Annotated in this window: 43 protein-coding genes, 1 tRNA gene and 2 pseudogenes (2 of these 46 running past the window's edge); 30 read left to right on the forward strand and 16 right to left on the reverse strand. The window is 38.8% G+C overall.

The window, feature by feature from the left end; genetic code table 11:
- Positions 1-615, reverse strand: the 5' portion of a protein-coding gene (locus A5482_RS12970) for an Npun_R2821/Npun_R2822 family protein (RefSeq protein ID WP_069791736.1). Its footprint begins 72 nt before the window's first position; 615 of the gene's 687 nt are visible here — the first part of the coding sequence; its start codon is at positions 613-615; the stop codon falls past the left edge of the window.
- 225 nt (positions 616-840) lie between these two features.
- On the opposite strand from A5482_RS12970, the gene A5482_RS12975 reads away from it, so the two are divergent.
- The 11 genes from A5482_RS12975 (at position 841) to A5482_RS13025 (ending at position 14,604) form a co-directional block, all read left to right on the forward strand.
- Positions 841-1,641 (forward strand): IS5 family transposase, encoded by an 801-nt coding sequence (locus A5482_RS12975; RefSeq protein ID WP_069791819.1) that lies wholly within the window; start codon positions 841-843, stop codon positions 1,639-1,641.
- A 77-nt stretch (positions 1,642-1,718) separates the two neighbouring features.
- On the forward strand, positions 1,719-2,231 hold the full coding sequence (locus A5482_RS12980) for a hypothetical protein (RefSeq protein ID WP_069791735.1): 513 nt from the start codon (positions 1,719-1,721) through the stop codon (positions 2,229-2,231).
- Positions 2,232-2,244: 13 nt separating this feature from the next.
- On the forward strand, positions 2,245-3,132 hold the full coding sequence (locus A5482_RS12985; RefSeq protein WP_069791734.1) for a hypothetical protein: 888 nt from the start codon (positions 2,245-2,247) through the stop codon (positions 3,130-3,132).
- 356 nt (positions 3,133-3,488) lie between these two features.
- Complete coding sequence (gene recA, locus A5482_RS12990) at positions 3,489-4,547, forward strand: recombinase RecA (RefSeq protein WP_069791733.1); 1,059 nt, start codon at positions 3,489-3,491, stop codon at positions 4,545-4,547.
- 211 nt (positions 4,548-4,758) lie between these two features.
- Positions 4,759-5,112 (forward strand): hypothetical protein, encoded by a 354-nt coding sequence (locus tag A5482_RS12995; RefSeq protein WP_069791732.1) that lies wholly within the window; start codon positions 4,759-4,761, stop codon positions 5,110-5,112.
- A 15-nt stretch (positions 5,113-5,127) separates the two neighbouring features.
- Positions 5,128-5,577 carry an ATP-dependent zinc protease family protein gene (locus A5482_RS13000; RefSeq protein WP_069791731.1) on the forward strand — a complete coding sequence of 150 codons (450 nt, stop codon included), beginning with the start codon at positions 5,128-5,130 and terminating at the stop codon, positions 5,575-5,577.
- A gap of 16 nt (positions 5,578-5,593) precedes the next feature.
- On the forward strand, positions 5,594-6,400 hold the full coding sequence (locus A5482_RS13005; protein ID WP_069791730.1) for a Cof-type HAD-IIB family hydrolase: 807 nt from the start codon (positions 5,594-5,596) through the stop codon (positions 6,398-6,400).
- Positions 6,401-6,613: 213 nt separating this feature from the next.
- The gene (psaA, locus tag A5482_RS13010) at positions 6,614-8,866 is read left to right on the forward strand and encodes a photosystem I core protein PsaA (RefSeq protein WP_069791729.1); all 2,253 of its coding nucleotides are present in this window, start codon (positions 6,614-6,616) and stop codon (positions 8,864-8,866) included.
- 260 nt (positions 8,867-9,126) lie between these two features.
- Positions 9,127-11,328, forward strand: a complete 2,202-nt coding sequence (gene psaB, locus A5482_RS13015; protein ID WP_069791818.1) for a photosystem I core protein PsaB — start codon at positions 9,127-9,129, stop codon at positions 11,326-11,328.
- Between the two features lie 161 nt (positions 11,329-11,489).
- Entirely contained in the window at positions 11,490-12,758 is a 1,269-nt protein-coding gene (locus A5482_RS13020; protein ID WP_069791728.1) for a DNA cytosine methyltransferase, read from the forward strand.
- 100 nt (positions 12,759-12,858) lie between these two features.
- Positions 12,859-14,604 (forward strand): hypothetical protein, encoded by a 1,746-nt coding sequence (locus A5482_RS13025; RefSeq protein ID WP_069791727.1) that lies wholly within the window; start codon positions 12,859-12,861, stop codon positions 14,602-14,604.
- Positions 14,605-14,737: 133 nt separating this feature from the next.
- On the opposite strand, the gene A5482_RS13030 is transcribed toward A5482_RS13025, so the two are convergent.
- Entirely contained in the window at positions 14,738-14,917 is a 180-nt protein-coding gene (locus A5482_RS13030) for a (2Fe-2S)-binding protein (protein WP_069791726.1), read from the reverse strand.
- 137 nt (positions 14,918-15,054) lie between these two features.
- Entirely contained in the window at positions 15,055-16,092 is a 1,038-nt protein-coding gene (gene lpxD, locus A5482_RS13035) for a UDP-3-O-(3-hydroxymyristoyl)glucosamine N-acyltransferase (RefSeq protein ID WP_069791725.1), read from the reverse strand.
- Between the two features lie 10 nt (positions 16,093-16,102).
- Here lpxD and A5482_RS13040 point away from each other — a divergent pair, with 10 nt between their 5' ends.
- The 5 genes and pseudogenes from A5482_RS13040 (at position 16,103) to A5482_RS13060 (ending at position 22,054) form a co-directional block, all read left to right on the forward strand.
- Positions 16,103-16,678: a TerD family protein gene (locus tag A5482_RS13040; RefSeq protein WP_069791724.1), complete on the forward strand. Its 576-nt coding sequence runs from the start codon at positions 16,103-16,105 to the stop codon at positions 16,676-16,678.
- A 232-nt stretch (positions 16,679-16,910) separates the two neighbouring features.
- Positions 16,911-18,134, forward strand: a complete 1,224-nt coding sequence (gene chlP, locus A5482_RS13045) for a geranylgeranyl reductase (protein WP_069791817.1) — start codon at positions 16,911-16,913, stop codon at positions 18,132-18,134.
- Positions 18,135-18,238: 104 nt separating this feature from the next.
- A pseudogene (locus A5482_RS13050) lies at positions 18,239-18,577 on the forward strand (transposase); the annotation flags it as partial.
- 389 nt (positions 18,578-18,966) lie between these two features.
- Positions 18,967-20,196 carry a glycosyltransferase family 4 protein gene (locus tag A5482_RS13055; RefSeq protein WP_069791722.1) on the forward strand — a complete coding sequence of 410 codons (1,230 nt, stop codon included), beginning with the start codon at positions 18,967-18,969 and terminating at the stop codon, positions 20,194-20,196.
- Positions 20,197-20,419: 223 nt separating this feature from the next.
- Positions 20,420-22,054: a Ppx/GppA phosphatase family protein gene (locus A5482_RS13060; RefSeq protein ID WP_083260489.1), complete on the forward strand. Its 1,635-nt coding sequence runs from the start codon at positions 20,420-20,422 to the stop codon at positions 22,052-22,054.
- A gap of 383 nt (positions 22,055-22,437) precedes the next feature.
- Here A5482_RS13060 and A5482_RS13065 read toward each other — a convergent pair whose 3' ends face one another.
- Positions 22,438-24,021 carry an IS1634 family transposase gene (locus A5482_RS13065; protein ID WP_069791669.1) on the reverse strand — a complete coding sequence of 528 codons (1,584 nt, stop codon included), beginning with the start codon at positions 24,019-24,021 and terminating at the stop codon, positions 22,438-22,440.
- 136 nt (positions 24,022-24,157) lie between these two features.
- Entirely contained in the window at positions 24,158-26,992 is a 2,835-nt protein-coding gene (locus tag A5482_RS13070; RefSeq protein ID WP_069791668.1) for a response regulator, read from the reverse strand.
- A 111-nt stretch (positions 26,993-27,103) separates the two neighbouring features.
- Here A5482_RS13070 and A5482_RS13075 point away from each other — a divergent pair, with 111 nt between their 5' ends.
- Positions 27,104-27,514 carry a DUF4332 domain-containing protein gene (locus A5482_RS13075; protein WP_069791667.1) on the forward strand — a complete coding sequence of 137 codons (411 nt, stop codon included), beginning with the start codon at positions 27,104-27,106 and terminating at the stop codon, positions 27,512-27,514.
- Here A5482_RS13075 and A5482_RS13080 read toward each other — a convergent pair.
- A complete protein-coding gene (locus tag A5482_RS13080; protein ID WP_069791666.1) occupies positions 27,511-27,912 on the reverse strand; it encodes a hypothetical protein in 402 nt (133 codons plus the stop codon). The two genes, A5482_RS13075 and A5482_RS13080, sit on opposite strands and share 4 nt — an antisense overlap.
- 20 nt (positions 27,913-27,932) lie before the next feature.
- Positions 27,933-29,279, reverse strand: a complete 1,347-nt coding sequence (accC, locus tag A5482_RS13085; protein WP_069791665.1) for an acetyl-CoA carboxylase biotin carboxylase subunit — start codon at positions 29,277-29,279, stop codon at positions 27,933-27,935.
- 229 nt (positions 29,280-29,508) lie between these two features.
- Here accC and cobT point away from each other — a divergent pair, with 229 nt between their 5' ends.
- A complete protein-coding gene (gene cobT, locus A5482_RS13090) occupies positions 29,509-30,615 on the forward strand; it encodes a nicotinate mononucleotide-dependent phosphoribosyltransferase CobT (RefSeq protein ID WP_069791664.1) in 1,107 nt (368 codons plus the stop codon).
- Here the strand turns inward: cobT and A5482_RS13095 are convergent.
- Positions 30,559-31,005 (reverse strand): hypothetical protein, encoded by a 447-nt coding sequence (locus tag A5482_RS13095; RefSeq protein WP_069791663.1) that lies wholly within the window; start codon positions 31,003-31,005, stop codon positions 30,559-30,561. The genes cobT and A5482_RS13095 overlap by 57 nt on opposite strands.
- Before the next feature lie 351 nt (positions 31,006-31,356).
- Between A5482_RS13095 and A5482_RS13100 the strand changes: the two genes are divergently transcribed.
- Complete coding sequence (locus A5482_RS13100; protein WP_069791662.1) at positions 31,357-32,493, forward strand: extracellular solute-binding protein; 1,137 nt, start codon at positions 31,357-31,359, stop codon at positions 32,491-32,493.
- A 64-nt stretch (positions 32,494-32,557) separates the two neighbouring features.
- Here A5482_RS13100 and A5482_RS13105 read toward each other — a convergent pair whose 3' ends face one another.
- From A5482_RS13105 to A5482_RS13115, 3 genes are all read right to left on the reverse strand, one after another.
- Complete coding sequence (locus A5482_RS13105) at positions 32,558-34,741, reverse strand: transketolase (RefSeq protein WP_069791661.1); 2,184 nt, start codon at positions 34,739-34,741, stop codon at positions 32,558-32,560.
- A gap of 287 nt (positions 34,742-35,028) precedes the next feature.
- Complete coding sequence (locus tag A5482_RS13110) at positions 35,029-35,370, reverse strand: hypothetical protein (protein ID WP_069791660.1); 342 nt, start codon at positions 35,368-35,370, stop codon at positions 35,029-35,031.
- Between the two features lie 99 nt (positions 35,371-35,469).
- A complete protein-coding gene (locus tag A5482_RS13115) occupies positions 35,470-41,307 on the reverse strand; it encodes a translocation/assembly module TamB domain-containing protein (RefSeq protein ID WP_069791659.1) in 5,838 nt (1,945 codons plus the stop codon).
- 156 nt (positions 41,308-41,463) lie between these two features.
- Here A5482_RS13115 and A5482_RS13120 point away from each other — a divergent pair, with 156 nt between their 5' ends.
- On the forward strand, positions 41,464-42,438 hold the full coding sequence (locus tag A5482_RS13120) for a polysaccharide pyruvyl transferase family protein (RefSeq protein ID WP_069791658.1): 975 nt from the start codon (positions 41,464-41,466) through the stop codon (positions 42,436-42,438).
- 90 nt (positions 42,439-42,528) lie between these two features.
- Positions 42,529-42,601: transfer RNA gene (locus A5482_RS13125), tRNA-Phe, on the forward strand.
- 453 nt (positions 42,602-43,054) lie between these two features.
- Here the strand turns inward: A5482_RS13125 and A5482_RS13130 are convergent.
- A pseudogene (locus A5482_RS13130) lies at positions 43,055-43,279 on the reverse strand (IS701 family transposase); the annotation flags it as partial.
- Between the two features lie 193 nt (positions 43,280-43,472).
- On the opposite strand from A5482_RS13130, the gene petP reads away from it, so the two are divergent.
- From petP to A5482_RS13145, 3 genes are all read left to right on the forward strand, one after another.
- Complete coding sequence (gene petP, locus A5482_RS13135; protein ID WP_069791657.1) at positions 43,473-43,673, forward strand: cytochrome b6f subunit PetP; 201 nt, start codon at positions 43,473-43,475, stop codon at positions 43,671-43,673.
- A gap of 74 nt (positions 43,674-43,747) precedes the next feature.
- The gene (locus tag A5482_RS13140; protein ID WP_069791656.1) at positions 43,748-44,842 is read left to right on the forward strand and encodes a Get3/ArsA fold putative tail anchor-mediating ATPase NosAFP; all 1,095 of its coding nucleotides are present in this window, start codon (positions 43,748-43,750) and stop codon (positions 44,840-44,842) included.
- A gap of 168 nt (positions 44,843-45,010) precedes the next feature.
- Positions 45,011-45,673, forward strand: a complete 663-nt coding sequence (locus A5482_RS13145; RefSeq protein WP_069791655.1) for a Na(+)/H(+) antiporter subunit B — start codon at positions 45,011-45,013, stop codon at positions 45,671-45,673.
- Here the strand turns inward: A5482_RS13145 and A5482_RS13150 are convergent.
- Entirely contained in the window at positions 45,648-46,235 is a 588-nt protein-coding gene (locus tag A5482_RS13150; protein WP_069791654.1) for a DUF4126 domain-containing protein, read from the reverse strand. The genes A5482_RS13145 and A5482_RS13150 overlap by 26 nt on opposite strands.
- A gap of 325 nt (positions 46,236-46,560) precedes the next feature.
- On the opposite strand from A5482_RS13150, the gene pdxA reads away from it, so the two are divergent.
- Complete coding sequence (gene pdxA / locus A5482_RS13155; protein WP_071891744.1) at positions 46,561-47,589, forward strand: 4-hydroxythreonine-4-phosphate dehydrogenase PdxA; 1,029 nt, start codon at positions 46,561-46,563, stop codon at positions 47,587-47,589.
- A gap of 335 nt (positions 47,590-47,924) precedes the next feature.
- On the opposite strand, the gene A5482_RS13160 is transcribed toward pdxA, so the two are convergent.
- Complete coding sequence (locus tag A5482_RS13160; protein WP_161486847.1) at positions 47,925-48,068, reverse strand: hypothetical protein; 144 nt, start codon at positions 48,066-48,068, stop codon at positions 47,925-47,927.
- A gap of 272 nt (positions 48,069-48,340) precedes the next feature.
- Complete coding sequence (locus tag A5482_RS13165) at positions 48,341-49,033, reverse strand: DUF3120 domain-containing protein (protein WP_083260485.1); 693 nt, start codon at positions 49,031-49,033, stop codon at positions 48,341-48,343.
- A gap of 317 nt (positions 49,034-49,350) precedes the next feature.
- Here A5482_RS13165 and A5482_RS13170 point away from each other — a divergent pair, with 317 nt between their 5' ends.
- The 4 genes from A5482_RS13170 (at position 49,351) to pheS (ending at position 54,505) form a co-directional block, all read left to right on the forward strand.
- Complete coding sequence (locus A5482_RS13170; protein ID WP_069791651.1) at positions 49,351-50,937, forward strand: cation:proton antiporter; 1,587 nt, start codon at positions 49,351-49,353, stop codon at positions 50,935-50,937.
- A gap of 46 nt (positions 50,938-50,983) precedes the next feature.
- Positions 50,984-51,421: a tRNA (adenosine(37)-N6)-threonylcarbamoyltransferase complex ATPase subunit type 1 TsaE gene (tsaE, locus tag A5482_RS13175; protein WP_069791650.1), complete on the forward strand. Its 438-nt coding sequence runs from the start codon at positions 50,984-50,986 to the stop codon at positions 51,419-51,421.
- A gap of 194 nt (positions 51,422-51,615) precedes the next feature.
- Complete coding sequence (locus A5482_RS13180; RefSeq protein ID WP_069791649.1) at positions 51,616-53,364, forward strand: succinate dehydrogenase/fumarate reductase flavoprotein subunit; 1,749 nt, start codon at positions 51,616-51,618, stop codon at positions 53,362-53,364.
- Positions 53,365-53,509: 145 nt separating this feature from the next.
- Positions 53,510-54,505, forward strand: coding sequence for a phenylalanine--tRNA ligase subunit alpha (gene pheS / locus A5482_RS13185; RefSeq protein ID WP_069791648.1), 996 nt, complete (start codon positions 53,510-53,512; stop codon positions 54,503-54,505).
- A 110-nt stretch (positions 54,506-54,615) separates the two neighbouring features.
- On the opposite strand, the gene A5482_RS13190 is transcribed toward pheS, so the two are convergent.
- Positions 54,616-55,212: a peroxiredoxin gene (locus A5482_RS13190; protein ID WP_069791647.1), complete on the reverse strand. Its 597-nt coding sequence runs from the start codon at positions 55,210-55,212 to the stop codon at positions 54,616-54,618.
- Positions 55,213-55,565: 353 nt separating this feature from the next.
- On the opposite strand from A5482_RS13190, the gene topA reads away from it, so the two are divergent.
- Positions 55,566-57,671 carry the 5' portion of a type I DNA topoisomerase gene (gene topA, locus A5482_RS13195; protein WP_069791646.1) on the forward strand. It continues 540 nt past the right edge of the window, so 2,106 of the gene's 2,646 nt are visible here — the first part of the coding sequence; its start codon is at positions 55,566-55,568; the stop codon falls past the right edge of the window.

A 57,671-nucleotide genomic window follows, 5' to 3' on the forward strand; every position in this document is an offset into this window, starting at 1 on the left:
TTCTGCATCTCTATTTTTTATTTGATCAATTATTTTTTCTCGAAAATCTTTATTGAACAAACTTTTTTTGGAAGCATAAAAACCTGAACAAAAAATTTCTGAGTTAATTCGTTGTTCAGAAAAGATGTTAAATAATTGAAGTGAATTTACATTATACACATGAGAAGGGTCTTTATATTGAAAATCATAAACTATAAAGTCATATTCTAATAACTTATCTAAAATATAATTAAGGGAATTTAAAATTAATATATCAGCATCACAATAAATAAAATCAGAAAACATACTATTGTTGTCAAATCCACAAAATCTTGCATGAGTCCCTAACCTATGAAGATCAAAAATCCCTTTTTTTTCCCAAGTTTTTATAGCTACGGAGTTATTTTCCCAGACCTTTGTTGCAAAACTTTTCCATTCATTTAAAATATTCTGATCATTGAATAACTCAACATTCTCTCTTTTTTCAATTTCTGCTTTTACTTTTAAAGTGCGATCGTCATAAGGAATAACACAAACAGGAACATTGGTTCCATAATTAACTTCAATACTATTTAACAATGCAATTAATTGATCAAAAACAACGTCATTAGCTAATGTATAAATACCTTTATTCATAATAGTGAACGTTCAAATTTGTTGTTTTATTACTTGTTAGGTATAATTTTAGCAAGAAAAGCAGTAAATTTAATAACTTATATTTGACTTAATTTTTAACAATTAACAACATAATTTTAAATCATCAACTTATGCAATATTTTATATATAAACTTAATAGCAAAGTAAGAAGCTGTTTGAAAAGTCTTGATGTAGAATATTTTTGTTAATAACTGAATGAAAAACATGACAAGACTATCATACGATACTGACCTCACTGATGACCAGTGGAAAATTTTAGAACCTTTAATTCCTCTGGCTAAAACTGGTGGGAGAAATCGTAGTTTGGACATCAGAGAAGTTTTAAATGGAATCTTTTATCTTGTTACTAACGGAATAAAATGGAGAGCGATGCCCCATGATTTTCCGAAGTGGCAGAGTGTTTACACTTATTTTCGTGGGTGGGAATCTGATGGCACATGGCGAAAGATTAATCAGACACGACCAGAGCAATTATGCATTAAAGCAGGAAGAAACCCCTTGCCAACGGCGGGTAGCGTTGATAGTCAATCAGTGAAAACAGTTATGGGTGGTGAGGAAATTGGTTTCGATGGAGGAAAAAAAGTTAAGGGTCGCAAAAGAACAATCTTGGTAGATACCATGGGTTTGTTACTAGATTTATGTGTTCATGGGGGTAAAAGGTCGGATCATCAAGGAATGGAATTATTGGCTACTTTTGCCTCACAATTTTGGATTTGCTTAAAAATAATTTGGGTCGATAGTACTTTTGCTGGAAAAGATTTTATCGCTAAAGTAGAGAGAGAATTTGGTTGGAATTTAGAACATGTCAAACGTACAGATTCAGACCCCGGTTTTAGCGTAGTTCCCAAAAGATGGGTTGTAGAGAGAACTTATTCTTGGTTTAGTCACTACCGAAGATTGAGTAAAGACTATGAATTTTTGCCCACTACTAGTGAAATGATGATTTTTGCTTGTATGATTCATCTTATGGTCAGACGATTAGAATCTCAACCTTTGAATATTTAATTTTCTTTATAAGTAACTTTTCAAACAGGTTCTAAGTGATAAATTATAAAAGTCAATTTTAGCTAAATTTAGATCAAATGAAAAAGTTATCTCGTTTAATAATTGGTTTTTCCCTCGCCTGTTTACTGGTGATTCTCCCCGCGTGTGGAGATAGTACCCCATCAAGGTTTGAAGGGGCGCAACAGGAAAGTATTGACGCAGGAAGACGTGATACTGCCGTCTCTACCGATGCCGAGGACGGTTCTAGTTTTAACCGCTTTTTCCCCCCTAGTGAGGGAAATTATGAGCGAGTTTTTACCCAAGAAAAAGATGGTTTTGTGGAAGCTATTCTAAAAGACTCTGGGCAAAATGTGGCAACTTTAGGAGTTTTTGATACCATTAGTAATCCCTCTGCTAAGGATGATTTTGTGGATAGTCAAGAGCAAATAGGGGGTTATCCTGTGGCTCAAAAAGGCTCTCGGGCAACGGCAGTATTAGTAGAAGATAGATTTCAAGTGACAGTCAGGTCAATGGATGATGGCTTTAGCGTGGCAGATAGAGAGACTTGGTTGGGCAAATTTGATCTCGATGGTTTAGCTAGTTTAAATTAGGAGTATAAAAGTTATGAGTAAAGCTATTTTTGATTTGGTGGATAATTTACCAAAGCGTAATCTGACCACCATGGTATTGAATTCCCTAGATTTTGTAGCACCGGGGCAGTGGCAAAACCCGACTAATTTTGAGCAGATGATTCGGGATATTAGTCAGGAAACCGATGAGAAATGGATTCAAAAAATAGGCGATCGCGCCGTGTGGTTATACAATGATAAAAATCAAGGTTATCAAAGGGCTTTATGGTTATATCAAACCGTTGATAATGCTGATTCCGTCTTGGGTACTGCTGCTTTAGCCAATAAAGTAGGGGAAAAGATTGGTTTTCTTAGTTTCCTCAACAAGTTAACCCCCAACAATGAAAAAGCACAGGCTTTGGATTTATCCATTAAATTAGTGGTGGAAATTGTCGCTTTTTGTCAGATTAATGGCTTACCAGGGGATAGTATTGGGGATTTTGTCAAGGCTTTGAAGGAGTACGAAGGAGAAGCACTGATGCGTATGGCTGCCCTTGTGTGTATCGATGCTCTAATCCCCTTTGGTCCTGATTTTATTTTGGCTGTACAATCAACCCTCAATAATTTGAGTCCCAAGGAGTTGTCTCAAAATGGCTCTTTTTCTAAGGTTAGTAAATTTATCCCTGGGGGCAATCCTGCGGGGCAGTTGGAATTTGTCCATAAGAGTTTTGGGGCCGTCACTGGGTGGATGACGGGGTTTGTGGGCGATCGCAATTTAACCCAAGGTAAGGTGATGAAAAACCTACAAAGTTTTGTTGAATTTTCCGATGATCAACTTGATTATGTAGCCGCTTTCCTTGATATGTCCACCAACTATTTTGAACACACTGGCACCCAATCTATTGCCACTAGGTTGATTCGTCGTGCCATGCTTGAGGTATAAAATTATCTGTACGGTGGGCATTGCCCACCATTATCGTTTAACTATTCCTATCAAAACCATCTCCCATAACTACTAAATTCCCATTAAATTCTATTTCCTCATTTGCTTCCCCATAGAAATTTTTTAATGAATAATCTCTTTTTTAAAGGCACTCACAAAGTGGACAGGCTTTGCCTAAGAGCCTTTAGTCCGACTAAAAGAATAAGTCATAGTAATTTTCACAAACCAATAATCTTTTTTTGCCCAAAATAAAGTATAATTTTGATACTGATGTACTAATAGCATTAGGAAAAATTAGGATAGAAAATAACATCTATACTAAATTAAAGACGAGTAGATAAAATAACAGGAAAATCATGGCTACAAGTACCAGCACACAAGGTTCAGACAAAGAAAAGGCACTTAACCTAGTCCTCACTCAAATTGAGCGCAACTTCGGCAAAGGGGCAATTATGCGCCTTGGTGATGCCACCAAAATGAAAGTAGAAACCATTTCTAGCGGTGCATTAACCCTCGACTTGGCATTAGGTGGTGGTTTACCCAAAGGGAGAGTTATCGAAATTTATGGTCCTGAAAGTTCTGGTAAAACAACTCTAGCACTCCATGCGATCGCAGAAGTACAAAAAGCAGGGGGCGTAGCGGCTTTTGTCGATGCCGAACACGCCCTAGATCCTAATTATTCCAGTGCTTTGGGCGTAGATATAGATAACCTACTTGTAGCCCAGCCTGATAATGGAGAATCAGCCCTCGAAATAGTAGATCAACTGGTGCGTAGTGCCGCCGTCGATTTAGTAGTTATTGACTCGGTAGCCGCTCTCGTACCTCGTGCCGAAATCGAAGGAGAAATGGGAGATTTACAAGTGGGTTTACAGGCTCGTTTGATGAGTAAAGCCCTGAGAAAAATTGCAGGAAATATTGGTAAATCCGGCGCTACAGTAATTTTCCTTAACCAACTACGTCAAAAAATCGGTATTAGTTATGGTAGCCCTGAAGTTACCACGGGAGGTACCGCATTAAAATTCTATGCTTCTGTACGTTTAGACATCCGCAGAATTCAAACCCTTAAAAAAGGTAGTGATGGAGAATACGGTATCAGGGCGAAGGTAAAAGTGGCGAAAAATAAAGTTGCCCCTCCATTTCGTATTGCTGAATTTGACATCATTTTTGGTTCGGGAATTTCGCAAACGGGTTGCCTTCTCGACTTGGCTGAAAAAACTGATGTGGTTAGTCGTAAAGGGGCATGGTACAGCTATGAGGGTGATAACATTGCCCAAGGTAGAGATAATGCTGTTCGTTATTTGGAAGAAAATCCTGAGTTAGCTTTAATTGTGGAACAAAAAGTTAAGGAAAACCTTGATATTAATAATGTTAACTTTGCTGGGTCAAATAGTAGTGATTACGATAGCGAGGAGTAAAAAGATATAGTTACTTGACTTTCCTGTAAAACCAGACAATGAGTTTTGTAAAGTGGGCATTGCCCACTATTCTCCATGGTATTTTGTTTGAGGAACAAGTTGTTTTTGTTTTTTCATCAGGGCAAATTTTCTGTCCTGACTTGTACACAAATCCTAAAGGATTGCTATAGTTTAATTGATTGATATTTAATAAGAAGAGGATAATTCTGTCATGTTTAGTAAGGGAAACAAAGAAAAGAAAAGCGAAATAAATCCTAATATGGAAAATTTAACCCCGACTAATTATGGTAATACCGATGTTGAGATAGAAGAATCCTCGGCTCTCATTCCTGATGATGTGATGGATAAAGAGCAAATTCAAACGGTGAAGTTGGTGGAAAAAATTAGTGCTATTTTGTCTCCTTATTTTATTGTGATTGTAGGTTTATATCTTTCTGATGCTAGTTTTTTAATAGGTTTTGTGTTGGTAGTTATCGGTATTTTGTCTCTATTAAAAATTTCTTTACAGGATGTTATGGGCTTAGTTAGTAAGGCAAAAGGAGTTATTGCTGGAAAGGATGATTAATATTTGCTGGGTGATATGAATATTAGTAAAAATCAATCTTTACCATTAATTGGTTGGCGAGAATATCTAGCCTTGCCACAATTAGGGGTAAAAGAGATTAAGGCAAAAATTGATACTGGGGCAAAAACATCGGCCCTCCATGCCTTTAATGTTAATGTTGTGGAAAGGGAAAATCAAGAAATTGTGGAGTTTGAAATTCATCCTATTCAAAAAGATAATCAAACTTCTGTGGTTGCCACGGCGCCTCTCCTAGAATATCGCACCGTTAAAAATTCGGGGGGCATTGCGGAAACTCGACCAGTAATCGAGACTAAGATTATTTTAGGTGATATTTCATGGGCGATCGCCCTTACCCTAACCAATAGAGACTCCATGGGCTTTAGAATGTTACTGGGTAGAGATGCCGTCAAAAATCGCTTTTTAGTGGATACAGGAAACTCTTTTCTCCATCATTTAAAAGTATAAATCATTACAAAAAACCATGGAAAATATCAAAGTATTATTTTTAGACATTGACGGTACCATTGCAGGGGAATCCAACAAAGTCAACCCTGAAGTAATTGAAGCCATCAAAAAAGTTCAAAGTAGGGGCGTAAAAGTAGGCTTAGCTACGGGCAGAATGTATTGCTCGGCTCATCGCTTCCATGATGAAATAGGGGCAGACTTACCTATAATTTCCTACAATGGGGCTTGGATACAAAATCCTGTCACGGGAGAAATCATTTCCCATCGTCCCCTCGACCACGAAGTGGCCCTAGAATTATTAGATTACCTTCGCTCCCATGAGGTAGAAGTTCACGTTTACTTTAACGATCAACTATACGTAGATAAAGTTACGGAGAAAACTGATTCTTATATTGAGAGATCAGGCATTATTGTTAATGTGGTGGATGATTTAAGGAATTTGTTGAGTCAATCCCCCACCAAACTACTAGCTCTAAGCCCTAATCCATCCCTCATTCGCTCCTTGTTAGATGATCTCAAGCAACGTTACCACAACCATAATCTTTACCTTACCCAGTCCAATCCTACTTACCTAGAAGCCACCTCCGCCCATGTCCATAAAGGGGATGCTATTAAGTATGTAACAGAAAAAATACTAGGTTTATCCTCTCAGCAGGTAATGGCCATTGGTGACAATTTTAACGATTACACCATGATTAAGTACGCCCAAATTGGTGTTGCCATGGGAGATGCCCCTACACAATTAAAAGAGATCGCCACTTATACCACCGATAACGTAGAGAATAATGGAGTTGCCCAGATTATTTCTCAACTCAAATTTTAGGGAAAAACAACCATTTCAACCCCTAAAATTCCATACATAAAGAAAAGTAACAAAACCTTGACTTTTGTCACCAAAGATTAAGCTATGGCGTAATTGTAGCAATTGTTAAGCAAATTTTAAATATTGTTAAGCAAATCCCACAACTGTAGCAAATACCCATTATCATCATGGTTAATGTAGTAGTTTAAGTATTTGTCGAGAGAAGAATCACTCATGACAGTAACCCCTCAAAAAGAGGCGAAGGCTAAAGTAGCCGTTGACAAAAATCCGGTACCTACTTCTTTCGAGAAATGGGGCAAACCTGGACACTTTGATCGCACTTTAGCTAGAGGACCCAAAACCACCACTTGGATTTGGAATCTTCACGCCGACGCACACGATTTCGACAGCCAAACCAGCGATCTCGAAGATATTTCTCGTAAAATCTTCAGCGCCCATTTTGGCCATTTAGCAGTAGTATTTGTTTGGTTAAGTGGGATGTATTTCCACGGAGCTCGTTTCTCTAATTATGAAGCGTGGCTATCCGATCCCATGAACATTAAACCCAGCGCCCAACAAGTGTGGTCTATTGTAGGACAAGACATCCTCAATGGCGACATGGGCGGTGGTTTCCAAGGTATTCAAATCACATCCGGCTTCTTCCAACTTTGGAGAGCCTCCGGTTTCACCAATAGCTATCAGCTCTATGTAACCGCCATTGGTGGTTTAGTCATGGCTGGTTTAATGCTCTTTGCTGGTTGGTTTCACTACCACAAAGCGGCTCCTAAACTAGAATGGTTCCAAAACGTGGAATCCATGATGAACCATCACCTCGCTGGTTTACTAGGGTTAGGCTCTTTGGGCTGGGCAGGACACCAAATCCATGTATCTTTACCTATTAATAAGTTATTAGATGCTGGTGTTGCTCCTGCGGACATTCCTTTACCCCACGAGTTCATCCTCGATGCAGGTAAAATGGCTGAGTTATATCCCAGTTTCGCCCAAGGTTTAAAACCATTCTTTACCTTAAATTGGGGCGTTTACGCCGACTTTTTAACCTTTAAAGGTGGATTAAACCCTGTAACTGGTGGTCTTTGGTTATCCGATACCGCTCACCATCACCTCGCCATCGCAGTTCTCTTCATTATTGCTGGTCATATGTACCGCACTAATTGGGGTATTGGTCACAGCATGAAAGAAATTTTAGAAGGTCACAAAGGACCCTTCACTGGTGAAGGTCACAAAGGACTTTACGAAATTTTAACCACTTCATGGCACGCCCAATTAGCGATTAACTTAGCATTACTTGGTTCCTTAACCATCATCGTGGCACAACACATGTATGCCATGCCTCCTTACCCCTACTTAGCTACCGATTACGGTACTCAGTTATCCATCTTTACTCACCATATGTGGATCGGTGGTTTCTTGATTGTAGGTGCTGGGGCTCACGCTTCCATCTTCATGGTTCGTGATTATGATCCTGCTAAAAACGTTAATAACCTTTTAGATAGAGTATTACGTCATAGAGACGCTATCATCTCTCACCTTAACTGGGTATGTATCTTCCTTGGCTTCCATAGCTTCGGTCTATACATTCACAACGACACCATGAGAGCTTTAGGTCGTCCTCAAGATATGTTCTCTGACAGTGCAATTCAGTTACAACCTGTATTTGCTCAGTGGATTCAGAACCTTCACACTGTAGCCCCCGGTGGTACAGCACCTTTCGCTTCTGCTCCCGTAAGTTATGCTTTTGGTGGCGATGTAGTAGCGGTAGGTGGCAAAGTGGCTATGATGCCCATTGCTTTAGGTACAGCTGATTTCATGGTTCACCATATCCATGCTTTCACCATTCACGTTACCGTATTAATCCTTCTCAAAGGTGTACTTTATGCCCGTAGCTCCAGACTTATCCCTGATAAAGCTGAGCTTGGCTTCCGTTTCCCCTGTGATGGACCTGGTCGTGGTGGTACTTGTCAGGTTTCTGGTTGGGACCATGTATTCTTAGGTCTATTCTGGATGTACAATTCCTTGTCTATTGTAATCTTCCACTTTAGCTGGAAAATGCAATCGGATGTCTGGGGAACTGTAGCTCCCGATGGTACGGTATCTCATATCACTGGTGGTAACTTTGCCCAAAGTGCTATTACCATCAACGGTTGGTTAAGAGACTTCTTATGGGCACAAGCCGCTAACGTAATTAACTCTTACGGTTCTGCTCTATCTGCTTACGGAATCATGTTCCTCGCAGGTCACTTTATCTTCGCTTTCAGCTTAATGTTCCTCTTTAGTGGACGTGGCTATTGGCAAGAATTAATCGAATCCATTGTATGGGCTCACAGCAAACTCAATCTAGCCCCTGCAATTCAACCCCGTGCTTTGAGCATTGTTCAAGGTCGTGCGGTTGGGGTAGCTCATTATCTCTTAGGAGGTATTGTAACTACTTGGGCATTCTTCCTCTGTCGTATTTTGGCAGTTGGTTAGGAATGTAAACTTTCTCTACAATTGTGGGGAAAGGGACGGTTAAATAGGTTATAAAATAACAAATGAAGCCGTTTTAAAACCTAAATTATTAAGTTGATGATGTTTTAACCATTCTCAACGAAATTAAGAAAAACAACTTTAAATACTTGCCCGGACTTATCCTCATAGGCTCTGGGCAAGAGCAAAAAAACAAAATTGAGCAACGACAAAATACAAACGTTGACCCTCATTGTGTAACAGGAGACTTCCTAGAAAAAGCTATGGCAACTAAATTTCCCAAATTTAGCCAAGATTTAGCCCAAGATCCAACTACAAGGCGGATATGGTACGGAATAGCTACCGCTCATGACTTTGAAACCCATGACGGTATGACCGAAGAGAACCTTTATCAAAAGATTTTTGCTTCTCACTTCGGTCATTTGGCGATTATCTTTCTTTGGACTTCCGGTACCGTATTCCATGTAGCATGGCAAGGCAATTTTGAGCAATGGATCAAAGATCCTTTAAACGTACGTCCCATCGCCCATGCGATTTGGGATCCTCATTTCGGTCAAGGTGCGATCGATGCTTTCTCTCAAGCTGGTTCATCTAGCCCCGTAAACGTGGCTTACTCTGGTGTTTATCACTGGTTTTATACCATTGGTATGACCACCAACCAAGACTTATACAGTGGTGCAGTAGGTCTTTTAATCCTCTCTGCTGTGTTCTTGTTTGCTGGTTGGTTGCACTTACAACCTAAGTTCCGTCCTAGCCTCTCTTGGTTCAAAAATGCTGAATCTCGCCTCAACCACCACTTAGCTGGTTTATTTGGTGTGAGTTCTCTAGCATGGACTGGTCACTTGGTTCACGTAGCAATCCCTGAATCCCGTGGTATTCATGTAGGTTGGGACAACTTCTTGAGTGTAAAACCTCACCCTGCGGGGTTAGCTCCTTTCTTTACTGGAAACTGGGGTGTTTATGCTCAAAACCCTGACACTGCTGGTCATGCCTTCGGAACTGCTAATGGAGCTGGAACTGCAATCCTTACTTTCTTAGGTGGTTTCCATCCCCAAACTGAGTCTTTATGGCTGACTGATATTGCACACCATCACTTGGCGATCGCAGTTATCTTCATTATTGCTGGTCATATGTACCGCACTAACTGGGGAATCGGTCACAGCATTAAAGACATCTTAGCGGCTCATAATCCTCCTTCTGGAAAATTAGGAGCAGGACATAGAGGTTTATACGACACCATCAACAACTCTTTACACTTCCAGTTAGGTTTAGCCCTAGCTTCTTTGGGAGTTGTAACATCCTTGGTGGCTCAACATATGTACTCTCTACCTTCCTATGCTTTCATCGCTAAGGACTACACCACCCAAGCGGCCCTTTACACCCACCACCAGTACATTGCTGGATTCTTAATGGTTGGTGCATTTGCCCACGGTGCGATCTTCTTCATTCGTGATTACGATCCCGAAGCTAACAAAGATAACGTTTTAGCTCGTATGCTAGAACATAAAGAGGCGATTATTTCTCACCTCAGCTGGGTATCCCTCTTTTTAGGTTTCCACACCCTCGGACTTTATGTTCATAACGATGTAGTGGTTGCCTTCGGTACTCCCGAAAAACAAATCCTCATCGAGCCTGTATTCGCTCAATTTGTACAAGCTGCTTCTGGTAAAGCTCTCTATGGTTTTGATGCCTTACTTGCTAACCCTGAAAGTATTGCTTCTACTTCTAGCGCAGTATGGTTACCTGGTTGGTTAGATGCCATCAACAGTGGTACTAACTCCTTATTCCTCAGCATCGGTCCTGGTGACTTCTTAGTCCACCATGCGATCGCCCTTGGTTTACATACCACTACCTTAATTTTGGTAAAAGGTGCTTTAGATGCTCGTGGTTCTAAACTAATGCCCGACAAAAAAGACTTCGGTTATTCCTTCCCTTGTGATGGTCCTGGCCGTGGCGGTACTTGTGACATCTCCGCGTGGGATGCCTTCTACCTCGCTATGTTCTGGATGTTAAACACCCTCGGTTGGTTAACCTTCTACTGGCATTGGAAACACCTCGGTGTATGGACTGGTAACGTTGCCCAGTTCAACGAAAACTCTACCTACCTCATGGGTTGGTTCAGAGATTATCTATGGGCGAACTCCGCTCAGTTAATCAATGGTTATAACCCTTACGGTGTTAATAACCTCTCTGTATGGGCTTGGATGTTCCTATTCGGACACCTCGTTTGGGCAACTGGTTTCATGTTCCTAATCTCTTGGCGTGGATACTGGCAAGAATTAATCGAGACTATCGTATGGGCGCACGAGCGCACTCCTCTAGCTAACTTAGTTCGCTGGAAAGACAAGCCCGTTGCATTGTCCATCGTACAAGCTCGTTTGGTTGGTTTAGCCCACTTCACCATTGGCTACATTCTCACCTACGCAGCCTTCTTGATTGCTTCTACGGCTGGTAAGTTCGGTTAATAAAACTCGAATCTATCGCTATAAGTGATTGAAAATTAGCCCTCTACTTCGGTAGGGGGTTTTTTATTATTTAGCAGATTAAACTAATGGAGAGAATAATTGACAAGGAACAATTAACAATGGACAATTAATTTTCTGCTTAACAATTACCCATTGACTAGATGATCCCTCATTATCAATTATCAATTATCAATTCTCCATTAAAAAAAAGACCCATTGCCGTTGATTTATTTGCAGGATGTGGGGGGATGTCTTTGGGGCTAGAGGCTTCTGGATTTGAAGTTGTCGCAGCGGTGGAAATTGATCCTATTCATGCCCTTATTCATCATCTTAATTTTCCCTATACTAAAACCATCTGCCACGATATTAGTAAATTAAACACTGCTGTTTTAAAAGATATTCTCCTCGAAAAAGATCTTGATTTGGTAGTAGGGGGTCCCCCTTGTCAAGGATTTTCTTTGATGGGAAAACGTCAATGGAATGATCCTAGAAATTCTCTGGTTTTTGAATATGTAAGGGTAATTAAAGATTTACAACCTAAATATTTTATTTTTGAAAATGTGCCTGGAATGTTGGCAGGAAAACATCAGCAATTTTTGCAGGAGTTGATGGAGGAGTTTAATAATATTGGTTATGATATGGCCCCACCGAAGGTTATGGATGCCAGTGTTTTTGGGGCACCACAAAGGCGAAAACGATTAATTTTGTTAGGGAGTCGAAAAGATGTTACTCCCCTTGATTATCCTGTGGAAACGGGGGAATTTAATAATGTGAAAGGGGCGATCGCAGATTTAAACTCTATTCCTGCTTTTATAGGTATTAATCAAGGTATTGAAGCTGAAAAGTTAGACTATTCAGGATTTAGAAAAAATTTTAGTTTACAACCTCAAGGGATATATAAATTTTGTCATCAAAGACAAAGGGATAATCTTGTCTATAATCATTTGGGATCAAACCATACAGAAAAATCTAAAAAACGCTTTGAATCAGTATCTCAAGGAGATATAGACAAAATAAGTCGTTTCCTTAAACTTTCTCCCACAGGTTTATGTAATACCCTCAGAGCAGGTACAGGAAGAGATAAAGGCTCTCATACTGCTCCGCGCCCTATTCATTATGAAAAACCTCGCTGTATCACTGTCAGGGAAGCTGCAAGATTACATACTTTTCCTGATTGGTTTTTATTTCACGAGACAATTTGGCATGGTTTTAGGGAAATTGGTAACGCTGTTATTCCTATGTTTGCCAAAGCCTTGGGGGATGAAGTTATTAAAAATTTAGAAGTAGATACCAAAGAATTAGACTACCCAAAAAAACTAAAAACACCAGCCATAGATTTGATGAAATATAATATGAGTCAAGCCTGTGAATATTGGTCAGTATCTAACGAGATAATTCCCAAAAGAAAAAGGTTGATAGTCAATGATTGACAATTAACCATGGAGAATTGACAATAGGTAAAGATTACAATTTATTCTAATAGTAAACACTTCACAAGTTAACTATTAATCATTACTTATTCAGACTATTATGTTAGAAAAATTTAAGATTATTCCCAGAGGAATTAATCTAGTGTTAATTGCGATCGCAACGACCCTTCTTATCGTCTATCAGGGAGTTGCCATGGATCATACAGGATATGAAGTATGGGGATCAGATCAATCTAACTCTGTTGCAGGAATTGAAACTGTCGGCACCGATGGGGGACTGATTTGGATTTGGGATAGTAAAGATATCGAAAGACAAATTGAGTCTGGAATAGAAGCCCAGCCCCTCGGCTGTGATGGTAATAACCGAGCAGGGGATGGCCCTTGTGATGTAAATGCCGTTTTTCCTCCTACCCTAGCCGAATACAACGAAAACGGAGTCACAGGACAAACTATTGCTGATTTACCTGGTTTTGGTCGTTTACACGGTATGATTACCGATCCTCAAAATAAATACCTTAACCTTAACCTTTTTGCTCCCACTGGTGGTTATGTGGGCATCATGGATGGTGAAACTAAAGAGGCGATCGCCCTTTTCCGTGTCACAGGTACCAACGGTAGCCCCGCAGGGCGTTCCGTCCATATGTCATTTTGGAATGATGACGGCAGCGCTCTTCTAGTGGCCAACCTCAACGGTAAACTATTAGAACGTATTGACATTACCAGAGATGCCCAAGGTAAAATTACCAATGCCATCTACAACAAATCTGCTTCCCTTGGGGTAGGTAAAGGAATGGAAGTTACTGCTCCTGCCACGGTTTTTCTCGGTAAAAATGCCCACAACCATGATCTTATGGGCGAAATTGCTGGTAGTTACCAACAAGCTGCCATGGCAGATTTAACCCCCAATGGTGTATGTAAAGAAAACGGTTGCAGAGAAGACCAAAACCCCATTTTAGGAGGTAGAACCAATAATTTAATTATCTGCCCCATTGTGTCTAGTACCAACCATGCTTATATTACCCTTGCAGGAGGGGGCTTATTAGTAGCTAACACCGAACAAACTCCCATGACAATCGTTGGAGAATATGACAATCAAGTTCTCAATGGTGCTGGTTGTGGAGGGGTGGAAGTAAACGGAAAAATGTGGCTCAATGGAGGAATATCTGCCTCCGATGCTGGAGCAACTCAATCAACTTTTATTGTTTATAACATTGATGATACAGCCTTCGGAGATACAGCGAATGCCCCAAATACTCCATATCCCACATTAGTCTATAAAGGTGCTGATAACACCGCCACCAATGGCAATACCAGAGGAGAAGCCACCGATGGTAGCGGACAATTACCTGGAATTACCACCCGTCGTGATAGTCACGGTATGGCGAGAACTGTTAATGGACGATATATACACACTGTTGATAGGATTCAAAATACCATCGAAGTATTTAATTCCCAAACTTTTGACCATCTATCCTATGACTTAACTTCTGAGGATGGAAAAGGCAATGGTATGGGTGCTTGTGCGATCGCCTCTATTAACGATGATGCTGATTTACCAAAAAACGATCCAGCCCCTGACTTAATGGAAGAAAGCCCCGACGGCAAATATCTATACGTAGCTTTCCGTGGTCTTATTCCCGTATCTGTAGCCCATTCTTCCCAAGGGAGTTGCCCTGGGGTAGGAGTAGTAGAATTACAATACAATGGGTCTTTTGGTCGTTTAGTCTCAGTTTTACGTAGCTCTAATACGGAGGATTCTGCCTCAGTTGCTTCCATAGCAGGAGGTCATAACTATCAAGGATTAGAACACAGTGACTTACATGGTGTTACTATTCGTCGAAAATAATTATTAATTAAATTTCTTTTTCACTTAACAAGGGACTTCGGTTCCTTGTTTTTTATTGAAACTTTTTTGGTGTAAAAATTAAACTATTTCCATAAAAATTATTAGATGATACCTTTGCTTGTCTCAAATTGATTTAACGAACAGAAGGGTTAGCCAGAGCCATTTTCAAGACTTTACAGGCGCGAGATTGACAACTACCACAACGAAGGGATACGGAAGTTTGCTCAGATAATTGATCAATAGAAGATACGCCTTGTTTCACTGCTTTGTGAATATCTTTCTCTGTAACGGCATTACAAATACAAACGTACATGGTTACTTCCTGCTAATATTTAGCAATAACTTTTTGCTTATCCTCATTATTGCAAATAAATTTCATTATGTCCACTAATTTTTTTAAAAAAAGAGGGTAGGTTTCCCCACCCAAAAATTATTTATTTGAAACGAGCCCTAATTCTGATTGTTTCTTTTTAATTCTTTATAGAATTTATACATATCGGGAAGATATTTATACATCCCTGCTACTTTTAAATAGAGTTTGTGGGGCATCGAGGGGGTGCCTGAGACGGTTTCTCCTGATTTTACGTTGCTGGAAATTCCTGTCTGGGCAGAGGCGATCGCTCCATCACCAATGACCGCCTGATTAGCAATACCCACCTGCCCTCCTAAGATGACTCTATTACCCACTGTAACTCCACCAGCTAAACCCACTTGCCCTGCAAAGGCACAGTTTTCACCTATTTGACAATTATGACCAATATGCACCAAATTATCGAGTTTAGTATTTTTGCCTATGGTTGTCGTTCCCACCGCAGGACGATCTACTGTACTATTACAACCAATTTCCACACCGTCTTCTAAGATTACGTATCCTGATTGTGGCATTTTGTACCATCCTTGGGGTACGGGAACAAAACCAAATCCCTCCGCTCCAATGACTGCTCCGCTCTGAATGACGCAGTCTGCTCCAATTTGTGTTCTTTCATTAATACTACAATTACTATGAAGCTCGGTGCGATCGCCCACAACACAGTGAGGATAAACCACAACATTAGGATGAATTACCACATCATCTCCTACGGTTACTCCTTCGCCAATAACCGCATTAGCTCCGATAGCGACATTTTTCCCCATGATTACCCCATCATCAATTACCGCTTTCGGGTGAATTTTGGCTTCTGGCCTGTGGGGTTGATAAAAAAGCTCAATGGTTTGGGCAAAAGTAAGACGAGGATAGGAAGACGATAACCAAGCGATCCCCCTGTTCGTTGCGTTTTCTTGTAAAGTTTGATCACATGGTAAAATAAGGGCTGATGCCGGGGTGGTAGCTACCATCTTTGCGAATTTTCCCCCTTCAATATAGCTTATGCTATGGGCGATCGCCCCTTGAATAGGAGTAATAGTAACAATTTCAGGATTAAGTTCAGGATTTTGGTTTAAACTGTGACTTTCGGGGGATAATTGACTAATAATATCACTAAATTTCATGGGTTAAACTATGAGTATTTCACTGGAAAAAGGACAAAGAATTTCATTAACCAAAGTAGCACCGAGCTTAGTAGCTGGTTTTATTGGACTAGGTTGGGATGTAAATACCACCGATACGGGGGGAGATTTTGACCTAGACGCCTCAGTTTTCCTTCTTGGGAGTAATGAAAAAATTGTTTCCGATAAACATTTTATTTTTTACAATAACCTAGTTAGTCCCGATTCTGATCAGTCTGTCAAACTTTTAGGAGACAACCGTACTGGGGATGGAGATGGAGATGATGAAGGATTGATTGTGGACTTGAGAAAAGTACCTCCAGAGGTGGAAAAAATTGTCGTCACCGTCACCATATACGAAGCCGATAAAAGAAAACAAAACTTTGGTCAGGTGAATAATGCCTATATTCGTCTAGTAGATGTCCAAACAAAGGAAGAAATATTACGCTACGATTTGAGCGAAGATTTCTCTGTGGAAACCGCAGTTATCATGGCTCAATTGTATAAACAAGAAGGCGAATGGCGTATTAATGCCGTGGGGTCTGGTTTTCAGGGCGGTTTACAAGCCTTATTAAATCTATACACTTAATCGATAGATATTTTAATATCTAATGGTCTTATTGATTCTTCTTAATTTGAGGTAAAAAAAATTATTTGTACACAACTACAAAATGAGAAGTATTAAGAAATATTGCTTTCTTTGTTAAGGACTGTTGCAATATGGAAAAATTTATCAAAAGAGAGGACATTGTCCTTTACCTTTTTATAATAGATACAAAAAGCAATTTATTAAAAATATAAATTTTAGGAGCAAGAATACCGTGACAATTCGGGTAGCAGTAGTAGGCGGCGGACCTTCTGGATCCTCAGCAGCTGAAATTTTGGCAAAAGCGGGTATTGAAACCTATTTGTTTGAAAGAAAACTAGATAACGCTAAACCTTGTGGCGGTGCTATTCCTCTATGTATGGTGGATGAGTTTGATTTACCTCCCGAAATCATTGACCGTCGGGTTCGTAAAATGAAGATGATTTCTCCTTCCAATATTGAGGTGAATATCGGTCAAACTCTCAAGGATAATGAGTACATTGGGATGTGTCGCCGTGAAGTATTAGATGGGTTTATGCGCGATCGCGCAGCCGAACTAGGAGCAAACCTTATCAATGGCACTGTATATCAATTAGATATTCCCGATAATGATACTAGCCCTTATACCCTCCACTATGCAGATCATTCTAATGGTAGCGCCCAAGGAGAAATGAAAACCCTTAAGGTTGACCTCGTAATCGGTGCCGATGGTGCCAATTCTCGTATCGCCAAAGCCATTGATGCTGGAGACTACAACTATGCGATCGCCTTCCAGGAAAGAATCAAACTCCCCGAAGACAAGATGGCATACTACGAAGAATTAGCCGAAATGTATGTGGGTAACGATGTATCCCCCGACTTTTACGCTTGGGTATTTCCCAAATACGATCACGTTGCCGTGGGTACTGGTACCATGAAAGTCAACAAAGCAATGATCAAAGACTTACAAGCTGGTATTCGCCAAAGAGCCGCCAAACGCCTAGAAGGGGGAGAAATCATCAAAGTAGAAGCTCACCCCATTCCTGAGCATCCTCGCCCCCGTCGTGTAGTAGGTAGAGTTGCCCTTGTGGGTGATGCTGCAGGTACCGTTACCAAGTCCTCTGGAGAAGGTATCTACTTCGCCGCCAAAAGCGCCAGAATGTGTGCAGAGGTGATTGTAGAAACCAGCAATAATGGTCAAAAAGTACCCACCGAAGCCGATTTAAAAACCTACCTCAAACGTTGGGACAAACAATACGGTACTACCTATTTAGTATTAGACATTTTACAAAGAGTTTTCTATCGCAGTGATGCTACCCGTGAAGCCTTTGTGGAAATGTGTGCTGACATCGATGTACAAAAAATTACCTTCGACAGCTATCTCTATAAAACTGTAGTGCCTGCCAATCCTTTAACTCAACTCAAGATTACTGCTAAAACCATAGGTAGTCTGTTGCGTGGAAATGCGCTCGCACCATAGAAAAGTACATTAATCAAAACTGTATAATTTGAAGGGTAAGTGGTTATAGTAATCATTTACCCTTCATTTATGAGTAGAAAAATGAGGGTGATGTTTACAAAACAAAAATAGAATTAGCAAGAGAAATTATCGAGTATTTAGTAGAGTTAGGTTTTTCTATTAATTTACTATTAGCTGATAGTTTATATGGGGAAGCATCGACTTTAATTAATGCACTGAGACAAAATAATCTTGATTTTATTGTCTCTATTAGAAAAGACCATGGTGTTTGGATGCCAAGTTCACAGACGATAAGAGCGAATAAATGGTACAAATTTAAACGAATTTTTAGTGATGGTAAAAAAGAAGATAGATACATTAGAGAAATTATTTATGGTCTCAGAAGAAAAATAACTTATTGGCAAATTACTACTAACACAGAAAAAATGGTGGGAAATTATTAATAGTGTTTACTGGATGATTAGCTTAAAAACTAAACCTATTACAGACTTAATTAATCAAAAAAAAATAGTAGAGACTCAAGATAAGAAAATCTTCATCACAGAAGATTGGCGTGATTTTAGTAGTTGGAAAAATACATTGATTAACTATCGAATTATGGTTAAACCGATGCTCATCTTTTGCACAATGTTACCTTGGTTAAGAATAATGGAGAGCGATTTATTATGGATAGGGTTTAATCATTTACTGAACCACAGCAATAATTGTATGATTCATTTTCTCAGTGGATAAATTCATTTTTTCCGATTAGTTATTTTGGAAAGTGACAAAAGAGGGATAAAACAATAATTTAGTCTAAAAACTTCACAAAAAATATACTTCTATTTAAATAATGCGTATTCTTATTTATTCTTATAATTACCACCCAGAACCCATCGGCATTGCTCCTCTAATGACAGAATTAGCAGAAGGATTGGTAAAAAAAGGTCATGAAGTAAGGGTTTTAACCGCTATGCCCTGGTATCCTGAAAGTAAAATTTATCCTGAATATAGAGGAAAAATCTATACGGAAGAAGAAAGAAATGGTGTAAAAATTTATCGGTCCTACGTATGGGCAAGTCAGAAAAGAAATTTTATAAATAGGGCTATGTTTGAGCTTAGTTTTGCTTTTTTTAGCTTCTGGCAAGGGTTAAAACCGTGGAAACCTGATGTTATTTTATCTACTATTCCAGGGCTTCCTGTGATAGCTCCTGCTTATTTATTAAGTAAAATATATGGCTCTCCTTTGGTGGTAAATTTACAAGATATATTACCCGATGCGGCGGTTCATGTGGGTTTATTGACGAATCAAAAATTAATTAAAATATTTTCTATATTAGAAAATTTTGCTTATAAAAAAGCCAATAAAATTTCGGTAATTGCCGATGGTTTTATTAAAAATTTAGCAAATAAAAATGTAGATATGGATAAAATTGTCAAAATACCCAATTGGGTTGATGTAGATTTTATTAAACCTGTGGGAAGGGAGGATAGTTATTTTATTCAGGAAAATAACTTACAGGGAAAATTTGTGGTGATTTATTCAGGTAATATTGCCCTGACTCAACCCATTGAAATTTTAATAGAAGCGGCTAATAAATTAAAACATTTAGATAATTTGATGGTGGTGATTGTAGGCAAGGAGGAAGCGCTGGCAAGGTTGGAAAAATATCGTCAAGAGTTGGGATGTGAGAATGTTTTACTAAAGCCTTTTCAGCCTAGGGGAAAGTTACCGCAAATGTTAGGGGCAGTGGAAGTGGGCATGGTGACGCAAAAAAGTAATGTGATTGATTTTAATTTACCTTCCAAAATTCCTGTATTATTGGCTAGTGGTTGTGTGATTATTGGTTCTGTGCCTGAGTCTGGCACTGCTGCCCAAGCTATTCGAGAGAGTGGGGGTGGGGTGGTAATTCCCCCAGAGGATGCTGTGGCTTTGGCTAGGCAAATTGAGGAGTTTTATCATAATCCTGAACTTGTGGGGCAGATGGGTATGGCGGGGCGTAAATATGCGGAAACTCATTATTCTTTTGAAGGCGCGATCGCACTTTATGAGCAACTTTTTGATGAGGTGATGGGGCGATGAGGGGTAGGGGTGATAAAACTTTGATTATCCATTGAGTAGGTTGGCGAAATTAATTATAGCTCTTATTTTATTAAGACTCTTATGAACAAGGGGTTTAAACCCCTTGCCTAAATCAATTTAATTATGCCTAATTACTTATCAATTATTAATTATTCATTGATTTATGGTAGAGTTAACCTAAAGGACAAAACCACCACTACCGTTATCTTTGAGCAATTTTACGATGGTAAATATTAATAATCAATCTGTTGCTTATCAGAGCTTAAATAGTTCTCGTCAATTAAAGGATTGCACCCTCGGAGCGATCGACATTGGTACTAACTCCATCCATATGGTAGTGGTGGAAATTAATGCCCAAATCCCTTCATTTACCATTATTGCCAAGGAAAAAGATACCGTAAGACTGGGCGATCGCAACCCAGAAGATGGCAACCTAACCCCAGAACCCATGGAGCGGTCACTGTCTGCCCTAAAACGGTGCAAGGACTTAGCTGATAGTCTAAAAGTAGATCAAATCATTGCAGTGGCCACCAGCGCCACTAGAGAAGCCCCTAACGGCATGGATTTTTTAAATCGCATTGAGTCAGAATTAGGTATTAAAGTTGATCTAATTTCGGGGCAAGAAGAAGCAAGAAGAATATATTTAGGAGTGCTTTCAGGCATGGATTTTGGGGGCGGAGTCCATAGCCTCATTGACATTGGCGGTGGCTCCACGGAAATGGTGTTGGCCGACAATCAAGAAACCCGTCATCTTAGTAGTACCAAAGTAGGGGCAGTAAGACTTAATCAAGATTTTATCACCACCGATCCCGTTAGCGAGAAAGAATTTATCCGTCTCAAAGCCTATATTCAGGGTATGTTAGAGCGTCCTGTGGATGAGTTTAAAAATGCCTTAAAACAAGGAGAAAAACCCCTTTTGGTGGGTACATCAGGCACCATTGAAACCATTGCCATCATCGATGCCATGGAGACTCAGGGCAGTGAGCCAAATCCCCTTAATGGTTATGAAATATCCAAGAAAAGAATTGAGCAAATTTTAGAAAAACTGCTCAAAATGGACTATGACGAAAAGGCTTCTTTGTCGGGAATGTCTGAGCGCAGGGCAGAGATTATTGTGCCTGGTATCATGATTTTACTCGAAGCCATGACCATGTTGGACATTGATTCTATCACTATTTGTGAAAGGGCTTTGCGAGAAGGAATCATTGTTGATTGGATGTTACAAAATGGTTACATCGAAAATCGCCTTGTTTTTCAAACTAATGTGCGCTCCCGTAGCGTGATGAAAATTGCCCATAAATATCAGGTAGATTTACCCCATGGAGAAAGGATTGCGGAATTTGCCCTGAAAATTTTTGATCAAACTCAGGGAGAATTACATTCTTGGGGAGAAAAGGAAAGGGAATATCTTTGGGCGGCGGCTATCCTTCATAATTGCGGTTTGTACATTTCCCATGGGGCACACCATAAACACTCTTATTATTTAATTCGTCATGCCGAACTTTTGGGGTTTACGGAAATTGAGGTGGAATTAATTGCCCAAATTGCCCGTTATCACCGCAAGAGTAAGCCTAAACGCAAACATGAGTCTTACTACTCCCTTGCCCATGATAATCGTAAAATAATCAAGCAAATGAGCGCGATATTGCGCCTTGCGATCGCCCTTGATCGCCGACAGCTAGGGGCTATCAAGAATTTAGAGTGTAAATATGACTCGGAATATGACAAACTACATTTACATTTGACTCCCACTGTCAAAAATGATGACTGTGCTTTAGAGTTATGGAATTTGGAGTATAAAAAGCCGATTTTTGAAAATGAATTTGAAGTTAAGGTATTAGCAAACCTTACTAATTAATCTGAGTTTGGGATAACATTTTCTAGTTAAGTTAGGCAATAGGGAATAGGCAATGGGCAATAGTTAGGAATTAAAAATTAAGAATTAGTTTCTCCCTAACACCCTAACTCCTTATTTACCCCTCATCCCCCCAACACCTACCCTTATCCGATATTCTTAAACCCGACTTTCCGCACTTCATTTTGTCACAAATAAAACGACATAAAGAAGATGAGCTATTTGTAATGGTTTGAGTAAAAATTATCTTTAATGTCTTTTTCTCTGCTATTTTACTCTTGGACTATTTCTATATTTTCCCACCACAAACCTATGCCATCAATTTTTTTATTTTATGTTGTAATGGCTCTTATTTTTGTTGATGTTTTCCTAACTATCAAGGTTTTTTATTGATAATATTCACGACATTTTGCTGGTAAATATTCTAATATTTCTTCTCTATCTTTATTCATATTTACGATTCTTTCTTCTTCATTTATTTTTGCCAGATAGATTCCTTGAAAGCATTGGAATATCCATCTCATTGTTACTTTTTCTGTTCTTTTTCCTACTTGGTTTCTCAATCCTACTTTTCTTCTTTTTAATTCTTTTCTCATTTCTCTTTGAGCTAGGTTATATATCAATAAGCTCAAGGACATTAACCATAATATCCCTTCCAACCTCTCCACCTTTTTTACATAAAAACTCTCGGTAAAAAATAAGGGATTCTTTAAAAATCTAAATCCTCTTTCTACTTTTTGTTGTTGTTTATATTCCCATAGTATTTCCCATGGTTTTAATCTTTCTTCCTCCATTACATTGGTTGCTAAGATAAATCTTCCTGCTTGATTTTTCTTTTTTTCTATTTCTTCTTCCTTCTCTCTTACCACTACACTTACTTCATATTTTCCTTTCTCTTGCTTTCTAATGTCTTCTATCTCTAACTCATAATATTTAAACCTTTTATTCTTTTTCTTTATTTCTCGTTCACATTCTTTGTTATCGCACCACAATTTTCTAGATATTTTCTTTTTCTCTTTTTCTACTTCCTCTTTTTCTAGGGGAATTGCTTTTTTTATTTTTTTTAGATCGCTTTCTTTTCTTTTTTTATTTTCTACTACTAACCATCTCTGGTTTATTCCCCCATAGTTTTCCTTGATTACTTTCCATTCATAACCTCTTTCTTTCAATTCTTGTTCTTGCTCATTTTCTATCTCTGTCCATAATATTTCTTCGTTTTCTACTAATTCTCTCCCTTTTTTTACTGTTAATGGCACTCTTGTTATCCATTTCATTTCCCCTAGTAATTGGATATTCTCTTGACTATATAAGGCACTATCACATACTGTTATACTCTCTGTTTCTATACTTTTCTTATACTCTTTTACTATCTTGACAAATTCTTTTTTATCACTTTGATTTCCCTGTCCTGATTTCATCCATAATGGTATTTCTCCGTCCCCTGATACTATTAAATTTAATACACATTGTTTTAAATCTGGACGATTATCTTTTGAATACCCATGACATATTTTGATGGTTTTTCTATTTTCTTCTTCCTCATTTTCATATTTACCATCCACATGAAATGATGTGGAGTCTAAGTGGTGATAATTACTTTTTATTTGATATTTTTTTATTACTTCTATGACTATTTCTATGAACAAATTACTTAGTCCATATTCGTATAGTTCATCTAAACTTCTCCCTAATTTGTCATCATTTAAGTATTCTTTTTTTACTTCTTTTCCTAGTAATTTTTCTATTGCTTTGTCGTTAAAAAACTCTGAAAATAGGTACAATGGCTGAGACACAAAACCCAAGGCATTGAGAATCATTGCCTTGACTACTAATCCTTTACTAATTTTTTCTGTAGCATAGGATGGTAGTTTTTGGTTTACAATCTCTACAATGCCTACCTCGTCTACTATTCCAGCTATTATACCTAAATGATCAATATTTTCTATTTCAATGTTTATTGATTCATACATTTTCCTAGACTTATCATTACTCTATTAAAACTAATTTACTCTATTCCACTTCATCTTTTTTATCACTTTTTTTGTAGTATTCTTGCTTTTTCTTGAACTATGCGGAAGGTCGGTTTTACCGAAACGGAGGTTAAAGCTAATGGTCCATAGTCCATGCTTCATTGCCAACATATTTTTTAATAACTTTACCTAATTTTTTGATGTTGATGGGTTTAGTAAGATAATCACTCATACCCACATCAAAACATTTGCCTCGGCTATCATCATCATCATTGGCAGTCATGGCTACAATTACGGGTAATTTTTTTTCACTGGTGGCAACTTGGTAAATTTTCTGAGTGGCTTCTAATCCATCCATGATGGGCATTTCCATGTCCATAAAAATTAGGTCATATTCTTTTTTTTCTAGGGCGCTGATAACTTCTGCCCCATTGTTGGCAACATCGACGCTATAACCAATTTTTTTGATGAGGTTGATTAACAGTTTTTGGTTAACTTTATTATCTTCGGCAACTAAAATTTTGGGGGAGTCATCGGATTGAATGTAGGTTTCTTTTTCGATAACGGTATCTCTGCTGATGATTTGTAGGTTTTCAAAGGTATATTCAAGGTTGAGATAGTATTTAAGTTTGTCAAATAAAACTGCATGGGAAAATGGTTTACTAATGACATCATCACACCCAGAGGCGAGAATTACTTCTTTTTCTTCCATAAAGGCATGGGCGGTGAGGGCAATGATGATAATATTTTGATTGTTTTCGTGGCTCCATTTTTTGATAATGGTGGTGGCTTCATCTCCATTCATATTGGGCATTCCGATGTCCATTAATATCAGATGAGGATACCATTTTTGGGTACGGGCGATCGCCTCTATGCCATCCTGTGCCTGTTTTACTTGAAAACCAACGGGAATCAATAATTTAGTTAATAATTTGCGATTACTTTCATTATCATCTACCACCAAGATACGATAAAGAGATTGACTGGGGGCTAAACGTAATTGTTGATGGCTGTCTTCTATGGGTTGAATGGTTTTGAGATGGGGTTGAGCAGGTCTAAAGGAAATAGTAAAATCAAAGATACTACCCTTATTCATGACACTGGTAACTTGAATATTTCCCCCCATCAAATGAACAAATTCTTGGGAAATTATTAACCCTAAACCTGTTCCCTCTTGAGATTTTCGCCCCGACTGAGACTGAAAAAAGCTCGAAAATAGTTTGCTCATTTCATCAGGGGCAATGCCCATTCCCGTATCTTCTACCCGAAAATGAAGGGTATGGGGATTTAATAATTCTGCGTGGAGACTGACACTACCTTTTTTGGTAAATTTAATGGAATTGCTGAGGAGGTTTAACAATACTTGCCTGAGTTTTCCTTCATCGGTAATGATAAATTGTGGTAAATCTTCCTTTAAGTCAAAGTTTAGTTGCACATTTTTTTCTGTGGCTTTGATTTGTAACATTGACTGGAGAGAGGTTAATACTTCCTGAAAATTGAAAGCATTTTCATTGAGGGTAATTTTTCCTGCTTCAATTTTTGACAAATCTAAAACGTCGTTAATGAGTGATAATAAGTGTTCTCCACTTTTAACGATAATCATTAAATTTTCTTTATTTTCTCTGGTCAAATGGGGATCATCTTCCATAAGCTGAGAAAAGCCTAGTATAGCATTGAGGGGAGTTCTCAATTCATGGCTCATATTAGACAAAAATTCACTTTTTGCTCGATTAGCTTTTTCGGCCAATTCTTTGGCTTTTTCTAGTTCTTCTGTACGCTCTGTTACTTTTTGCTCTAATTCTTGGTTAATTTCTTTGAGGCTTTTTTCTTGCTCAATTAATGTGTGGGCTAGTTCGTTTAAACTAGAGGATAAAATGGCGATCGCATCTTTGCCCTGATAAACTTTAATGGGGTTTTCCCTATCTCCTGCGGTGATGCTTTTTGCTTGTTGGCTTAGTTTTAATAATGGTTTGGTTGTTTTATCGGCAATTTTCCAACCGATTACTGAGGAAATACTGGCTAATACTAAACCCCAAAATAAAATCTGTCTTTGTAAATCATAAGCGGGTTTAAAGGCGATCGCACTTTCTTTTTTAATTATCACTCGCCACCCCAATCCTGGATAATCTAAATAACCTTCATCAACCCCATAACTAACCAAATACTCACTATTATCAATATCAGCTTTTTTGGTGACATAGTTATTTTCATTGGATGAAGACTGGACAAAAATGCTCTCATCAATAGTTGTCTCCTCCCCAGAATTGAGCAGAATATCCCCCTGCCTACTAATAATTAAAATATCAACTTCTCGCTCTTCCTCAATGTTTCTCATTAAACTATCTTCCAAGGATTTAACCCACTCCCAACTCAAATGAGCGCCCAAAACCCCTATTAATTCCTCATTTTCATCATATACAGGGGTAGATATATCCAAAAACCGAAGCACATCTCCATCCTCTGGGGGCGGAAGTATTTTGGCCAATAACTTAGCATCATGGACATCTCCCACAAAGGAAGATTGTAAACCCTCTACAAACCAAGGGAGCTCACTTACATTAGCCCCTTCCAAAATTTCTTGGGTGCTAACTTCCACAATTCCTTCATTATTAGCAAACCCAATCCAAGCATAATTATCGTAATTTTCCTGCAATTGATTAAGTAAAAAACGCCTTGCTTCATCACTTCTTTGATTAGAGCGAAATTCAGATAATATAGACATATTGCCAATATCTTTATAACGTTCTAACATTCCTTGTTGAAAGGTGGACAATAATTCCCGATTTATTTGTTTTAATAAAAAGGTTTGGTCTTTTTCTACTTGATTTTTTACCCATTGTCCTACTACTAAACTAAAAATAATAGAGATACAAAAAGTTAAGACTGCAAATGAAAAACCTAGCTTGGTTTTTATAGTCCAATTTAGCCAAATTTTTTGTAGGATTGAAGGAAATTTATTGTTATTAGCCATGAAGCATTAACAGGGTTTAGAATCAGTTAAATTTTAATTTATTTAATATGTCAAAATGTTATTTGTTAGTTTAAATAACACAGTCTCCACAATTTTCTCTTATTATTTATTATGATACTTTCTGTTGCGATCGCCCACTTGCCTGGAATTCATCCTTTAGAAGTAAGACAATTACAATCCCAAGGAATTAACACCAATATAGACCTATTAAAAAAAGTAACTAATCAAGAAAAAAAACAATTACTAGCTAGTAGTATGGGATTAAATATAAAACTACTTAGTAAATGGGTTGCTTTATCTAATTTAGCCTGTGCGCAGAGTATTGGAGCAAAATATTGCGGTTTGTTACTACACGCTGGTATTCCCTCCCTAAAACACCTAAGCACTACATCAGCACCACAATTACACCGTCAGATTATGCGCCTACAGGTATCGACTTTCAAAAGAAGGGATCTTTGTCCCCCTGTATCTCTTGTAGAGCGGTGGATTCAGGAGGCAAAAGAGCTAACAATTAAGAATTAAGAATTATTTTTCATTCTTTCTTCAATGTCTTCAAAGGTTTTGAGTAAAAGAGTTTGGGCTTCGAGTTTCCAGCCTACCTGCTGAATTTTGATGGCAATGGGAAGGGCGATCGCCGTTGCGATAAAATCAAGATATTGTTGGGAAGATATGCCAAATAATAAACCTAATCCTGCAATGCCCCAAAAAGGCAGAGCAAAGCTTTGACGACTTTCTTCTAGTTTTTTGAACAAAAAACCCTTGGGCTTTTTCTCTAATAACTCTTGTTTAAGCCGTTGCTGTTGATTGTAAGGCAAGGCAATACCAATTTTGCGGCGTAACTTTTCAATTTTACGAGCGGTGGTACTGTATTGAGTCAACTCATCCTCTGCCATGCGCAAAAGTCCTTCTAAATCTGCCATTTTTTTCCCCAGTTAAAAATTTATTTAAAAAAGTGTTCTGCCACAAAATTAGTGTAAACATTCCCCGCCACAAACTCAGGATGATTTAATATTTTACGGTGAAATTCGATAGTAGTCGGCACTCCTGTAATGGCACATTCCCTTAATGCCCGTTTCATTCTCTTGATGGCCGTTGGTCTATCTTCACCCCATACAATGAGTTTACCAATCAAAGAATCATAATAGGCAGGAATTTGATAATCAGGATAAACAAAAGAATCCATGCGTACTCCAGGCCCTCCTGGGGGTAAATAGGCGATAATTTTGCCTGGATGTGGTCTAAAATCATGGTCAGGATCTTCGGCATTAATACGACATTCGATGGCATGACCTCGAAATTGTATATCCCTTTGGGAGAATGATAATTTTTCCCCCTGGGCGATCGCAATTTGTTCCTTAATCAAATCTAACCCAGTAATCATCTCCGTTACAGGATGCTCTACTTGGATACGAGTATTCATTTCCATAAAATAGAAATTACCATACTTATCCACCAAAAACTCTACCGTACCAGCCCCCACATAATTAATCGACTTAGCAGCCTTTACCGCCGCCTGTCCCATTTTTTGCCGTAACTTGGGATTTAAAATTGCCGAAGGGGCTTCCTCCAACAACTTTTGATGTCTTCTTTGAATCGAACAATCCCTTTCCCCAAGGTGTACCACATTACCGTAACTATCCGCCAAAATTTGAAACTCAATGTGACGGGGCAACTCAATAAACTTCTCCAGATATACCCCCCCATTACCAAAAGCCGCTTCCGCTTCCCCTTGGGCAGCGTGAAAAAGACGTACCAAATCCGACTCTTGATGGACAAAGCGCATTCCCCTACCACCACCCCCAGCAGTAGCCTTGATAATCACAGGATAGCCAATTTCTGCCGCCATTCTTAGGGCTTCTTGTTCATCACTCAACAAACCCTTACTACCCGGAATAGTAGGCACTCCCGCCTGTTCCATGGTTTTTTTTGCCGTGGACTTGTCCCCCATGGAGGTGATAGACTCAGGACGAGGCCCGATAAAAGTCAATTGATGGTCAGCACATATTTGAGCAAAACGGGCATTTTCTGCCAAAAATCCGTAACCAGGGTGAATAGCCTCAGCGCCCCTAGTCAAAGCAGCGGAAATGATATTAGGAATATTCAAATAACTTTTGTTACTAGAAGGAGGACCAATACAAACGCTCTCATCTGCTAACTTAACATGGAGGGAATCACGATCAATGGTAGAATGAACCGCAACGGTGGCAATGCCCATTTCTTCGCAACTGTGAATGATTCGTAAGGCGATTTCGCCTCTATTAGCAATTAAGATTTTGGAAAACGACATTTAGTATCAGGGTCATAAATCTAATAACCTTTGTATCTTACGACCTTTTGGCAATTCTGACAATGAATACAAGGGAATGGGGAAATAATTTAGCGTCAATAATTCATAAATAGGTATTCAATGGATAAAGTGTTTATTATCTGATTCATCTATTATTCATCAACGGCAAAAACCTAATATTTGTATGACGTATCACGGTACGTTTTCTATCACCCAATACCTATTTAAAATGAATTCTATTAAAATTTACAATAACCATGAGGAAGGAATCAAGTGGCTTAATCGCTATGGTAACTATCACCCCATTTTTACCTGCACCCTTGGCTTTACTCATACCGCTTTGATTGAAGGTATCTCAGCAGCGGGGGCAACCTCCCAATCCCGTCGTTATACAGCCCTAGCGGATGCCGAATTTTTAGTTAATGGTATAACCCCAAATCCTGTTTATCCCCTTCCTCCCCTTACGGTGGGAGTGTCTCCCACGGTTGTTACTAGGGCGGTGGTAGAGATGTTTGATTTATCTGTCTATGTTTTTAATGCAGGTTTGGTGGCAAGTCCTTCGGTGGATACCATTGATTTGGGGGGTGAGGCGGCGCAGTGTGTGACAACGGGGAAGGCGTTGCCTTTAGGAGTGGTGATGGATTTGTATGAAAAAGGTTTGCAATGGGGCGAAACATTAGCGCAGAAAGCAAATGGGGGTTATCTCATCCTCAGCGAATGTGTGGTGGCAGGAACCACAACGGCTTTGGCGGTGTTAACGGCGCTGGGTATGGATGTGCGAGGAATGGTGAATAGTAGCCATCCTGTGTGTAATCATGGGCAAAAATGGCAGGTGGTGAAAGAGGGTTTAAAAAATGCTCATTTTTCTGGTTCTACGACTCCTTTTGAGATTGTAGCAGGGGTGGGAGATCCTATGCAGATTTTTGTGACGGGGGTAGCTTCTTCTGCTAGTAAAAAGGTAGGGATAATGTTAGCAGGGGGTACGCAAATGTTGGCGGTATATGCTTTAATTCGGGCTATTAAAAGGCTTTATTACCCTTCTACGGATTTGAGTAATATTGTGGTGGGTACTACCCGATGGGTGGCGGATGATAATACAGGGGATACGGTGAATTTAGCGAAAATGGTGGGGAATGTTCCTCTTTTGGCAACTCAGTTAAATTTTACTAATTCTAATTATCCTAGTTTGCAATCTTACGAACAGGGCTTTGTGAAAGAGGGAGTAGGGGCAGGGGGAAGTGCGATCGCATCTCACCTTTTAGGTACAACCCCAGAACAGTTAATGATTGCCATAGAAGGGATTTTGTCCACTTTCCCTAATACCACGGTTAGCTAATAATTGATCTTCTAAAGAGGCAATCCGATGATAGGCGGCTGTTAATTGAGCCGTTAATCGTTGCACTTGATCCTCACAGGATATATCATCTTCGAGAAGGAAGTTGATGGGAAATCTTCTAGGACTCTCATGGTTTTCATCTAAGATAATATCTTTATGATTATCTGATTCTTCTTTGAAGAGATTTTCTGAATTAATTTGTTCTAAATTCAAATCCTGTTGACGGGCAGTAAAATCGTTGACTAACTCAAAATCTTCGTTGCTTTGAACACTAAAACATAAATCCTCTACCCCTTCCCAACCAATACGATTTCCCAATTGTTTTACAATGGCATAGAGTTGTTCTATTTTTTGATTTAATTGCCAAATTTCTTGTCTTTGTACAGTCATAAGCTCAGTATCTTGATATATGGTGCTAGTTTTGCTTCAATTTTCTGAAAATATTTACTCAGGGCTGTGCCATGAAAACTTGCTAATGATTACGCCCTGTAACTCCGAAAATAACGTTAAGATTCAGATAAAATATTTAGGCAAACAAGCTAGAAAATAATCTCTGATAACCATACTAAGATCATTTTTCAAAATAGTTCCAGTATTCCTGATTAATTTAATAATTCCCCAAGAGCTTAATATTTACTAAATTGTATCCTGTTGTACTTTAAACACTGATTTAATATCTAAAATAAAACCCTCTCAAATATTATTAAAAATTATATTCAAAAGATAGAATAAATTATCACCATGAACCGTAGATCCTTTATCATTACCAGCACAGCTCTTAGTCTTGGCAGTTTAGTTGCTGGTTGTCAAGCCAATCATGACCTAAAAATATTACTACTTCAAGGATCAATCCCTGTTCAACTAATTGCGGCTTTCAATCAAGAATTAAATCAGGGAAAAAATATCAATTTCAAACCACAGGCAAATTTGGATGAAATATATAAGTTATTACAAAAATGGCAAGGAAAAAATCCTCTTTCCAAAGAAGAATCAGGATTGCGATTACCTCCCTTTCCTTTTACCCAATCAGAGGAAGAAAAGGCTGATTTAGTTACTCTTGGCAACTATTGGTTATCCATGGCCATTGAAAATAATTTAATCCAACCCCTTGATAGAGATAATTTATTTAACTGGGGAAATTTACCCCCTATTTTTCAAGGTTTGGTTACCAGAAATGCCCAAGGAAATATGGAAAGTGGGGGGCAAATATGGGGGGCTCCCTATCGCTGGGGTTATACGATGATTGCTTACCGAGAGGATAAGTTTGAGCCTTTAGGTTTTACCCCTGAAGATTGGTCAGATTTATGGCGTGTGGAATTGACAAATAACATTTCTCTGTTGAATCAACCGAGGGAAATCATAGGTTTAATTCTTAAAAAATCAGGCTATTCTTACAACACTGAAAATATCACCGAAATTAATGAGATTTATGAGGAGTTAATTACCTTAAATAATCAAGTAAAATTTTATGATTCCACTAATTATTTACAACCTTTAATTAATGGTGATACATGGTTGGCGGTGGGTTGGTCCACAGATATTTTACCTATGTTAGAACAACATCGAAATATAAAAGCAGTCATACCTCGCTCAGGTACAAGTTTGTGGGCTGATGTGTGGGTTAACCCCTATGAAAATAATCTTTCTGATGAAAAATTAAATGAAATATATCGTTGGATAAATTACTGTTGGGAGAAGGATTCTGCCACTCGAATAAACTTTTTTACTAAAGGTAATTCTCCCATTTTGACCGCTGAAAATGGTAATAATAAGTTAGAAATAAGTGAAGAAATTTTTGCTAAAAGTGAGTTTATAGAACCATTATCTCCCAGTGCGATCGCCTATTACAATCAATTATGGGAAGGGTTAAATAGTTAAGAAATATCTCATGGGCAATTCCAAAACCATAAAAAAAGGTGGGCAATGCCCACCCTCCACAGATTTATAATAAACCTTTTGCCCTAGCAGTCAAAGCCTCAGCAGTTAAGCCATTAAACGCCATCAACTCCCCAGCGCTAGCGGTGGTTTCCCCCCGTTTCCAAGCAAAGGTATCTCGTTTAACGTTACTGCGCAACATGATAGGTTCTAGCATTCCGCTAGTACCCCCTGTCACACCGATTAAAGCATCACCCCCAAAGAGAACCTCAAAACCAGCATCATCAAGGAAATTACCATCTTTAGCGGTACAGGTTTCCCATGCCACATCCGTGGGACGGTATAGACGACGGGGATTGATGACCGAAACAATACGTACTCCGATTCCCTCGGCTTCCAATGCCTTAGCCGCTTCAAAAACAGGAATTAAAGTCATATCACCGATAACGGCAAAAACAACCTTTTTACTTCCCTCGGATTCATGGAGAATTACGCCACCCTTGAACAAGGCTTCCCTAGTTTGATCAAAGGTAGTGTGAATGGGTAGAGGAGATTTACTAACAGTGATGGTAACGCCCTTATTTTTAGTACCTAAAGCCCATTCATAACAGGCTTGAGTGCTGTTGGCATCACAGGGAAAAAGAGGAAACACATTGCCATTACGCATCATCCCTGCAAAGTAATTTTCAATCTCTGGACGTTGGTGTGTCCAACCGTTGCGCCCTTGCTCCAATGCCCCTGCGGTAAAGAGGGTAATGGTAGAGGGGGTTTCCCTTCTTAATTCTGCCATGGCTTGGGTGACGGTTTGCCAGATGGGTAAGCCATTGATGGCAAAGGATTCATAGGAACACCAAAGGCTACGAGCTCCAAATAGGGCTTGGGCTACGGCTAAACCTGCACAGGCATCCTCACTCAAAGGCTCATAAACCTGCCCTTGGGGTTGTTGGAAGTAGGTTTCGTCGGTGGTTGGGTGAAGGATTTTTAAACCGATGTTGATGTTGTTAATACCTGATGCGGCGTTACCGTCGGCGTTGGTAACAATAAAGTTAGGATCCTGTTTACCCACATGGACGACTAATTCACCCATAGCGGTGGTAGATACTTTTTTGTCTCCGCCTACGGCATACTCAGTGAGGGGTAGGGTGCCTAAGTCGGGCAGGGGTAATTCTTTCTCGGTAACAGCTACCTCAACGTTAGGGCCTCCGTTGGCACGGGCAAAGTTGCTGCGCACTAATTCCCAAGCCTCTTTGGATAAGGCTCTTTCTTGGAGGGCGGAAACAATATAGTCTTTGTCTAAGCTATCCCCAGGGTAAAGGTTATGGGATTTTGAACCAGTTTTGTGAACTCCAGCGCCCTTTAGCTGTTTGACTATTAACACGGTTAAGGTACCACCAAGGGCAGATTTAGCGGCTCTGTCGGTGGCTTCTAGGATGGCTTGGGTAAATTCGAGACGTTTAGCAAAGGAAAATTTGGTGCTATCAACATATTCCCCTGATTGGTTGCTATCGTCATAATCTTTGGCATTAACGAGGATGATTTCTTTAAATCCGTTGCCCTCCCAATAGGCGATCATTTCTTCGTTGGTTTTGGTGGATACCATACTATGATGCTCTTGGGAGTATCCATTCCAAACGAGGATGGGTAAAAAGTTGGTAGCTTGAGGATAAGCGGTGTTGAAGTGTCCAAAGCTACTCATGATGTAGGGTTCTCCTAAACCGCCATCACCGATGGTTACGGGGAAAAGGGTGTTAGGGTGGAGTTTTGCCCCTGCCATGGCGAAGTGTTGCCCTTGCCCTAGGGGGCCAGCGGGGTTGAGGAGTCCGGGGATTTGTCCTGATAGATGCCCCAGTAGTCCGTGCATTTCCCTAAATCTGTTGCCCATGTCTTCCACGGTGTAGATGCCCATTTTCTCAAGGGATTGGTCTAAGAAAACGGTGCTATAAAAACCGGGGGCGTGGTGTCCGACTTCGGTAATGAGGTTTTTGTGTCCTAACATGACTAAAGCTGCGATCGCATCGGCGATACTAGCAAAACCTCCAGGATGTCCTGATTGTTTGGTGGCGGTGGTGTGTAGGGTTAGGTAACGTAAGGCATCAGCGGCTAAAAGGGTTTGATAGACTGCTTTTTTGTCTGTAGGGGAAGTGATAGCAGTCTGATTAGGGGCGATCGCACTTTCGGTACCATATTCAGTAAAATGGGGTAAATCTTCTTTAAAATACTGTATTCCTTGATAAAACGGGGAAGTTGTCATATTTCCTTTGATCCCTCTTAATTAATGCAATTGATTATTAGCTCAATTTTACCTCAGTTTGATGCTTACATTATTTCTAGAAATGGGGAACGGGGAACAGGCAACGAGGAATAACAAGAAGAATTGATTAAAAGTTTACTAGAATAGATTTTTGTCTATGTTCTTTCGCAAAAGAGACTTCAAAAAAGTTAGAAAATATTTGAGTACTTTTATCATGAAGTGTAACAAGTCATTCTGCATCAAAACAAAACCAAGTTTTTAACTTTGGCAGTACACTCCAATTATTATCAACGGACTTTTCTACCCAACCAATTAGTTAATTTTATTGGCATATTTTTTCTTATCCAACGCCAAGCAACAATTCTTGCCATAGGTTTAGGTAAACTAATAAAACGTTTAATTATCTTATTAGCAGAGGGATGTTTTACCTTTTTATTAATTAAATTAATCATGCCCACATCGTACAGACATTCAATGATGAGTTTAATGGTAGCCTCTTCCTGCATGGCTAAATTTTCAATTAATAAGAATAAATCCTTCATTCTTTGTTCCTGAAAACGTTTTTCTTGGGGGTTGACTTCTTCTATCGCCACAATTTTAATAGGTTTATTTTCTTGGGTTTTTAACATTCTAAAGCTGTTGAAAAAACAGGTTATTATAACAATTAATTTACACCAAAAACATCATTTTATGCAGTATTAATATGAAAATTTTAGAAAATATGTTCCTTAAAAACGGAATTGATATTCGATCGCACTTCGGGTATCATTATTAAAATCTGTAGAACCTCGAATCACAGTACGATCATTAAGACGGTAACGAATATTATAACGGGGAGATTGTTCCCCTGTTAAGATAGCGAGGATAGAAAAAGAAATATTTTCTCTAACATTAAAGCCCAATTCTGCCCCTAAACCAAGACTAGATATTCTGGTTTCACTGTCAATGATGGCAGTAGGAAATAGTCGAAATTCTACCATATCTAAAATTTCATCAAACTGATTTTGGAAACTACCAAATAAAGCTGCCCCTGCTATATTCGCCAAAGCCAAACCCGTATCTCCATCCGCAAGATTACTGAAAAAGCCTCCCCCTAATAGGGAAACAATTTCTGTTTCATCCCTAGCCGGAGTACTGGTTAACTCTAAACTTTCATTTATATTACTACTAAAACCATTCACACTTGCCCTAACTCGAATAGTTTCAACGGTATTAATGGTATTTAAGCCAGATATATCAGGAATTTCATTTGCCCCTGTATTATCAGCAAATTGATAACGGTTAGTTTCTGTTACCGAGGTTTCTAATTGCATATCAAGGAAAGCATTAAAGCCATTTTCAGGGGTAAATCTAGCAATGTTGTTATAATTGCGGTTGAGTCTTAATCGACTGGTAAATAAATTGACACTGCCCCCCGTTAAATTAATAACTCCTTCGGGTTGTAAATTATTAATGTCTCCATTAAGACTTAAACTGCCTCTAGCATTAAGATTCAAAACAGGGGCTTGGGTGACAGTGATATTATCACCCAAAATTAAATCCAAATTATTAATAGTTGTATTGCTAATTAAGGGATTATTACCAGCGCCCATCACATAGCCATTTCCGTTACCATTACCATTTTGCCCCCCTGCAAGGAAAACATCTCCATCAAATAAAGTAATATTACCACCAATGATAGGGGCGATCGCACTTCCAGCGATTTCAATATCACCCTTACCATTACCCTGATATAAATTAGGAAGATTTAAAGCCAAATTTTCCACCGAAGCCGTTAAAATATCTCCTTCACTATCTTCCCGAAATAAAGGTAAACCACCAACGATAATAATTTCCCCCTCACTAAAATTTCCCGTCAAACTAGGAATAGTAATCTGATCAAAATCAAAAAGAATATCTCCATTAATATCAGTAATAGGAGTATCAGGAATAAAAGCCACCTCCATCTCCCCATCACTGATAGTAGCCAAACCATCCGCCACAAAATCTAAAATGGTATTTTCCGATTGGTTATACCTACCACTAATACTCAAATCAACACCACCACTACCCTTAGTCAGATTAAATTGATTATTACTAATCACCGTCAACAAACCAAAACCAGACTCCTCAATATTAAGATTCAAACGAAAATCATCACTACCAGAATTGCTAGATTGAGGAAATAGACGAAAAGGAAAACTACCCAATAATCTTGCCGACTCTTCCTCCCCAATTAAATTACTCGTTGCCAAGAAATCTAGTCGAGAATTACGATAACCTAAGTTAGCATTAGTTTCCTCAATAGTGGTGCCATTAATTTTTGCATCAACTATCTCTACATTACCTGTTGCCACAGGATTTTCCACATTACCACTAATAACAATATTGCCATTGGCAATACCTTCTATGTCAAAATTAGGGGGGAAATTAGCCACCCCTGCCAAATTTTTAATCGGTAAATCCGTTACCAATACTTGCCCCGAAAAACGCTCTTGGCTAAAAGTACCCGATAAAGATACAATGGTGTCGTCATCTTGGAGACTCACAGGTAAAAGGGTTAACAAACCATCTCGAAAACTCCCCCTCGCCTGAATAGTATCCGCCTGATACTTACCCCAATGCCAATCATCCCCACGAAAATCAAAACTAGCATCAATACCATCTCTCACCGACGCAATCAAATTTATTTTCCCAGTTAATCTTCCCTCTAAATCTTGTAAAGGAGGAATATTTGCTTGTTGTCTTTCTGTTTCTACTTGTTGACTAGCTGAGTTAATTTGTTGCCAGCGAAAAAGAGTCTCTTGTAACGATAAACCATCATTACTGATACTAAATAAAGGTTTCTTTTCTTCCGAAGTATTATTTTCTTCCGAAGTATTATTTTCTTGGGCAATAATCAAGCTATTAGCATCAAGTGAATTAATTTCTCCCTCCACCAGAGAATTTTCCGTTAAAGTTTTCTGTAAAGCATTTATATTTTTACCTTCTTCTACTAAAGGGATTTGATTATTAGATAATTGACTATCTTTTACTCCTCCCAACTCACTATCATCTACCACTAAAGTAGTTTGACTGATAGATAATTGACTATCTTCTTCTAACTCCTCATCCTTTCTCACAACACGGAAAGCAACAACATCTCCTTTTGCTTTAATGTCTTTAATCTCATCCCTATCATCTTCCAACTCATTATGACTATTACTAACTAATTCATTATCCCTTATCTCATTTTCTTGACTAACTTTTAATTCCTCATCATTATTCTGATTAACTTCAATTTGTTGATTACTATCCCATAGATACTTACTGCTAGTTTTTATATTTTCCTCCCTATTACTAGGAAAACTGATAGGAGTTTGAGAATTTCTTGTCAATACCCTTGCATAACTATTACCATTTACCCTTGGTGTCTCTTGGGGAATAGAAAGACTAGCCAATGAAGGATTTACCCGTAAAGATAAACAATTAATATCCTCCCCCGTAGAATATAAATCTTTTGCCCCACAAAAATCCCTTGGTTGAATACCATCAAATATATCCTCCACCTCAAAAATACCCACACTGGTTAACAAATTTTGAATATCCCCCTCCCGTAACAACAACTCCGCTTCTAATTGAGGATTTTCGTGGAAAGGTAATATTTGGGCAGAAAAATCATATTCATTTTCCAGATGGTTTAACTTACCATCCCTAACAATTATTTTTCCATCCATACTCGATAACTTTGCCGTTAACACATCTCCCCGAAACTGATTTACTTGGGGATGATTAATAACTAACTCAGAAGAAGTAATATCATAACTACTCAGATTTAAAGCGACTTCCCCAGAAATGTCTCCCCCCACTGATTGAATCTCAGAAGGAAAAGCAGTTAATACAGGTTGAGTCAAATTTGTTAGAGGGAGGTTAGCAAAGTTTATGTCAAGGTTATTACTTTCATTGGTAATGGCGGTTAATCTACCTTCTTTTACCTGTAAGTTAATCTGTCTTGGTTGAAAGTCAGCATCAATATCGAGGGCAAATCTATCATTGTTACCCGTGGTATCTAGCAAATCAAATTTAACACCATTAACAGTGTCGGCTTCTAGGTTTCCCGCAAGGGGATTAAAAGGAAGGTTAGCAATTTCCAAATTAGCTACTTGAATATCTCCCCCCAAACGAGGATTATCGAGATTACCCTGTAACTTTCCTCGAAAGTTAAATTTACCGTCATAACCGATTAAGGCTAGTTGATTGGGTAGGGATAAATCTTTTATATCTAAACCAGAGGCAATTAAGTTTAAGTCGAAGTTACTTATATTTTGATTATCCGCATCATAGTTAATAACACCATTGGCGGAAATATCTCCTGTGGTGGCTTGGGAAAGCAGAATTTTGTCTCCATCCCAACGGAAGGCGGTTTGTAGAGGTTGTTGGATTAAACTGATGCCCTGATTAAAGTCGAGATTACCTGCGATCGCAACGGTGCCTAAAGTTATATTATTAGTGTTACCCTGAATGGATAATCTTCCCCTTGTGTCTCCCCTCAATTCTTGTTGAAACCCACTGACATTAAAACTATTCGTGGCAAGGGTGGTATTAAAGTTATTGTCGTTATCGAGTGAAAGATTTTCTACGGTGACAATACCTTGGGGTAAAAATATATCTCCCCTCGCTTCGATATTTTGGTTATCCTCATTCAGGCTACCTCGAATGTCTAGGGCGCTGTTAACTCTACCTTGATTAATAGGAGAGTCGCTAGTAAAAGTTAGTTGACTGAGGTTAAGATTATCAGCGATAAGTTGAGTTTGCCATCTACCTTGATTTAGTTGGGTATTTCTCAGGTTAACCATTCCTTGGGCGAGGGGAAAGTTAAAGTCTCCTTGTAGCGCAATGGTATCGAGGGAAATATTTTGACTATCTCCCAATAGTTGCAAATTTCCTTGAAGGGTGGAGTTATTACAACCGATGGCTTGACAGTCGATGAGATTAATTTGACTGAGGGGAATATTCTTTAACTCGATGTCGCCTTGATAATTTTCTTGGTTATAGAGGAGGTTAGACATAATCGCTTCTCCGTCTCCCATGGCAATATTTGTCATGCCTGTTATCTGACTATTTTCAATGTCTTGGCTGATGCCCGATATGCGATATTCTCCATTAATTAATCCAAGGGGGGGCAAATTTTCAGATATTTCGATGTCATAAAGGGTAGCAAGGGTTTGGGCGCTGATATTTTGGGTGTTGAAATTAACTTGGTAGGGGAATTGGTTTTCTTGGCGAAAGTCAACTAATCCTGTGCCGTTTATTTCTCCGCCGATGGTGGGGGTAAAGGAAAATTCGTCGATGGAAAGTCGATTGTTAAGAATTGTAAGTTTTACTTGACTATTTAACAAAGATAGTCTATCAAATAAGATATTGTCAGGGGCAGTAATACTGGCGGTGAGAGTGGGTTGAGTTAATAAACCTCGGATGTTAATATCTCCGATTACCTTGCCTATGGTTTCTACTGGGATTTCTGGTAGGTTTAAAGAGGCGATCGCCCTTTGAACTTCTATGGGTTTTGTTTTGATATTGACATTAAGGGTGGAAAAGTCATCTTCAAGACTTCCGATAACGTCACCATTAATCTCCCCTAGATTAGTATTAACTCCTTCAAAGGTAAGACTATTATTGACAAAATTTATTTTGCCGTTGGAGTTGGTAAGGGGTTGAAGCACATTAGGAATATCAAAATTAACCGCAGATATGTCAATACCCCCATCAATGTTAACAAAATCACCATCTTCAAATTTTAAGAGAATATTACCCGTGACACTACCACTATCAACATCCACAGGTAAGGGAGTAAAGTAGTTTATATCATCAGTAAGAAGATTGTTTCCTGTAATATCTAATAACCAGTCATTTCTATCAAGGGGCGTAACGGCAGTTAAAGATATATTCCCCCCCGAAATCACATCTCCTTGGGTTGCAAAGGTAAGATTATTTTCCCCGATTAAAATACTGCCTTGATTAACTCTAATGTTGAGAGGAGGTAAATCAGTTACTAGGGATTTCATCGTCAAAGAGGCATTTTTTACCCTCACCGCATCTACATCAAAGGATATAAAATTATCTCTTCTTTCTGGGGGAGTCAGTTGTAAGTTTAACCAACCACTTTCTTCTGACTTTTCTACGTAAACAAGGGGATTAATTATAGTAACTTCCACATTGGCACTTCTTTCCCTCCATAGAAGAGACGTTAAATTTACTTCCACTGCTTCAGCGATAACATAGTCTTTTTCTGTGTCGGTGGTAGGCATTTGACTTTCGCCTACCCGAATACCATTAAAAGATACCGATTCTATTTCCCCTAATTCTACAGGTCTTCCCAAATAATTGCTAACAGGTTCTTCAATGAGGGGAATTAATCTTTGGGTGAAGAAATACCAACCATAACTTAATCCTCCTCCTACCGAGATTAATGTGCCATACAATAGCAGTTTAATATAAAATCCTCGGTGCGATCTACCCGAATTATTTTCAGGAGAATTAGAATGATTATCCGAATTTTCATCGTAGCCATTGCCATTGTTAGGAGTATTTTCGGGAAAATCAGTCATAATTAGCCACCAAGACAATTAAAGAAGCACAGTCCTATTGTAGTCAGAAAAGCAAAAAAACCTTGCTAAAAAATAAAATTTATATTAGTGTTAAAGTCTATCTTAAATATCATTAAATTGTTATAGTATCTGGGTAATCCTTATTCTTCATAACAGATGATTTACAGTAGAAAAGATTTTTTCGGGCAAAGATTTTGGGGTAATAAAAATAAGTTCGGACTCCTCAAATATGAGTCTTGGAATCTTGGTGACGATATTCAAAGTATTGCAGCAAGTCAGTACTTACCCCATATCGATTTTCGTGTTTCCCGTGACCATCTGAGCGAAGTAAGCCAGTGGAGTCCAATGAAAATGATAATGAATGGGTGGTGGCTAGGTCCATTTGATGGTACCCCCATTGATTGGCCACCTCCTTCGAATATTGATCCTCTATTTATTTCTTTTCATGGTGGTCGAGATGAATTATATGAAAAAAAATACCTTGATTACTATAAACAACACGGACCAATTGGTTGTCGTGGATACAAAACTCTTGAGCGTTTACAGGACTTAGGAGTAGAATCTTATTTTTCAGGATGTTTGACTTTAACACTACAAAATCCATACTCAGAAAAGGAAAGAACAAATAATATTTATTTTGTTGATCCCTTTAGCTTTGGAGAAGGTCGTAAATATCCAACTCCTAACAGTAAAAATTTTAGACAAGATCTTTGGGAAAAATTTCCCCGAGAAATTCGTGAAAAATCTGAATATATTCGCCATGTGGTCAACCTAAAGCCCAGTGATTACATTAATCCTTACAAACGGTATAAGATGGCTTGTAACTTGTTGCACAAATATGCAAAAGCAAAACTTGTTATTACAGGCCGTATCCACTGTGCATTGCCTTGTTTAGCGATGGGAACTCCAGTAATTTTTTTGACAGACTCTGAAATATTACAGTCTGATTATCGTATGGGAGGATTGATAGACCTATTCAAACATTACACTCATACACAAATTCTTGAAGAAGATTTCAATATTAATTGGGAAAATCCTGAGCCTAATCCTGTAGATGTTTCTTTTTTAGCCACATCACTCCGTCAAAAATGCGAAAACTTTACAGGGAATACACTCCAAAGAAGATTCTAAAACGTTATGTTAGATTGAAATCAAAAAAAAGTAATAAAAACCTTGTCAACTTTTAAAATATTCGTTAAACTATATGAGTGTCAAATTTAAGCCAGGATAGCTCAGTTGGTAGAGCAGAGGACTGAAAATCCTCGTGTCGGCGGTTCAATTCCGCCTCCCGGCATTAAGATAAATTCCATTACTAGAGATCATTTACTCCTCGGGTTGCGGTAGAATAAAATAGCTCAAAACATCGCTAAATAGCCAAAATAAGCGTTTTTGGTGACTAGTTGATAACTTCAATCCATATACGAAAAATCAAGATCCCACCGTAGATATAGTGATTTTTCTATGGGTCTAGATGCCATAAAATGGCTAAGTGAAATATGCCTTTTTCAAGAACAATTAGAAGAGTAAACCTCTTTATTTCCTCAGAAACACTCTTATTATCGTCAAGGTATGAGGACTATTTTCCTTGTCCAATCTGCCTTGTGAGTGCCTTGTAGCCTCCTCAGCTATAAAACTTATTTTATCAGCATCAGATTTTCAAGCAATAGTCATAATGTACTAATATTGTTGCAAGGCTTAATACATCAGAGTTTTAGTCTAGTAGTTATTATGGTTTGCGTAAGTCCTGAAAATGATGCAAACCTTGAGAGGAAACATTAACAATTTTACTTATTCCCGGCAAAGATTTTCTTTTGACTGTCGAAATTAATCCTAAGTGTAAATATTTAAAATATTCATAATTACGCACATCGGAAAATAAAGAACGATAAAACGAACAATAATCATCAATGAGGGGAACTGTTTTTGTGGGATTTCGAGGTAAGTGTTGCCTAATTTGTTCCGCTATATCCATTGCCATAACTGCTTTTCATTTTTACTATCTTTTTATCTTGCCACTTTTTTCTCGGAAAGTGACAAAAAAAGGTTATTTGAGATAGGATAGTTTATTTTCCTTAATAAGTAGTCTTCTTAAAACAAGGGCTAAAGATTGCCAAATTCCGATAAAATTAAGAGTTGTTAATTCAAACTACGGTATAAAAATTTTTATGGAAGTTGGACAAAAGGTAAAAATCTGTCGCCTAAGAGAAAAAGTATCCCCTGAGATTGTCGAAAAAGTAAAACAAGGACAAGCGGCAACTATTAAATCTTTTAAAATGACTGATGGTAGTGGCGTGGGTGTATTTGTAGAGTTTCCTGATGCTACCACTGGTTGGTTTTTTGAAGATGAAGTTGTCTTAGTTCAATAAATCAGGCAAGGGGACGTTCATCGAACGTCCTACAATGTATTCATCCACATTATTGATTATTTACTACTTTTATAATGGCTTTTATTTTAACTTTTTTAGGAAAAGGCGGTGTAGGTTCAACCACAATGGCGATCGCCTCTGCCCATTCATATGCACAACAGGGAAAAAAAGTATTATTAGCAGTGCAAGACTCTAGCCCTTGCTTTTCTGCTCTACTGGGGAAAGATGTAGGTAAAGAAGTAACGGAAATTGTCCCCAATTTAAACGCCATTCGCCTTCATAGTAGTAAATTATTAGAAGATAGTTGGGAAAAAGTTGAAGAATTAGAAAAAAAATATTTGCGATCGCCCATACTTAAAAATATTTATGGATCAGAACTTAGCCTTTTACCCGGTATGGATGAGGCCCTAACACTAAACTATCTTCAGGAACAAGATGAACAGTATGACATAATTATTTTTGATAGCAAAAACGCCCTTAGTTGTCTGAGAATGTTCGGTATTCCCGACACCCTTAGCTGGTACGTTCGCCGTATGCGTGACATTTTAGCAAATTCCGACATTGTAAAAGGACTCTCTCCCTTCATTCAACCCGTTAGCAGTGCCGTATTAAATGTCTCCTGGAACGCCGACAACTTTGCCTCCCAACCCACCAACGAAGCCAATGAGTTGTTAGAAAATGGAAAAAAAGCTGTTCATAACCCCTCTAGGGTAGCCGCCTTTTTAGTTACCAATGATCAACCCACTGCGATCGCCTCTGCCCTTTATTTATGGGGAGGAGCGCAACAAATCGGTTTAACCGTAGGGGGAGTCTTACTAAATCAAAGCACGAACACCCCCGAAATTACCGCCCAATTTCATCCCCTCACCATCAACCCCATTCCCCAAACCACGAACCAAGATTGGAATAGCATTATGGCGCTGCTGCCCGACTTTCAAGAAAATGCCCGTCAAGCCCCTAAACCCTTAGAAATTGATACCAGTAAAAGGGAAGTAAAAGTATTTCTGCCAGGCTTCGCCAAAAAACAAGTAAAACTAAGCCAATCAGGCCCAGAAATTACCATCGAAGCAGGAGATCAACGCCGTAACATCTTTTTACCACCACCATTGAAGGGGCAACCCGTTAAGGGAGCCAAATTTCAAGATAAATATTTAGTTATCTCCTTATAAATATAACTAATACATAAGACTCACTAAAAAATGGCTCTTCCTTGTAAAATAAAATCATAGCATAGCTTAATTTCAATAATGTTTATTGTTTAGATAGGAAATAAGCAATAGTGGTAATATTTTGAGGACTAAACTTTTGCCATTATTTCACTTTCACCAAAACCCTTTATGAAAATACTGTATTTATTAGCAGGATTCGCTCTATTTTTAAAAATGCTATTTACCTCCACAGCCGTTGCTGAAATAGGAGAATTAAGCATTATGGAAACTATTATCCAAGACTCTGGAGTCACCAACTCCGTATCAGGGGTAATTTTTCGTAATCGATTGTATGACACAGTTTTTGAGGTGGTAGTATTCACCATCGCCATTTTGGGAGCTACTTTTTTGCTCTCCAATGAAACCCCTACCCAAGTAGTTTATCAATTTACCGATCAACCCTCTGTGGTATTAGCCCGTTTAGGGGCAACCATTGCCACTCTGGTGGCCATAGAACTAGCCTTGAGAGGACATCTTAGCCCCGGGGGTGGATTTGCTGCAGGGGTGGCAGGAGGAACGGCGATCGCCCTTGTAGCCATTACATCCCCATGGGAAATGTTAGAGGAAATTTATCAAAAATGGCGTGTTGCTATTATCGAAAAAGTTTCTGTACTAATTTTTATTATTCTTGCCGTCATAACCCTCATGGGGGGAGAATTACCCTATGGGCAAATGGGAAGCCTTTCTAGTGGCGGAATTATCCCTATTTTAAACATTTTAGTGGCCGTTAAAGTTTGTCTTGGCTCTTGGGCTGTAATTCTTCTATTTATTCGCTATCGGGGTTTATTGTAAGATTTTCTAAGGGTAATTTTCGTTGCTTTTGCCACTGTCTCCATTCTGACGAGATACGCAGGGCAAGGAGTAATAATAACATGGCAATTAATCCCCCATTTTCAGGGGAAGTGAGGGCAAGTAATGCGAGTATCATCGCTAATATATCCTCTGAAACCGTTAATATGATAGGCATTTTTCCCCAACGAAAAAATAAACCCACCAAAACAAATCTCAATACAAGGGCAAATAACCCCCCCGTAACAGCAATTATCCACAAAGGCACATACTCTAAATTTGTCCAATTAGCCGCCCCCACCGCTAAAATTGCCCCTACCACAGGGCTAAGTATAAGCTGAATAATTTGAATTATCCTTAAGCCAATCATTCTTTTTGTGCCGAGGATTTCAAAAATAGTTACGGATACTAAAATAGCGAGTAACACTTCAGGCTGAATGCGATTTAGTAGAGGTATTTCTGACCAAAGTTTATCTACATTGGCTAAACCGATGATGAGAAGGGGTAAACCGAGACGAAAGCCTCCAGAGGCGGCGGCGGAGATAACTGCTAACACTTGAATCATTGAATCTGAATAGTAAAGGGGAGAAAAATAATGGTTAGTTTTTTTTTTGAATAATTAACAATGGGGCTTAAAAAAGCATCCATAAATAATTTCTAGGAAAAGAGCTTAAAAGCTGAGGGGGTGAGATAGATATTTTGAGAGTTTCTTCTTATAACCATTGGATTAATTTCCTTAAGATGCCATTGCATATTTAAAGCAAAGAAAAAACTTATAATAGTCTTCAGAGTATTTGTCCGAAATTGTTAAGGAGAATTTTGCTCTGAATTATTAATTTCTGCTACATAGACGAGATTTTTCGATTTTTGTTATTTTATATCCTTATAGTATTTTGAATATTAACAACAACAAAGTTAATCTGGTTTTAACCATGGGAGATGCTGCGGGAATTGGCCCAGAAGTTATCCTCAAAGCCTTAGCTGATTCTTCTATTACTGAAGATGCTAATATCACGATTATAGGCGATCGCCCTTGGCTAGAACATACCTACCATAGTTTTTCCCATGTCACTAACTTAGCACATCCTGATAATTTTGATATTATTGATGTATCGTACCCCCTCCAAGGCTCTTGGGGAGAAGGAAATGCACAAACGGGAGAAGCTAGTTTTTTATACCTTGAAAAAGCAATTCAACTCACCCTAGAGGGTAAATTTGAAGGCATAGTCACCGCCCCCATTGCCAAATATTTATGGCAAAAAGCAGGTTATGATTATCCCGGGCAAACAGAAGTTTTGGCGCTCAAATCCCACACCGACAAATTTGGCATGATGTTTGTGGGTAAATCTCCTCGCACAGGCTGGATTTTAAAAACTCTTTTAGCCACTACCCATATTCCCCTAAATCAGGTTTCTAGCACTCTTAATGCTGAGTTAATGACCCTTAAGTTAGAGTTATTGTTAGATACCCTCAAAAAAGATTTTAACTTAGATACACCCATAATTGCGATCGCCGGGCTAAATCCCCACAGTGGTGAAGACGGCAAACTAGGCACAGAGGAAAAAGAATGGCTACAAGATTGGTTTAATGATGCTCAAAAAAATTATGCCCCCGCCAAACTTATGGGCTTATTACCCCCCGATACCATGTGGGTAAAACCCTTTCAAGCATGGTATAACAATGGATATATTAGCGTAGCGGATGCTTTCCTAGCACTTTACCATGATCAAGGATTAATTCCCGTTAAAGCCATGGCATTTGATCAAGCCATCAACACTACCATCGGTTTACCCTTTATCCGTACATCCCCCGACCATGGTACTGCTTTTGACATCGCAGGAAAAGGTATTGCTAACCCTGAAAGTATGAAATCTGCGATTAAATTAGCTATTACCCTTTGTAAAAATCGCCGTAGATAATTTAAAAGAGATTATCAAATAACTAGATATAGCAATTATCGTGGTTACAGAGTACAAGATGATCCCCCCAAATCCCCCTTAATAAGGGGGACTTGAGAATAATGAATGTATCTCATAATTATAAAAAACGCTATAAGCAAAAAAAATAAGCTATATAAAAAAGATAAATGAGGGTGAGTATTGACAAAAATAATGGAATATTAGTGCTTTATAAAATAAAGAAACAGAGGTAGTCGTTAATTATTCAACTACCTCTATTTAGTGTTAATATCACAAGTCTTACTATTAATAATTCTTCAGAAATCGAAATAATGGCTTTAACAAAGTACCTCAATTTATTTATGTGATTTTTGGGCCTTAATTCCTTGTCCTTCACAATCAGGACAAACAGCAGGGTAATAATCGAAAGAGTTTATGTAGTCTGATAGTCTTCTTTCTAAAATTTTACCGCTACCTTTACACTTTAGACAAAATTTCATATCGGATAACCTCTTTCAAATGTAATTAATTGCTTATTTATAATTTACTAGAATTATCGTAAATGAACATCGTTATATTTGTCTAATTTTCGTTAACAAATTTTAACCTAACTATAGGTTTCTTACCTAGATAAAACTACAAAACTAGGTATCTTAGAATACCGAGTTGATCATTTTGTGTTTAGGGTAACAAATGTATTTGGTAGGTAATTAAGTGTAAATACTAACCGTACTACATCAAGAATTACATAAATAAAAATACATATACAATTTTAACCCCCAACTCCGAAGTAGGCAGCCACTAAAAATAATCCATCGGTAATGATGGTGCTTAATACTGCCCCTGCAAAAGCAAGATGATGGAGTTTTTTCTGTTGAAGGGCATAGAGACTAATGGCTAGGAGGATATTTGCTAGTAGAATAGCCCAACTTATTCCCCACGGGGTATTGACTTGGGCGATCGCCCCTTGTAAGATAGGTTTAATCAAATTAGGATCACTATCCATGATTTCTACCCAATAGGGAATCAAACCAACAATATAAAAGTATAAATCTGTGATAGCAGTGCCAAGCAATGAGCCAAGATAAAAATAATTGCCGATTAAGCCCCAACCGCGCCAAATACCCCAAAGGGCAAAAGGTAAGCCAATGGCTTCGATGGGAATATGAATAGCAGGAGTCCATCGCAACCACCCCCAATAAATTGAGCCACATAACCAACTCCAGCTAAAGCCGATGATGATGTCTCCCCATAAATGGGTTTTAGCGTGCGATCGCAATTTTAAACCAAAAAAAACCCAAACTGAAGTAGAAATTAAACTAAAAACAGGAAAAGTGCGGACTAAAGGTGCCTGAAAAAAAACGGGAATGGAAACAAGGAAAGCAGAAGCAAAAAAAATGAGAATACTTTGACGCTTTTCCTCATCCCGCCATACCCCTTGCTGATATTGTGCCACTGCACCCATCGCCGAAGGTAAGTATGAACTTATTTGGGTTAAAAAAGTATTATTAAACAAAATTTCTTAAAATATCGTTACTTATCGTTACTTAAATCTTAATGTATTTTAGTAGTAAACACAAAAAAATGACCATCATTCGCTGACTAGTGGGAAAGTTTTGACAACAAAAATAGGTTTGAATAACATTCATCCCGTACATTTTAGAACCACAACAGTTTACTCGACTTTAAGAGAAACAAAAAGTTATTGACTATATATAAAAATTTTTAAAGGTAATGTGAGAGTGCTATATTCGATAAAATAATATCTAATTATTGTCCTAAATGCTTTTAGATTATGTCTTAATTTTAATCCTTGGTTTTTTTGCAGGAGAAATCGTTAATAAACTCAAAATTCCTAGTTTAGTGGGAATGATATTAATTGGAATTATTCTCGGCTCACAGGGTGTTGATATTTTAACTGAATCAGCCCTCGAATCGGCCAGTGCTTTTAGAACTCTTGCTGTGATGATTATCTTGATGAAAGCAGGATTGGGATTGGATCGTCAAAAATTGCAAGAGCAAGGCAGTGTAGCCCTCAGATTAGGGTTTTTACCAGCTATTTGTGAGATGATTGCTATTACTTTTTTAGCCATGAATCTTTTAAGTTTTGATTTGCCTACGGGATTACTTTTAGGCTGTCTCTTGTCGGCGGAATCTCCTGCGGTAATTGTGCCGGGGATGTTAAAACTCAAGAGTTTGGGCTGGGGAGTAAAAAAAGGTATTCCTGACGCTATTTTGACAGGAAGTGCTTTATCAGATGTTTTATTGTTATTGATTTTTAGTTTATTAATTGCTCTTTTTTCTACAGGAGCAGATTTTAATTTAAGTTCTTTACAATTATTGCCTTTTCAGCTATTTTTACAAATTATTTTAGGTCTTATTTTTGGTTGGTTATTGGCTAAATTTTTAGTATTTATTTTAGTAACTAAAAAAGTATCTTCTAGTGCTGTTTACGATACTCTTATTACGGCGAGTTTTGCTTTATTTTTAGTATTAATGGCTAGTGAATATCCATTCTTTTCGGGTTATTTAGCCGTGATGAGCGGTGGATTTTTCTTGATTGAGTTTGCACCCCCTTTGGGTAGAAGATTAAGACAAGGATTTGATAGTCTTTGGAAAGTTGCTCAAATTTTCCTTTTTGTCCTATTGGGGGCAAATATTCAACTGGATATATTAGGCAATACTTTAGGGGTTGGTTTAGTAATAATTTTGATGGGTACTTTGGTGGGTAGGATGTTGGGGTGGTATTTATCCACATGGGGCAGTAATTGGAATGGTAAGGAGAGATTGTTTTTACTCCCCGCTAATTCAGCCAAAGCTACCGTACAGGCAGCGGTGGGGGCTATTCCTTTGGGCTTGGGCATTGATGGTGGTGAGGAAATATTGGCGATCGCAGCTTTATCGATTTTAATAACTGCACCCCTTGGGGCTTGGGCTATTCCAACTTTTGCCCCTCGTTTATTACAAAGAGGGGAGGTTGATCCTACTAAGGTGATGATGGATAATAAAATTGTGTTGTTGACTGCCATTAGTGATTCTGTGGAAGGTAAAGGGGTATTAACTAAAACAGCAGAAATGGCGAGAAGAAGTGATAGTAAGGTGATAGTTTTACACGTTATACAAAGTGATATATCTTCTAATATCGATACTTTAAAATCAGTTTTGGGTCAAATTTTAGCAGATATAGATTATCAATTTTTAGTGAGGGAAGGCTCAATTCCAGAAACAATTTTAAGGGTTGCTGATGATTTTCGGGTGTCGGAAATTGTGATGGGTAAACGGAATATTCATAGAGATATATTAATGGGTTCCGTATCTCAAAATGTATTAGAAAATAGTCTTATTCCCGTAATTATTATTGACAATTAACCAAGGAAATTTCACAATAAACTCTTAGTATTTATGGACAAAAATAATGGGTGAGAAAATTATTTTATTAGCGAATGAGTGGGAAACAAGAAAGTTAGGGGAAAAGGTAGCCCAAGATTTAAACCCCAATAGTGTCATTTTATTACGGGGAAATTTGGGTGCTGGTAAAACTACTTTTATTCAAGGGTTAGGGGCCGGTTTGGGTATCGAAAGTGCGATCTCATCGCCCACTTTTACCTTAATAAATGAATATTTAGAAGGGCGTTTACCCCTCTATCACATCGATTTATATCGCCTTGCCCCTCCAGAGATTAAGCAACTCCACCTACAAACCTACTGGGAAGGCATAGAAGTTGAAGCAGGTATCACCGCCATAGAATGGTCAGAGTTATTACCCCATTTACCTCCCCATTATCTACAAGTGGATTTAATCATCAATGATGATGACACTAGACAAGCTATATTAAAGGATAAAGTAAAATAACTTGTTAGCTTTCACTGCACTTACTTTCTAGTGTGTCTCTTACTGAATCCATATGTGATACAAATACTTTTCTTTGTATATTTGCGAAATATAGTTATAACTTTAAAACAAAATACAAAGAATTGTAATCAAAATAGTACATTTCTCCATAACTATCACACCATAGAAATAGTGATGTTTACTCAGGTTTGGTTATGTTACAGCATGATGTCATTATTATCGGTGGTGGTTTGGCAGGTTGTCGGGCGGCGTTGGAAATCAAAAAGCAAAATCAAGATATAGATGTGGCTTTGGTGGCAAAAACTCACCCCATTCGCTCCCATTCTGTGGCGGCACAGGGAGGCATTGCGGCAAGTTTGCAAAATGTTGATCCTAATGATGATTGGAAAGCTCACGCTTTTGATACTGTCAAGGGTTCAGACTATTTAGCGGATCAAGATGCGGTGGAATATTTAACCAAGGAAGCCCGCGAAGTAATTATTGAGTTGGAACATTTGGGGGTGTTATTTTCCCGTTTAGAAGATGGAAAAATTGCCCAACGGGCTTTCGGAGGGCATTCTCACAAGCGCACCTGTTATGCAGCTGATAAAACAGGTCATGCTATTTTACATGAGTTGGTAAATAATTTACGGCGTTTTGGGGTCCAGATATACGATGAATGGTATGTGATGGATTTGATTTTGGAAGAAAAGGCTTCAGGTGATGGGCAACGGGAAGCCAAAGGAGTAGTAATGTTTAACATTGATGATGGTAATGTGCAGGTAGTCGGGGCTAAGGCGGTGATGTTTGCCACGGGGGGTTATGGACGGGTTTTTAATACTACTTCCAATGATTATGCTTCTACGGGGGATGGTTTGGGAATGTGTGCGATCGCCCAGTTGCCCTTGGAAGACATGGAATTTGTCCAATTTCATCCCACGGGGTTATATCCTGTGGGGGTTTTAATCTCCGAAGCAGTGAGGGGAGAAGGCGCTTATTTACGCAACAGCGAGGGGGAAAGATTTATGGCAAACTATGCCCCCAATCAAATGGAACTCGCCCCCCGTGACATCACCTCTAGGGCTATTGTGAAAGAGATTCGGGCGGGGAGGGGTATCCACAGCGATGGCAGTGCAGGGGGGCCTTATATACATCTGGATTTGACTCACATGGGCAAGGAAAAAATTATGAGTCGTGTGCCTTTTTGTTGGGAAGAAGCCCATCGTTTGGTAGGCATTGATGCGGTGCATGAGCCCATGCCCGTGCGCCCCACTGCCCATTATTGCATGGGGGGAATTCCTGTGAACACTGATGGGCGAGTGCGTCAGGATGCAAATACCCTCGTAGAAGGCTTTTTTGCGGCGGGGGAGTGTGCCTGTGTATCGGTACATGGTGCCAACCGTTTGGGCAGTAATTCGTTGTTGGAATGCGTGGTATATGGCAGAAAAACGGGAAGGGCGATCGCACTTTATGTGCAAAATAGAGAGTTTCCCACCATCAACGAAATACCCTATTTAGAAACCGCCCAAGCCAGAATCCATTGTTTACTTAATCAATGGGGAGATATAAGGATAAATGACTTAAGGCAACAGTTTCAAGATACCATGACGGAACATTGTGGCGTGTTTCGCTCTCAAGATACAATGCAGCAAGGATTAGATAAAATTCAAGAACTCAAGTCCTTGTATAGTAAAATTTTCCTTGATGATAAATCCAACTGTTGGAATACAGAGTTAATCGAAGCCCTCGAATTAAAAAATATCATGGTAGTGGGGGAAATGATTCTTACCTCCGCCATCCAAAGACAAGAAAGCCGAGGAGCCCATTCACGGGAAGACTTTCCCCAACGCAATGACCAACAATTTTTACAACATACCCTTGCCTACCATCACCCTGAAGGGGTAAAAATTGACTATATGCCCGTAGTTATTAATATGTTTGAACCCAAAGAAAGGAAGTATTAGCTATGAGGCAAGAGTTAGGGGTTAATTAGGTGTTTAGATATTAGATTTTGGGTACTGAATCAAATAATTATCCATGATCAATTCAATTGTCCTAGGGTATGTTTTGAGTAATAATAAATTAACGACACCTGAGAATGAAAAAAAGATGGCAACAGAAATTGAAATTCAATTACAAACCCTTGAGAAAGAAGCCCAAAGTGCGATCGCCCATAGCGATAATTTAAAAAAATTAGAAGAATTAAGAGTAGCCTACCTAGGAAAAAAAGGCGAACTATCATTAATATTAAAGGGTATGGGCAAACTTTCCCCCGAAATGCGCCCCGTTGTCGGTGCCGTTGCCAACCAAATTAAAGACAAAATTCAAAATAGCCTTACCCAACAACAAGAAAAATTACAACAACAACAAATTCAAGCCCAAATCGCCTCAGAAACCATCGATGTCACCATGCCGGGGGTAAGTAAACCTCTAGGAAAATCCCATCCCCTCCAAAGCACTATCGACAGGGTAATTGATATATTTGTGGGCTTAGGTTACACTGTTGCCCAAGGGCCTCAAATCGAAAGTGATTATTACAACTTTGAAGCTCTAAACACTCCTCCCGACCATCCTGCACGGGATATGCAAGACACCTTCTACTTTGGAGATGGTAGCCTTTTACGTACCCATACTTCCTCGGTGCAAATTAGATACATGGAAAATCACGAGCCTCCCATCAATATTATTGCCCCTGGGAGAGTGTATCGCCGTGACACCGTAGATGCCACCCATTCAGCGGTATTCCATCAAATAGAAGTCCTTGCCATTGGTAAAAACCTTACTTTTACCGATTTAAAAGGCACTATCAAGGAATTTTTGAGACAGATGTTTGGGGATGATTTACCCACAGTTTTTCGTGCTAGTTACTTCCCTTTTACCGAACCTTCGGCGGAAGTTGATGTACAATGGCAAGGTAAATGGTTAGAAGTCATGGGCTGTGGTATGGTTGATCCTAATGTACTTAAAGCCGTCGGTTATGATCCAGAGGAATACAGCGGTTTTGCTGCTGGTTTAGGGGTAGAAAGATTTGCCATGATTCTTCACAAAATTGACGATATTCGCCGTTTGTACAATAGCGATTTACGTTTTCTTAATCAGTTCTAAATTTTCTGTATGATGGCTTAAGTTTACGTTGAAACTGAAACACAAAATCTTCAGGGTGGGCATTGCCCACCATTTGGTACTTTCCATCTATTAACATTTTTTGTTCTGCTCTATTTATCCGCCATAGAAGCAAAGTAAGATTTAGATTTAACAGGATCATTTACCATAGTTTTATCTCCTTCTTGCCAGTCAATAGGACATACTTCGTCTTGGTGAGATTGCACATACTGAATTGCTTTTAATACTCTTAGGGTTTCATCCACACTGCGCCCGAAGGAAAAGTTATTGATAGTCATGTATTGAATAATACCTTCAGGATCAATAATGAACAAGCCTCTCAGAGCGATTCCTGCTTCGGGTTCTAGTACATTATAGGCGGTGCTAATTTCTTTTTTGAGGTCAGATACCAAAGGATAATTTATATCCCCTATACCTCCTTGTTTCCGCTCAGTTTGAATCCATGCAAGATGGGCAAATTCACTATCTACAGACACTCCTAATATTTCTGTATTGAAACTGGCAAATTCTTCGTGGCGATCGCTAAAAGCTATAATTTCAGTTGGACAAACGAAGGTAAAATCGAGGGGATAAAAAAACAGAATAACATATTGATCAAGATAGTCAGACAGTTTTAGCATTTTAAATTCTTGGTCAACCACCGCCGTAGCCATAAAATCTGGTGCTTTTTTTCCCACTTGAATTGTCATAATACTATCAAATCAATAAGTTTTCTCACTACTATTTTATCTTACCTAACCTGAGTTCGGGATAAGATGAAGGATAAATACTGAGTTCAAAATAACAGTAAACTTAAGAAGCAATATCATCATTGCGTCTAATTGTTGATAGATTATTGTGCTAACCTTCTTTGTCGATTGATGACATAGTATCGTAAATCTAAGCAAACAATTATTTATTTTAGAATGGCTTTTAACTCTAACGTACTTAATGTTAATTATTTCTTCCTGCGGTTCCATCAAAAAAAATCAGAAATCACATACTATGCTAATAATAAAAGTATAGGTATAGTAGCAAAGTAAGAGAGACTAAATAATTTTCTATGTCAACCCTTGTTATCGTCGAGTCACCCACTAAAGCAAAAACAATCCGTAATTATCTACCCAAGGACTTCATTGTAGAAGCATCCATGGGGCATATTCGAGATTTACCTTCCTCGGCGGAGGAAATTCCTGCTGATTATAAACAGTATGATTGGGCTAGGTTAGGGGTAAATGTGGAAAATGATTTTGAGCCTATTTATGTAATTCCCAAAGGAAAAAATAAGAAGGTACAGGAATTAAAAAAACTTTTGAAGGGTGCTGATGAGTTAATTTTGGCGACGGATGAAGATAGGGAAGGGGAAAGTATTAGTTGGCATTTGTTACAGTTACTTAAGCCTAAAGTGCCTATTAAAAGGATGGTTTTCCATGAAATTACTAAGGAAGCTATCCAAAAGGCTTTGTCTAACTGTCGAGATATTGATGAAAATTTGGTTCATGCCCAAGAAACCCGTCGTATCCTAGATCGTTTAGTGGGTTATACCCTCTCTCCCTTGCTATGGAAAAAAATTGCCCGTGGTTTATCCGCAGGTAGGGTGCAATCCGTGGCGGTGCGTCTTTTGGTGCAAAGGGAAAGGTTGAGAAGGGCTTTTAATAGTGCTTCCTACTGGGATCTTAAGGCGTTGTTGAATCATGAAAAAAATGACTTTGAGGCAAAATTAAGTACCTTGGCGGGGCAAAAACTAGCCACAGGAAGCGATTTTGATCCTAATACGGGGGAGTTGATCAAGGGTAAAAAAGTAACGGTTTTAAATGAACAAGAGGCGATCGCCCTTAAGGACAGATTAGAAGGTAAACCGTGGACAGTCACCGACACCGACGAAAAACCCACCACCAGAAAACCCTACGCCCCCTTTACCACCTCCACCCTGCAACAAGAAGCCAACCGCAAATTGGGATTAGGGGCAAAAGATACTATGCGTATCGCCCAAAGCCTCTACGAAAACGGCTACATTACCTATATGCGTACCGACTCCGTCCATCTATCAGATCAGGCTGTTGCCGCTGCCCGTGCCTGTGTAGAACAAATGTACGGTAAGGAGTATTTAAGTCCTAAACCAAGACAATATAAAACCAAAAGTAAAGGTGCCCAAGAAGCCCATGAAGCTATCCGCCCAGCAGGTAACACCTTCCGCCTACCCAAAGAAACAGGCTTGAGAGATCGAGAACTAGCCCTCTATGATTTGATCTGGAAACGTACCGTCGCCTCCCAGATGGCAGAAGCGAGGTTAACCCAAATTGCCGTTAACATTCAGGTAGAAGATGCTGTTTTTCGCTCCTCTGGTAAAAGAATCGACTTCCCTGGCTTTTTCCGTGCCTATGTAGAAGGTTCAGACGATCCCGAAGCAGCGCTGGAAAACCAAGAAGTAATCTTGCCCAACCTCAAACAGGGCGATCGCCCCAATTGCAAAGAATTAGACGTAGTTCACCACCAAACGCAACCCCCTGCCCGTTATACCGAAGCATCCCTCGTTAAAACCCTCGAAACCGAAGGAGTAGGGCGCCCTAGTACCTACGCCAGTATTATCAGCACCATCATTGATCGAGGTTATGCCCAACTACGCTCTAAAGCTCTTATACCTACCTTTACCGCCTTTGCTGTGGTCAGTTTACTAGAACAAAACTTTGAGGAATTAGTAGATACCAAATTCACCTCCAAAATGGAGCAAAGCCTTGATGAAATTGCCACAGGACAAACCCCATGGCTTCCCTATCTCAAACAATTTTATTTAGGAGATTTAGGATTACAAAATCAAGTTAAAACCAGAGAAACAGAAATTGATCCTAGCCAAGCCAAAGCCATCTACCTAGAAAATCTTGACGTACAAGTCAAAATAGGGCGTTTTGGCGCATACCTAGAAGCCCAAAGAGGAGATGATCTAGTAAAATCCTCCATCCCCGAAGAATTAACCCCCTCCGACCTCCATCCCGAACAGGTGGAGATGTTGTTAAAACAAAAAATCGAAGGGCCTAAAGTATTAGGACATGATCCCGAATCAGAAAAACCCATATATCTCTTAATCGGCACTTATGGCCCCTATGTACAATTGGGAGACACCCCCGAAGGCAGAGCCAAAAAACCTAAAACAGCCTCTTTCCCCAAAGGT

This window comes from Cyanobacterium sp. IPPAS B-1200 (genome assembly GCF_001747005.2).
Taxonomy (GTDB): Bacteria; Cyanobacteriota; Cyanobacteriia; order Cyanobacteriales; family Cyanobacteriaceae; genus Cyanobacterium.

Bases quoted from the DNA above. Each gene is read 5' to 3' on its own strand.
- petP (WP_069791657.1), top strand. From the start codon at position 43,473: ATGGAAGTTGGACAAAAGGTAAAAATCTGTCGCCTAAGAGAAAAAGTA.
- A5482_RS13150 (WP_069791654.1), bottom strand. From the start codon at position 46,235: ATGATTCAAGTGTTAGCAGTTATCTCCGCCGCCGCCTCTGGAGGCTTT.
- A5482_RS12985 (WP_069791734.1), top strand. From the start codon at position 2,245: ATGAGTAAAGCTATTTTTGATTTGGTGGATAATTTACCAAAGCGTAAT.
- psaA (WP_069791729.1), top strand. From the start codon at position 6,614: ATGACAGTAACCCCTCAAAAAGAGGCGAAGGCTAAAGTAGCCGTTGAC.
- A5482_RS13110 (WP_069791660.1), bottom strand. From the start codon at position 35,370: ATGTTAAAAACCCAAGAAAATAAACCTATTAAAATTGTGGCGATAGAA.
- A5482_RS13190 (WP_069791647.1), bottom strand. From the start codon at position 55,212: ATGACAATTCAAGTGGGAAAAAAAGCACCAGATTTTATGGCTACGGCG.
- A5482_RS13100 (WP_069791662.1), top strand. From the start codon at position 31,357: ATGAACCGTAGATCCTTTATCATTACCAGCACAGCTCTTAGTCTTGGC.
- tsaE (WP_069791650.1), top strand. From the start codon at position 50,984: ATGGGTGAGAAAATTATTTTATTAGCGAATGAGTGGGAAACAAGAAAG.
- A5482_RS13095 (WP_069791663.1), bottom strand. From the start codon at position 31,005: ATGACTGTACAAAGACAAGAAATTTGGCAATTAAATCAAAAAATAGAA.
- A5482_RS13105 (WP_069791661.1), bottom strand. From the start codon at position 34,741: ATGACAACTTCCCCGTTTTATCAAGGAATACAGTATTTTAAAGAAGAT.
- recA (WP_069791733.1), top strand. From the start codon at position 3,489: ATGGCTACAAGTACCAGCACACAAGGTTCAGACAAAGAAAAGGCACTT.
- A5482_RS13060 (WP_083260489.1), top strand. From the start codon at position 20,420: ATGGTAAATATTAATAATCAATCTGTTGCTTATCAGAGCTTAAATAGT.
- A5482_RS13055 (WP_069791722.1), top strand. From the start codon at position 18,967: ATGCGTATTCTTATTTATTCTTATAATTACCACCCAGAACCCATCGGC.
- A5482_RS13075 (WP_069791667.1), top strand. From the start codon at position 27,104: ATGATACTTTCTGTTGCGATCGCCCACTTGCCTGGAATTCATCCTTTA.
- A5482_RS13025 (WP_069791727.1), top strand. From the start codon at position 12,859: ATGTTAGAAAAATTTAAGATTATTCCCAGAGGAATTAATCTAGTGTTA.
- A5482_RS13165 (WP_083260485.1), bottom strand. From the start codon at position 49,033: ATGGGTGCAGTGGCACAATATCAGCAAGGGGTATGGCGGGATGAGGAA.
- A5482_RS13080 (WP_069791666.1), bottom strand. From the start codon at position 27,912: ATGGCAGATTTAGAAGGACTTTTGCGCATGGCAGAGGATGAGTTGACT.
- A5482_RS13145 (WP_069791655.1), top strand. From the start codon at position 45,011: ATGAAAATACTGTATTTATTAGCAGGATTCGCTCTATTTTTAAAAATG.
- A5482_RS13000 (WP_069791731.1), top strand. From the start codon at position 5,128: ATGAATATTAGTAAAAATCAATCTTTACCATTAATTGGTTGGCGAGAA.
- A5482_RS12980 (WP_069791735.1), top strand. From the start codon at position 1,719: ATGAAAAAGTTATCTCGTTTAATAATTGGTTTTTCCCTCGCCTGTTTA.
- A5482_RS13115 (WP_069791659.1), bottom strand. From the start codon at position 41,307: ATGACTGATTTTCCCGAAAATACTCCTAACAATGGCAATGGCTACGAT.
- A5482_RS13120 (WP_069791658.1), top strand. From the start codon at position 41,464: ATGATTTACAGTAGAAAAGATTTTTTCGGGCAAAGATTTTGGGGTAAT.
- A5482_RS13070 (WP_069791668.1), bottom strand. From the start codon at position 26,992: ATGGCTAATAACAATAAATTTCCTTCAATCCTACAAAAAATTTGGCTA.
- A5482_RS13020 (WP_069791728.1), top strand. From the start codon at position 11,490: ATGATCCCTCATTATCAATTATCAATTATCAATTCTCCATTAAAAAAA.
- A5482_RS13005 (WP_069791730.1), top strand. From the start codon at position 5,594: ATGGAAAATATCAAAGTATTATTTTTAGACATTGACGGTACCATTGCA.
- A5482_RS13030 (WP_069791726.1), bottom strand. From the start codon at position 14,917: ATGTACGTTTGTATTTGTAATGCCGTTACAGAGAAAGATATTCACAAA.
- A5482_RS13180 (WP_069791649.1), top strand. From the start codon at position 51,616: ATGTTACAGCATGATGTCATTATTATCGGTGGTGGTTTGGCAGGTTGT.
- A5482_RS12975 (WP_069791819.1), top strand. From the start codon at position 841: ATGACAAGACTATCATACGATACTGACCTCACTGATGACCAGTGGAAA.
- A5482_RS12995 (WP_069791732.1), top strand. From the start codon at position 4,759: ATGTTTAGTAAGGGAAACAAAGAAAAGAAAAGCGAAATAAATCCTAAT.
- A5482_RS13170 (WP_069791651.1), top strand. From the start codon at position 49,351: ATGCTTTTAGATTATGTCTTAATTTTAATCCTTGGTTTTTTTGCAGGA.
- accC (WP_069791665.1), bottom strand. From the start codon at position 29,279: ATGTCGTTTTCCAAAATCTTAATTGCTAATAGAGGCGAAATCGCCTTA.
- A5482_RS13140 (WP_069791656.1), top strand. From the start codon at position 43,748: ATGGCTTTTATTTTAACTTTTTTAGGAAAAGGCGGTGTAGGTTCAACC.
- psaB (WP_069791818.1), top strand. From the start codon at position 9,127: ATGGCAACTAAATTTCCCAAATTTAGCCAAGATTTAGCCCAAGATCCA.
- pheS (WP_069791648.1), top strand. From the start codon at position 53,510: ATGGCAACAGAAATTGAAATTCAATTACAAACCCTTGAGAAAGAAGCC.
- A5482_RS13160 (WP_161486847.1), bottom strand. From the start codon at position 48,068: ATGAAATTTTGTCTAAAGTGTAAAGGTAGCGGTAAAATTTTAGAAAGA.
- cobT (WP_069791664.1), top strand. From the start codon at position 29,509: ATGAATTCTATTAAAATTTACAATAACCATGAGGAAGGAATCAAGTGG.
- lpxD (WP_069791725.1), bottom strand. From the start codon at position 16,092: ATGAAATTTAGTGATATTATTAGTCAATTATCCCCCGAAAGTCACAGT.
- A5482_RS13040 (WP_069791724.1), top strand. From the start codon at position 16,103: ATGAGTATTTCACTGGAAAAAGGACAAAGAATTTCATTAACCAAAGTA.
- A5482_RS13065 (WP_069791669.1), bottom strand. From the start codon at position 24,021: ATGTATGAATCAATAAACATTGAAATAGAAAATATTGATCATTTAGGT.